At 35.9% G+C, this 57100-nt stretch carries 65 protein-coding genes (1 of these 65 cut by a window edge); 14 read left to right on the forward strand and 51 right to left on the reverse strand.

Features of this window, described 5'->3' with window-relative positions; translation table 11 throughout:
* Positions 1-100: 100 nt before the first annotated feature.
* From eno to rpsL, 34 genes are all read right to left on the reverse strand, one after another.
* Positions 101-1393, reverse strand: a complete 1293-nt coding sequence (eno, locus tag ACS8MM_RS07310; protein WP_379714769.1) for a phosphopyruvate hydratase — start codon at positions 1391-1393, stop codon at positions 101-103.
* Between the two features lie 100 nt (positions 1394-1493).
* Positions 1494-2603 carry a glutamine-hydrolyzing carbamoyl-phosphate synthase small subunit gene (gene carA / locus ACS8MM_RS07315; RefSeq protein ID WP_379714771.1) on the reverse strand — a complete coding sequence of 370 codons (1110 nt, stop codon included), beginning with the start codon at positions 2601-2603 and terminating at the stop codon, positions 1494-1496.
* 85 nt (positions 2604-2688) lie between these two features.
* Positions 2689-3171: a 50S ribosomal protein L17 gene (gene rplQ / locus ACS8MM_RS07320; RefSeq protein WP_379714773.1), complete on the reverse strand. Its 483-nt coding sequence runs from the start codon at positions 3169-3171 to the stop codon at positions 2689-2691.
* A 63-nt stretch (positions 3172-3234) separates the two neighbouring features.
* Positions 3235-4227, reverse strand: a complete 993-nt coding sequence (locus ACS8MM_RS07325; protein WP_250592551.1) for a DNA-directed RNA polymerase subunit alpha — start codon at positions 4225-4227, stop codon at positions 3235-3237.
* 23 nt (positions 4228-4250) lie between these two features.
* Positions 4251-4856: a 30S ribosomal protein S4 gene (gene rpsD / locus ACS8MM_RS07330; RefSeq protein ID WP_379714775.1), complete on the reverse strand. Its 606-nt coding sequence runs from the start codon at positions 4854-4856 to the stop codon at positions 4251-4253.
* A gap of 85 nt (positions 4857-4941) precedes the next feature.
* Positions 4942-5325, reverse strand: a complete 384-nt coding sequence (rpsK, locus tag ACS8MM_RS07335) for a 30S ribosomal protein S11 (RefSeq protein ID WP_073311682.1) — start codon at positions 5323-5325, stop codon at positions 4942-4944.
* 11 nt (positions 5326-5336) lie between these two features.
* Complete coding sequence (gene rpsM, locus ACS8MM_RS07340; protein ID WP_073311683.1) at positions 5337-5711, reverse strand: 30S ribosomal protein S13; 375 nt, start codon at positions 5709-5711, stop codon at positions 5337-5339.
* Positions 5712-5713: 2 nt separating this feature from the next.
* On the reverse strand, positions 5714-5830 hold the full coding sequence (ykgO, locus tag ACS8MM_RS07345) for a type B 50S ribosomal protein L36 (RefSeq protein ID WP_002987490.1): 117 nt from the start codon (positions 5828-5830) through the stop codon (positions 5714-5716).
* Between the two features lie 10 nt (positions 5831-5840).
* On the reverse strand, positions 5841-6056 hold the full coding sequence (gene infA / locus ACS8MM_RS07350; protein WP_007136545.1) for a translation initiation factor IF-1: 216 nt from the start codon (positions 6054-6056) through the stop codon (positions 5841-5843).
* Position 6057: 1 nt separating this feature from the next.
* Positions 6058-7404, reverse strand: a complete 1347-nt coding sequence (gene secY, locus ACS8MM_RS07355) for a preprotein translocase subunit SecY (RefSeq protein ID WP_379714778.1) — start codon at positions 7402-7404, stop codon at positions 6058-6060.
* Between the two features lie 13 nt (positions 7405-7417).
* Complete coding sequence (gene rplO / locus ACS8MM_RS07360; RefSeq protein WP_250596755.1) at positions 7418-7870, reverse strand: 50S ribosomal protein L15; 453 nt, start codon at positions 7868-7870, stop codon at positions 7418-7420.
* Positions 7871-7882: 12 nt separating this feature from the next.
* A complete protein-coding gene (rpmD, locus tag ACS8MM_RS07365; protein WP_379714780.1) occupies positions 7883-8065 on the reverse strand; it encodes a 50S ribosomal protein L30 in 183 nt (60 codons plus the stop codon).
* A gap of 12 nt (positions 8066-8077) precedes the next feature.
* Positions 8078-8602, reverse strand: coding sequence for a 30S ribosomal protein S5 (gene rpsE / locus ACS8MM_RS07370; RefSeq protein ID WP_250596759.1), 525 nt, complete (start codon positions 8600-8602; stop codon positions 8078-8080).
* Positions 8603-8608: 6 nt separating this feature from the next.
* Entirely contained in the window at positions 8609-8962 is a 354-nt protein-coding gene (gene rplR, locus ACS8MM_RS07375) for a 50S ribosomal protein L18 (protein WP_379714782.1), read from the reverse strand.
* A gap of 11 nt (positions 8963-8973) precedes the next feature.
* A complete protein-coding gene (gene rplF / locus ACS8MM_RS07380) occupies positions 8974-9519 on the reverse strand; it encodes a 50S ribosomal protein L6 (RefSeq protein WP_379714785.1) in 546 nt (181 codons plus the stop codon).
* Positions 9520-9533: 14 nt separating this feature from the next.
* Positions 9534-9932 (reverse strand): 30S ribosomal protein S8, encoded by a 399-nt coding sequence (rpsH, locus tag ACS8MM_RS07385; RefSeq protein ID WP_379714788.1) that lies wholly within the window; start codon positions 9930-9932, stop codon positions 9534-9536.
* A 108-nt stretch (positions 9933-10040) separates the two neighbouring features.
* Positions 10041-10310 (reverse strand): 30S ribosomal protein S14, encoded by a 270-nt coding sequence (gene rpsN / locus ACS8MM_RS07390; RefSeq protein WP_250592562.1) that lies wholly within the window; start codon positions 10308-10310, stop codon positions 10041-10043.
* A 3-nt stretch (positions 10311-10313) separates the two neighbouring features.
* Positions 10314-10865, reverse strand: coding sequence for a 50S ribosomal protein L5 (gene rplE / locus ACS8MM_RS07395; RefSeq protein ID WP_379714792.1), 552 nt, complete (start codon positions 10863-10865; stop codon positions 10314-10316).
* Between the two features lie 2 nt (positions 10866-10867).
* Positions 10868-11182 carry a 50S ribosomal protein L24 gene (gene rplX / locus ACS8MM_RS07400; RefSeq protein WP_250592564.1) on the reverse strand — a complete coding sequence of 105 codons (315 nt, stop codon included), beginning with the start codon at positions 11180-11182 and terminating at the stop codon, positions 10868-10870.
* Between the two features lie 12 nt (positions 11183-11194).
* A complete protein-coding gene (gene rplN / locus ACS8MM_RS07405) occupies positions 11195-11563 on the reverse strand; it encodes a 50S ribosomal protein L14 (RefSeq protein WP_250596765.1) in 369 nt (122 codons plus the stop codon).
* Between the two features lie 2 nt (positions 11564-11565).
* Positions 11566-11823, reverse strand: a complete 258-nt coding sequence (gene rpsQ, locus ACS8MM_RS07410) for a 30S ribosomal protein S17 (RefSeq protein WP_073311703.1) — start codon at positions 11821-11823, stop codon at positions 11566-11568.
* Between the two features lie 15 nt (positions 11824-11838).
* Positions 11839-12030 (reverse strand): 50S ribosomal protein L29, encoded by a 192-nt coding sequence (rpmC, locus tag ACS8MM_RS07415; protein WP_250592565.1) that lies wholly within the window; start codon positions 12028-12030, stop codon positions 11839-11841.
* Between the two features lie 11 nt (positions 12031-12041).
* A complete protein-coding gene (rplP, locus tag ACS8MM_RS07420) occupies positions 12042-12467 on the reverse strand; it encodes a 50S ribosomal protein L16 (protein ID WP_250596768.1) in 426 nt (141 codons plus the stop codon).
* A gap of 18 nt (positions 12468-12485) precedes the next feature.
* A complete protein-coding gene (gene rpsC, locus ACS8MM_RS07425; RefSeq protein ID WP_250596770.1) occupies positions 12486-13226 on the reverse strand; it encodes a 30S ribosomal protein S3 in 741 nt (246 codons plus the stop codon).
* A gap of 5 nt (positions 13227-13231) precedes the next feature.
* Complete coding sequence (gene rplV / locus ACS8MM_RS07430; RefSeq protein ID WP_073311708.1) at positions 13232-13642, reverse strand: 50S ribosomal protein L22; 411 nt, start codon at positions 13640-13642, stop codon at positions 13232-13234.
* An 8-nt stretch (positions 13643-13650) separates the two neighbouring features.
* Entirely contained in the window at positions 13651-13929 is a 279-nt protein-coding gene (gene rpsS, locus ACS8MM_RS07435; protein WP_073311710.1) for a 30S ribosomal protein S19, read from the reverse strand.
* Positions 13930-13935: 6 nt separating this feature from the next.
* The gene (gene rplB, locus ACS8MM_RS07440; RefSeq protein WP_379714799.1) at positions 13936-14760 is read right to left on the reverse strand and encodes a 50S ribosomal protein L2; all 825 of its coding nucleotides are present in this window, start codon (positions 14758-14760) and stop codon (positions 13936-13938) included.
* 10 nt (positions 14761-14770) lie between these two features.
* Positions 14771-15061, reverse strand: coding sequence for a 50S ribosomal protein L23 (gene rplW / locus ACS8MM_RS07445; RefSeq protein WP_379714801.1), 291 nt, complete (start codon positions 15059-15061; stop codon positions 14771-14773).
* A gap of 6 nt (positions 15062-15067) precedes the next feature.
* Positions 15068-15697 carry a 50S ribosomal protein L4 gene (gene rplD, locus ACS8MM_RS07450; protein WP_379714803.1) on the reverse strand — a complete coding sequence of 210 codons (630 nt, stop codon included), beginning with the start codon at positions 15695-15697 and terminating at the stop codon, positions 15068-15070.
* Positions 15697-16314: a 50S ribosomal protein L3 gene (rplC, locus tag ACS8MM_RS07455; protein WP_250596775.1), complete on the reverse strand. Its 618-nt coding sequence runs from the start codon at positions 16312-16314 to the stop codon at positions 15697-15699. Before rplC ends, rplD begins: the two co-directional genes overlap by 1 nt.
* Positions 16315-16428: 114 nt before the next feature.
* Entirely contained in the window at positions 16429-16734 is a 306-nt protein-coding gene (rpsJ, locus tag ACS8MM_RS07460; RefSeq protein ID WP_073311719.1) for a 30S ribosomal protein S10, read from the reverse strand.
* Between the two features lie 11 nt (positions 16735-16745).
* A complete protein-coding gene (gene fusA, locus ACS8MM_RS07465) occupies positions 16746-18890 on the reverse strand; it encodes an elongation factor G (RefSeq protein WP_379714806.1) in 2145 nt (714 codons plus the stop codon).
* A gap of 10 nt (positions 18891-18900) precedes the next feature.
* On the reverse strand, positions 18901-19377 hold the full coding sequence (gene rpsG / locus ACS8MM_RS07470; RefSeq protein WP_250592574.1) for a 30S ribosomal protein S7: 477 nt from the start codon (positions 19375-19377) through the stop codon (positions 18901-18903).
* A gap of 26 nt (positions 19378-19403) precedes the next feature.
* The gene (rpsL, locus tag ACS8MM_RS07475; RefSeq protein ID WP_073311722.1) at positions 19404-19787 is read right to left on the reverse strand and encodes a 30S ribosomal protein S12; all 384 of its coding nucleotides are present in this window, start codon (positions 19785-19787) and stop codon (positions 19404-19406) included.
* A gap of 168 nt (positions 19788-19955) precedes the next feature.
* Between rpsL and ACS8MM_RS07480 the strand changes: the two genes are divergently transcribed.
* The 4 genes from ACS8MM_RS07480 to rlmB all read left to right on the forward strand — a co-directional run bounded on the left by ACS8MM_RS07480 (position 19956) and on the right by rlmB (position 27296).
* A complete protein-coding gene (locus ACS8MM_RS07480; protein WP_379714808.1) occupies positions 19956-21623 on the forward strand; it encodes a hypothetical protein in 1668 nt (555 codons plus the stop codon).
* A gap of 141 nt (positions 21624-21764) precedes the next feature.
* The gene (locus ACS8MM_RS07485; RefSeq protein ID WP_379714810.1) at positions 21765-24989 is read left to right on the forward strand and encodes a SusC/RagA family TonB-linked outer membrane protein; all 3225 of its coding nucleotides are present in this window, start codon (positions 21765-21767) and stop codon (positions 24987-24989) included.
* A gap of 11 nt (positions 24990-25000) precedes the next feature.
* Positions 25001-26488, forward strand: a complete 1488-nt coding sequence (locus ACS8MM_RS07490; RefSeq protein WP_379714812.1) for a SusD/RagB family nutrient-binding outer membrane lipoprotein — start codon at positions 25001-25003, stop codon at positions 26486-26488.
* Between the two features lie 73 nt (positions 26489-26561).
* Entirely contained in the window at positions 26562-27296 is a 735-nt protein-coding gene (gene rlmB, locus ACS8MM_RS07495) for a 23S rRNA (guanosine(2251)-2'-O)-methyltransferase RlmB (RefSeq protein ID WP_379714814.1), read from the forward strand.
* Positions 27297-27330: 34 nt separating this feature from the next.
* Here rlmB and ACS8MM_RS07500 read toward each other — a convergent pair whose 3' ends face one another.
* A complete protein-coding gene (locus ACS8MM_RS07500) occupies positions 27331-28092 on the reverse strand; it encodes a rhomboid family intramembrane serine protease (protein ID WP_379714816.1) in 762 nt (253 codons plus the stop codon).
* A 145-nt stretch (positions 28093-28237) separates the two neighbouring features.
* On the opposite strand from ACS8MM_RS07500, the gene ACS8MM_RS07505 reads away from it, so the two are divergent.
* A complete protein-coding gene (locus tag ACS8MM_RS07505) occupies positions 28238-29515 on the forward strand; it encodes a replication-associated recombination protein A (protein ID WP_379714818.1) in 1278 nt (425 codons plus the stop codon).
* Between the two features lie 3 nt (positions 29516-29518).
* On the opposite strand, the gene ACS8MM_RS07510 is transcribed toward ACS8MM_RS07505, so the two are convergent.
* From ACS8MM_RS07510 to radC, 6 genes are all read right to left on the reverse strand, one after another.
* A complete protein-coding gene (locus ACS8MM_RS07510) occupies positions 29519-30229 on the reverse strand; it encodes a hypothetical protein (protein ID WP_379714820.1) in 711 nt (236 codons plus the stop codon).
* Position 30230: 1 nt separating this feature from the next.
* On the reverse strand, positions 30231-30917 hold the full coding sequence (locus ACS8MM_RS07515) for a YjjG family noncanonical pyrimidine nucleotidase (RefSeq protein ID WP_379714822.1): 687 nt from the start codon (positions 30915-30917) through the stop codon (positions 30231-30233).
* A 76-nt stretch (positions 30918-30993) separates the two neighbouring features.
* The gene (locus ACS8MM_RS07520) at positions 30994-31476 is read right to left on the reverse strand and encodes a hypothetical protein (RefSeq protein WP_379714824.1); all 483 of its coding nucleotides are present in this window, start codon (positions 31474-31476) and stop codon (positions 30994-30996) included.
* Positions 31469-32662: an ABC transporter permease gene (locus ACS8MM_RS07525; protein WP_379714826.1), complete on the reverse strand. Its 1194-nt coding sequence runs from the start codon at positions 32660-32662 to the stop codon at positions 31469-31471. Before ACS8MM_RS07525 ends, ACS8MM_RS07520 begins: the two co-directional genes overlap by 8 nt.
* Positions 32659-33288: an ABC transporter ATP-binding protein gene (locus ACS8MM_RS07530; RefSeq protein ID WP_379714828.1), complete on the reverse strand. Its 630-nt coding sequence runs from the start codon at positions 33286-33288 to the stop codon at positions 32659-32661. Before ACS8MM_RS07530 ends, ACS8MM_RS07525 begins: the two co-directional genes overlap by 4 nt.
* A 3-nt stretch (positions 33289-33291) precedes the next feature.
* The gene (gene radC / locus ACS8MM_RS07535) at positions 33292-33975 is read right to left on the reverse strand and encodes a RadC family protein (RefSeq protein ID WP_379714830.1); all 684 of its coding nucleotides are present in this window, start codon (positions 33973-33975) and stop codon (positions 33292-33294) included.
* 96 nt (positions 33976-34071) lie between these two features.
* Here radC and ACS8MM_RS07540 point away from each other — a divergent pair, with 96 nt between their 5' ends.
* The gene (locus tag ACS8MM_RS07540; RefSeq protein WP_379714832.1) at positions 34072-34674 is read left to right on the forward strand and encodes a DUF1287 domain-containing protein; all 603 of its coding nucleotides are present in this window, start codon (positions 34072-34074) and stop codon (positions 34672-34674) included.
* A 204-nt stretch (positions 34675-34878) separates the two neighbouring features.
* Here ACS8MM_RS07540 and ACS8MM_RS07545 read toward each other — a convergent pair whose 3' ends face one another.
* From ACS8MM_RS07545 to hpt, 10 genes are all read right to left on the reverse strand, one after another.
* Entirely contained in the window at positions 34879-36234 is a 1356-nt protein-coding gene (locus ACS8MM_RS07545; RefSeq protein WP_379714834.1) for a UDP-N-acetylmuramate--L-alanine ligase, read from the reverse strand.
* Positions 36235-36255: 21 nt separating this feature from the next.
* Complete coding sequence (locus ACS8MM_RS07550) at positions 36256-36942, reverse strand: tetratricopeptide repeat protein (RefSeq protein ID WP_379714836.1); 687 nt, start codon at positions 36940-36942, stop codon at positions 36256-36258.
* A complete protein-coding gene (locus ACS8MM_RS07555) occupies positions 36942-39188 on the reverse strand; it encodes a hypothetical protein (protein WP_379714838.1) in 2247 nt (748 codons plus the stop codon). The genes ACS8MM_RS07550 and ACS8MM_RS07555 overlap by 1 nt, the downstream gene beginning before the upstream one ends.
* Positions 39151-40146, reverse strand: coding sequence for a hypothetical protein (locus tag ACS8MM_RS07560; protein ID WP_379714840.1), 996 nt, complete (start codon positions 40144-40146; stop codon positions 39151-39153). Before ACS8MM_RS07560 ends, ACS8MM_RS07555 begins: the two co-directional genes overlap by 38 nt.
* A gap of 90 nt (positions 40147-40236) precedes the next feature.
* The gene (locus tag ACS8MM_RS07565; RefSeq protein WP_379714842.1) at positions 40237-42387 is read right to left on the reverse strand and encodes a S46 family peptidase; all 2151 of its coding nucleotides are present in this window, start codon (positions 42385-42387) and stop codon (positions 40237-40239) included.
* 633 nt (positions 42388-43020) lie between these two features.
* Positions 43021-43962, reverse strand: a complete 942-nt coding sequence (locus ACS8MM_RS07570) for a hypothetical protein (protein WP_379714844.1) — start codon at positions 43960-43962, stop codon at positions 43021-43023.
* 135 nt (positions 43963-44097) lie between these two features.
* Entirely contained in the window at positions 44098-45105 is a 1008-nt protein-coding gene (obgE, locus tag ACS8MM_RS07575) for a GTPase ObgE (protein WP_379715016.1), read from the reverse strand.
* A 59-nt stretch (positions 45106-45164) separates the two neighbouring features.
* Positions 45165-46394, reverse strand: a complete 1230-nt coding sequence (locus tag ACS8MM_RS07580) for a hemolysin family protein (protein ID WP_379715018.1) — start codon at positions 46392-46394, stop codon at positions 45165-45167.
* 83 nt (positions 46395-46477) lie between these two features.
* Positions 46478-47050, reverse strand: coding sequence for an adenylate kinase (locus ACS8MM_RS07585; RefSeq protein WP_379714846.1), 573 nt, complete (start codon positions 47048-47050; stop codon positions 46478-46480).
* 41 nt (positions 47051-47091) lie between these two features.
* Complete coding sequence (hpt, locus tag ACS8MM_RS07590; RefSeq protein ID WP_379714848.1) at positions 47092-47625, reverse strand: hypoxanthine phosphoribosyltransferase; 534 nt, start codon at positions 47623-47625, stop codon at positions 47092-47094.
* A gap of 71 nt (positions 47626-47696) precedes the next feature.
* Here hpt and ACS8MM_RS07595 point away from each other — a divergent pair, with 71 nt between their 5' ends.
* The 8 genes from ACS8MM_RS07595 to ACS8MM_RS07630 all read left to right on the forward strand — a co-directional run.
* Positions 47697-48242 (forward strand): hypothetical protein, encoded by a 546-nt coding sequence (locus ACS8MM_RS07595; protein WP_379714850.1) that lies wholly within the window; start codon positions 47697-47699, stop codon positions 48240-48242.
* A 318-nt stretch (positions 48243-48560) separates the two neighbouring features.
* Positions 48561-49715 carry a 5-(carboxyamino)imidazole ribonucleotide synthase gene (locus ACS8MM_RS07600; protein WP_379714852.1) on the forward strand — a complete coding sequence of 385 codons (1155 nt, stop codon included), beginning with the start codon at positions 48561-48563 and terminating at the stop codon, positions 49713-49715.
* Positions 49716-49760: 45 nt separating this feature from the next.
* Positions 49761-50246: a 5-(carboxyamino)imidazole ribonucleotide mutase gene (purE, locus tag ACS8MM_RS07605; RefSeq protein ID WP_379714854.1), complete on the forward strand. Its 486-nt coding sequence runs from the start codon at positions 49761-49763 to the stop codon at positions 50244-50246.
* A 208-nt stretch (positions 50247-50454) separates the two neighbouring features.
* On the forward strand, positions 50455-52479 hold the full coding sequence (locus ACS8MM_RS07610) for a M3 family metallopeptidase (protein WP_379714856.1): 2025 nt from the start codon (positions 50455-50457) through the stop codon (positions 52477-52479).
* Positions 52480-52670: 191 nt separating this feature from the next.
* Entirely contained in the window at positions 52671-53780 is a 1110-nt protein-coding gene (locus ACS8MM_RS07615; RefSeq protein ID WP_379714858.1) for an alpha-xenorhabdolysin family binary toxin subunit A, read from the forward strand.
* 5 nt (positions 53781-53785) lie between these two features.
* Positions 53786-56245 (forward strand): hypothetical protein, encoded by a 2460-nt coding sequence (locus ACS8MM_RS07620; RefSeq protein ID WP_379714860.1) that lies wholly within the window; start codon positions 53786-53788, stop codon positions 56243-56245.
* Positions 56238-56957: a hypothetical protein gene (locus ACS8MM_RS07625; protein ID WP_379714862.1), complete on the forward strand. Its 720-nt coding sequence runs from the start codon at positions 56238-56240 to the stop codon at positions 56955-56957. Before ACS8MM_RS07620 ends, ACS8MM_RS07625 begins: the two co-directional genes overlap by 8 nt.
* A gap of 9 nt (positions 56958-56966) precedes the next feature.
* On the forward strand, positions 56967-57100 hold the 5' portion of the coding sequence (locus tag ACS8MM_RS07630) for a hypothetical protein (protein ID WP_379714864.1). The gene runs 505 nt beyond the window's last position; 134 of the gene's 639 nt are visible here — the first part of the coding sequence; the start codon lies at positions 56967-56969; the stop codon falls past the right edge of the window.

The raw sequence follows: 57100 nt of genomic DNA on the forward strand, positions 1-57100 counted from the left end.
GCAGTAAGTTCGCTATTCTAAAAATATAAATTAACAAGACTTTATAAAATAACGAAGCCCAATATCTACTATTGGGCTTCTCTGTATTAAAAAAAATAAATTATTTCACTTTAAAAGCTCTTGCTCCTGGGAAATAAGCCACATCACCTAATTCTTCTTCAATGCGCAATAATTGGTTGTATTTAGACATACGGTCAGAGCGAGAAGCCGAGCCTGTTTTTATTTGACCACAGTTTAGTGCAACAGCCAAATCAGCAATAGTATTGTCTTCTGTTTCACCAGAACGGTGTGACATTACCGAGGTATACCCTGCATTATGTGCCATATTTACAGCTGCAATGGTTTCTGTCAACGTACCGATTTGATTTACTTTAATCAAGATAGAATTCGCAATACCTTCATTGATACCTCTTGACAAACGCTCTACATTCGTTACGAATAAATCATCACCTACCAATTGTACTTTATCGCCAATTTTCTCTGTTAAGTATTTCCAACCAGCCCAATCATCTTCATACATACCGTCTTCGATTGATACGATTGGGTATTTAGAAGCCAATTCTGCTAAATAATCTGCTTGTTCTTCAGACGTTCTTACCTTACCGGTTGCACCTTCAAACTTCGTATAATCGTATTTTCCGTTTACATAAAATTCAGAAGCAGCACAGTCTAAAGCGATTTTAATATCCTCACCGAAAACATAACCCGCATTTTCCACTGCTAATTTGATTGAATCCAAAGCATCTTCAGTACCACCAGCCAAGTTTGGTGCAAAACCACCTTCGTCACCCACTGCAGTAGACAAGTTACGGTCGTGTAATACTTTTTTAAGGTTATGGAAAATTTCCGTACCCATTTGCATAGCATGTGTAAAAGATGTTGCTTTTACCGGCATGATCATGAACTCCTGAAAAGCAATAGGCGCATCAGAATGCGAACCGCCGTTGATGATGTTCATCATTGGCACAGGTAATGTATTTCCAGAAACACCACCGACATAGCGATATAAAGGCAAGCCTAATTCGTTTGCAGCCGCTTTGGCAACAGCCAAAGAAACGCCTAAAATAGCGTTTGCCCCCAGTTTTGATTTGTTTGGCGTACCATCCAAATCAATCATGATTTTATCGATTAGGTTTTGTTCGAAAACGGAAGTTCCCAACAAAGCTTCAGCAATCGTTGTATTTACGTTTTCAACTGCTTTTAAAACCCCTTTACCCATGAACGCTTTACCGCCATCGCGCAACTCAACTGCTTCATGTTCTCCGGTTGATGCTCCGGAAGGAACGGCAGCACGGCCTAAAACGCCACTATCTGTTACTACATCAACTTCTACTGTAGGATTACCTCTAGAATCAAGAATTTGTCTTGCATGTATTTTTATGATGATACTCATACTCTTGTCTTTTTAATTTTATTTTTTGAATGAAATACAAATTTATCCAATCTGTACAAATGACAATCTTTAAAATTTGAATATTATTAACGATAACGTTTTAGTTCTTAGATGATTTGATGTTTTCAATAAACTGGTCGAACAAATACGATGAATCGTGTGGACCTGGGCTTGCTTCAGGATGATATTGTACTGAAAAACAATTTTTATTTTTCATGCGCATTCCGGCAACCGTTCCGTCATTTAAGTGCAGGTGTGTTATTTCCAATTCCGGGTGATTATCCAATTGTTCTTTGTTTACTGCAAATCCGTGATTTTGCGAAGTAATTTCACCTTTTCCACTCAATAAATTTTTAACTGGGTGATTAATTCCTCGGTGACCGTTAAACATTTTATAGGTAGAAACACCGTTTGCCAAAGCAATTACCTGATGTCCTAAACAAATTCCAAACAACGGATGATTGTTGTCGATAATTTCTTTTGCTACTTCAATAGCGCTTTCTAGAGGATCTGGATCACCAGGACCATTGGACAAGAAATATCCATCAGGGTTGAATGCTTTTAAATCGGCATAAGAAGCGTTGAAAGGAAAAACCTTGATATAGCAATCTCTTTTAGCCAAATTTCTCAGGATATTTTCTTTGATCCCTAAATCCAGTGCCGAAATTTTGTAAGTAGCTTTCTCATCACCATAAAAATAAGGTTCTTTGGTAGATACTTTAGAAGCCAATTCCAAACCATTCATATCCGGTACATTAGCTAACAAGGCTTTTAATTCTTCAATCGGAGTTCCATCAGTACAGATAACTGCATTTTGTGCACCATTATCACGGATGTATGACACTAAAGCTCTTGTATCCACATCAGAAATACAGATTAAGTTTTCTTTTTGAAAATAGTCAAATAAGTTACTTTCAGAGTCAGGTCTTGAATGAAAAGTGGAGAACTTTTTACAAACCAGTCCTGCTATTTTAATGGAATCTGATTCAACTTCATTTACATTTATACCATAATTACCAATATGAGCATTGGTTGTTACCATGATTTGCCCGAAGTAAGAAGGATCAGTAAAGATTTCCTGATATCCTGTTGTTCCGGTATTAAAACAAACTTCTCCGAAAGTTTTCCCAGAAATTCCGATAGACTTTCCGTGAAAGATTGTACCATCAGCAAGTAATAGAATTGCAGCTTGTGTTGTTGTGTGTTGCATTGTAGTTTAAAGTTTTGCAAATTTATTCAAAAAAAAAGGATAAACTAAAAAGTTTATCCTTAATATTTATGAAGTAAGATTCATATTATTCAGCGCTTTCAGAAGATTCTTCAGTAGCAGGAGCTTCAGCAGCAGATTCAGCTTTTTTAGCTTTTCCACCACGACGGCTTTTTGCTTTTTTCACTTCTTTTTTACCACCGTTGTATAGCTCGTTGAAATCCACTAATTCGATCATCGCCATATCAGCGTTATCTCCTAAACGGTTTCCTAACTTGATAATACGAGTGTAACCACCTGGACGATCACCTACTTTAGCAGCTACATCTCTGAATAAATCAGTTACAGCATATTTGCTTTTTAAGTATGCGAATACGATACGACGGTTGTGAGTAGTATCTTCTTTTGACTTAGTAATAAGCGGCTCAACAAATTGTTTAAGCGCTTTAGCCTTAGCAACTGTAGTGTTAATACGTTTGTGCTCGATAAGAGAACAAGCCATATTAGCCAACATAGCTTTTCTATGTCCAGTTTGTCTGCTTAGGTGATTGAATTTTTTTCCGTGTCTCATGTGACGTTTTATTAAACCTTCATCTTGCTACTATCCTCTTTGGAGAGCAAAATATGAAGTAAATTATTCTTTATCTAACTTATATTTTGACAAGTCCATTCCGAATGTTAAATTCTTGTTGGCAACTAATTCATCAAGCTCAGTTAATGATTTTTTACCGAAGTTACGGAACTTCATTAAGTCATTTTTATTAAACGATACTAGGTCGCCCAACGTATCAACTTCAGCAGCTTTTAAGCAATTTAATGCTCTTACTGATAAGTCCATATCAACAAGCTTAGTTTTAAGCAATTGTCTCATATGTAATGACTCTTCATCGTAAGATTCAGTTTGAGCAATCTCATCAGCCTCTAATGTAATTCTCTCATCAGAGAATAACATAAAGTGGTGAATTAATACTTTAGCAGCTTCTGTTAGAGCATCTTTTGGATGGATAGAACCATCAGTTTTAATTTCAAAAACCAATTTTTCGTAATCCGTTTTTTGCTCTACACGGAAGTTTTCGATAGCATACTTCACGTTCTTTACCGGAGTAAAGATTGAATCTGTAAAGATCGTACCAATTGCAGCATTTTGTTTTTTATTCTCTTCTGCAGGTACATATCCTCTACCTTTTTCGATAGTAATTTCCATATTAAGGTTTACTTTACTATCTAAATTACAAATTACCAATTCCGGGTTTAACACTTGGAAACCAGACATGAATTTTTGGAAATCTCCAGCAGTAACTTGATCTTTTCCTGTGATTGATATTGTCACAGCTTCGTTATCGATATCTTCAATTTGACGTTTTAAACGTACTTGTTTCAGATTAAGGATAATTTCGGTAACATCTTCAACAACACCGGAAATAGTAGAGAATTCGTGATCAACACCTTCAATGCGTACAGATGTGATAGCATAACCTTCCAATGCTGAAAGTAAAACTCTTCTAAGTGCGTTACCAACAGTCAATCCGTAACCTGGTTCAAGAGGTCTGAATTCGAATTTTCCTTCGAAGTCAGTAGAATCGATCATGATAACTTTATCGGGCTTTTGAAAATTAAATATTGCCATAAATTTTCGACTGATGTCAATTATTATTTGTTGTACAATTCGACGATTAGTTGTTCTTTAATGTTCTCAGTGATTTGGATTCTTGCTGGAACAGATACGAAAGTACCTTCTTTAGTATCATTATTCCAAGTAATCCACTCATACACTTGAGAAGCACCAGCTAAAGAACGTTCGATAGCCTCTAATGATTTAGATTTTTCACGAACAGCAACTTTGTCACCAGGTTTTAAATGGTAAGAAGGAACGTTAACCAATTCACCATTTACAGTAATATGTCTGTGAGTTACGATTTGACGTGCAGCTCTTCTTGACGGAGCGATACCCATTCTGTAAACTACGTTATCTAAACGAGCTTCACATAATTGTAAAAGGATTTCACCTGTTACACCTTTAGAAGCAGCCGCTTTTTCGAATAAGTTTCTGAATTGTTTTTCTAAAATACCGTAAGTATATTTAGCTTTTTGCTTTTCCATTAACTGGATTGCATATTCAGATTTTTTACCTCTCTTTTTAGCTAAACCATGTTGCCCTGGAGGGTAATTTCTTTTTTCGAAGGCTTTATCATCTCCGAAGATTGCTTCGCCAAACTTACGAGCAATTTTTGTTTTTGGACCAGTATATCTTGCCATTTTAAAAATTTTTAAGGTAGAGATTATGAATTCAGGTCAGTATCCTCCGATAATCTATATTCTACCTAGTTATACTTAAATTAAATTAAACTCTACGTCTTTTTGGAGGACGACATCCGTTGTGTGGAAGTGGAGTAACGTCGATTATTTCAGTTACTTCGATTCCTGAATTGTGGATAGATCTGATAGCAGATTCTCTTCCGTTTCCAGGACCTTTCACAAAAACTTTCACCTTTTTAAGTCCAGCTTCTAATGCTACTTTTGAACAATCTTCAGCGGCCATTTGAGCTGCATACGGAGTATTCTTTTTAGAACCTCTGAAGCCCATTTTACCAGCAGATGACCATGATACAACTTCACCTTTCTTGTTAGTTAACGAGATGATGATGTTGTTAAAAGTTGCACTAATATGCGCTTCTCCTGTCGACTCAACGATAACTTTACGTTTTTTTGTGCTTGTCTTAGCCATATTACTACTTATTATTTAGTTGCTTTTTTCTTGTTAGCAACAGTTTTTCTTTTACCTTTTCTAGTTCTAGAATTGTTTTTAGTTCTTTGTCCTCTTAATGGAAGACCAGCTCTATGACGGATTCCTCTGTAGCATCCGATATCCATTAAACGCTTAATGTTTAATGAAGTTTCAGAACGCAATTCACCTTCAATTTTGTAGTATGAAACTGCGTCACGGATTGCTCCAATTTCGTCGTCATTCCAGTCTTGAACTTTTTTGTCTTGACTTACTTGAGCTTTTTCTAAGATCTCGATAGCTCTGCTTTTTCCAATTCCGAAGATATATGTCAAAGCGATAACTCCTCTTTTGTTTTTAGGTATATCTACCCCTGCTATTCTTGCCATAATTATCCTTGTCTTTGTTTAAATCTAGGATTCTTTTTGTTAATAACGTATAATCTTCCTTTTCTACGTACGATAATGCACTCGGCACTACGTTTTTTTACTGATGCTCTTACTTTCATTTTAGTAGCTTTAGTATCTATAAGTAATTCTTGCTTTGGATAAATCGTAAGGACTCATTTCTAGTTTCACTTTATCACCTGGTAATAATTTGATGTAATGCATACGCATTTTTCCAGAAATGTGAGCAATTACGATATGCCCATTTTCTAACTCAACACGGAACATCGCATTTGACAATGCTTCAATAATTGATCCGTCTTGTTCTATTGCTGATTGTTTTGCCATATTAAGCTATTGCTTTTCTGTTTTTACCACTTTTCATTAAACCATCATAATGTTTATTCAACAAGTATGAATTGATTTGTTGAATCGTATCGATTGCAACTCCAACCAAAATTAACAATGATGTACCTCCGAAGAACAATCCCCATTGTGCTTGTACATTTAAAACACTTACTACAACTGCTGGGAACACAGCAAGGAAAGCAAGGAATAAAGCTCCAGGGAAAGTAATTAAAGACATCACTCTATCCAAAAAGTCTGCAGTTTCTACACCAGGCTTAACACCAGGAATAAAACCACCACTTCTTTTTAAATCATCAGCCATCTTATTAGTAGGGATGGTAATTGCGGTGTAAAAGTACGTAAAAATTACGATTAACGACGCAAATAACAAATTATACTCCCATCCAAAAATATTTTGAAATCTTGTACTAATAGTTTGAGCAGTTTCTGAAGATGATAAACCAGCAACAGCTGCAGGAATAAACATAATAGCCTGTGCAAAAATGATAGGCATAACTCCAGAAGCGTTTAATTTTAGTGGAATAAACTGGCGATTACCCCCCATTAAGTCTTGCTCCACATCACCAGAAACGGTGCGACGCGCATACTGAACCGGTACTCTACGAACAGCCATTGTCATCAATATACAAGCGATTATCACAAGCAACCAAATAATTATCTCAAAAACCAATTTCATTGGTCCACCGTTATTTTCAGAAATAACAGACGAAAATTCTTGGGTAAAAGCCTGTGGTAGTCTTGCAACGATACCAACTAAAATCAATAACGATATACCGTTTCCGATACCTTTATCTGTAATTTTTTCACCTAACCACATTGCAAAAATTGTACCTGTAGTTAAGATCAATACAGAAGAGAATAAGAAAGCAAATGAATTGAATCCTAATAAGAAAGCATCACCAGGTAAAGTTCTGTACAAGTTATAAATATAACCAGGACCTTGAACTAAAGTAATACCAATAGTCAACCATCTTGTAATTTGGTTCATTTTTTTTCTTCCACTTTCACCTTCTTTTTGTAACTTTTGTAAATAAGGAATCGCAATTCCCATTAACTGCACTACAATTGAAGCTGAAATATAAGGCATAATACCCAAGGCAAACACTGAAGCCTGTGAAAATGCACCACCTGTGAAAACGTCAATTAACCAACCAATACCTTTTTCAGTTTGATCAGTTAACCCTTGTAATTTAGTAGCGTCGATTCCCGGCAATGTTACCTGAGCACCAAAACGATAAACCAACAGAAATCCTAATGTAATTAGGATTCTGTTTCTTAGTTCCTCAATTTTCCAAACGTTTTGTAACGATTCAATAAATTTCTTCATCGTGTTCAGAAAATTATAATTCTATAGCTTCACCACCAGCAGCTTCGATAGCGGCTTTAGCAGTAGCTGTGAATTTGTGTGCACTTACTTTTAATTTTGCTTTAAGCTCACCTCTACCTAAAATTTTAACAACTTCAGTTTTAGTAGCTAAACGGTTTTCTACGAAAGTAGTGAAATCTACAGTATCTGTAGCCAAACCGTTATCAACTAGAGCTTGTAATGTATCAAGATTTACACCTTGGTACTCTACTCTGTTGATATTTTTGAAACCAAATTTAGGAACACGTCTTTGAAGCGGCATCTGACCTCCTTCAAATCCAATCTTTTTAGAATAACCAGAACGAGACTTAGCTCCTTTGTGACCACGTGCAGCAGTACCACCTTTACCAGAACCTTCTCCTCTACCTACTCTTTTATTTTGATTGTGTGTTGACCCTTCAGCTGGCTGTAAATTACTTAAATTCATAACAGTTATTTGTTATTTAGCTTCTTCTACAGAAACCAAGTGTTTAACTTTATTTACCATTCCAAGGATAGCAGGATTTGCATCGTGCTCAACAACATGTCCTATTCTACGTAAACCTAAAGAGGCTAAAACTCTTTTTTGGTTTTCCGGACAGTTGATTTTGCTTCTTACTTGTTTTACTTTAATCTTTGCCATAATTTCCTTGAATTAACCTTTGAATACTTTCTCTAAAGATACTCCTCTTTGTTTAGCAACAGTAACTGCGCTTCTCATTTGTAATAAAGCATCGAAAGTTGCTTTTACCACATTGTGAGGGTTTGAAGATCCTTGAGATTTTGATAATACATCGTGAATACCTACAGATTCAAGTACTGAACGTACAGCACCACCAGCAATTACTCCGGTACCATGAGATGCAGGCATTAAGAATACTCTTGCTCCACCAAATTTACCTTTTTGCTCGTGAGGCACAGATTGTCCACTTAAAGGAATTCTAACTAAGTTTTTCTTTGCATCTTCTACTGCCTTAGCAATAGCTTCAGAAACATCCTTAGATTTTCCTAGTCCATGACCAACAACTCCGTTCTCATCACCTACTACTACAATTGCAGAAAAACCGAACGCTCTACCACCTTTTGTAACTTTAGTAACACGATTTACACTAACTAAACGGTCTTTTAATTCAAGACCACTTGGTTTTACTAACTCTACGTTTTTATAATTATGATACATAATTTCTTAGAATTTTAATCCAGCTGCTCTCGCACCTTCTGCTAATGATTGAACACGACCGTGATATAAATATCCGCCTCTATCAAATGTAACATTTTCGATACCTGCTTTTAAAGCTTTTTCAGCAACTAATTTTCCAACTGCAGTAGCAACTTCGATTTTAGTTCCTTTAGTATCTACACCTTTCTCACGAGAAGAAGCGGCTAACAATGTAACACCATTCACATCATCTATAAGCTGAGCATAGATTTCTTTGTTACTTCTGAATACAGATAAACGAGGTCTTGCAGCAGTTCCGCTTACAATTTTTCTAATTCTGTACTGTATTCTTTGTCTTCTATCAGATTTTGTTAATGACATACTCTCAAATTTTAAGCTGATTTACCTGCTTTTCTTCTTAATACTTCACCCACAAACTTAATACCTTTTCCTTTGTACGGTTCTGGCTTACGGAAACCTCTGATTTTCGCAGCAACTTGACCTAAAAGTTGTTTGTCGTATGATGTTAATTTTACGATAGGGTTTTTACCTTTTTCAGAAATTGTTTCTACAACAACTTCAGGCGCAACCTCTAAAACGATATTGTGAGAATATCCCAAAGCCAAATCAAGTTTGTTTCCTTGATTAGAAGCTCTGTAACCTACACCCACAAGTTCTAATTCTTTAGTAAAACCAGTAGATACACCAGTAATCATGTTATTGATTAAAGCTCTATACAAACCATGTTGAGCTCTTTCTTCTTTGCTATCGGCAGCTCTTGTAACAAGAACTTGATTTTCTTCAACAGTTACAGTTACATTGTTTGTAAACTCTTGAGAAAGTTGCCCTAGTTTTCCTTTCACTGTAATTACAGCACCGTTAACTTCAACAGTTACGCCAGCTGGAATTGCAATTGGATTTTTACCTATTCTTGACATTTCTTATCTCTTTTTTAGTATACGTAACAAATTACTTCACCACCAACATTCAATTGTTTCGCTTGTTTTCCTGTCATAACTCCTTTAGAAGTTGACACGATAGCAATACCCAAACCATTTAAAATTCTTGGCAATTTAGCTGCACCTGCGTACTTACGTAAACCTGGTTTACTAATTCTTTGAATATCTTTAATTACTGGCTCTTTAGTATCTTTATCATACTTAAGAGCAATTTTGATAGTACCTTGTACAGTACTATCTTCGAACTTGTAGCTAAGGATGTAACCTTGATCGAATAAGATTTTTGTGATTTCTTTCTTCAAGTTAGATGCTGGAATTTCAACCACTTTGTGGTTTGCCATAACTGCATTTCTAACTCTCGTAAGATAATCCGCAATTGGATCTGTATACATTATAAACAAAATTGTGGTTATGGTTTTCAACTCACCCTCAGTGAGTTGAACCTTTAACCTATTAAACTTTAATATTTTAAGTTTGCAAATATAATACTTTTTTGCAAACTACCAAGAAGCTTTTTTAACTCCTGGAATCAATCCTTGGTTAGCCATCTCACGGAATGTTACACGTGAGATACCGAATTGACGCATATACCCTCTTGGTCTACCTGTTAATTTACAACGATTGTGTAAACGAACTGGTGAAGCATTTTTCGGTAATTTTTGTAAAGCAGCGTAATCTCCAGCTTCCAATAAAGCTTTTCTTTTCTCTGCATATTTTTCTACCGTTTTTTGTCTTTTCACCTCGCGGGCTTTCATTGATTCTTTAGCCATGTCTTAATTCTTTTTAAAAGGTAAACCTAATTGAGCTAATAATGATTTTGCTTCTTTATCTGTTTCTGCAGATGTTACAAAAGTAATATCCATACCAGAAATTTTATTCACTTTATCGATATCGATTTCAGGGAAGATAATTTGCTCAAGAACTCCAAGATTGTAATTTCCTCTACCGTCGAAACCTGTAGATTTAATTCCGTTAAAGTCTCTTACACGTGGTAAAGATGCAGTGATCAATCTGTCTAAGAATTCATACATTCTCTCTCCACGTAAAGTTACTTTAGCACCAATTGGCATTCCTTTTCTCAATTTGAAAGACGCAACGTCCTTTTTAGAGATCGTAGCTACTGCTTTTTGACCAGTAATCTTTGTCAATTCTTCAACAGCGTAATCGATAAGTTTTTTATCAGATACAGCCGCTCCAACTCCTTTACTCAAAACGATTTTTTCCAATTTTGGAACTTGCATTACGTTTTTGTAACCGAATTCTTCTGTAAGAGCAGAAATGATTCTACTCTTATATTCTTCTTTAAGTCTAGGTATATAAGCCATTACTATAATACTTGATTAGATTTTTTTGAAAATCTTACTTTCTTATCTCCTTCTACCTTGAATCCAACTTTAGTTGCTTCTTTCGATTTAGGATCGATTAAAGACAAGTTAGAAATATGCATAGGAGCTTCTTTCTTAACGATTCCACCTTGAGGATTTTTAGCACTTGGCTTAGTGTGTTTAGACACCATATTTACTCCCTCAACTACCGCTTTGTTTTTCTCACGATATACACGCAAAACTTTACCTTCAGCACCTTTGTGGTCACCTGCGATAACTTTTACGATATCACCTGATTTTATTTTTAGCTTTATCATTGTAAATAATAATTAAAGCACTTCTGGTGCTAATGATACAATTTTCATGAATTGTTTTTCACGAAGTTCTCTAGCTACTGGTCCGAATACACGAGTTCCTCTCATCTCACCTGCTGCATTTAACAATACACAAGCGTTATCATCGAAACGGATGTATGAACCATCAGCTCTTCTTACTTCTTTTTTAGTTCTAACAACAACTGCAGTTGAAACCGCACCTTTCTTAACGTTTCCGTTAGGGGTTGCATCTTTGATAGCTACTACAATTTTGTCTCCAACAGAGGCATAACGACGTTTCGTTCCTCCAAGCACACGGATAGTTAAAACTTCTTTAGCTCCCGTGTTATCTGCTACTCTTAATCTTGATTCTTGTTGTACCATAATTATTTAGCTCTTTCAATGATTTCAACTAATCTCCAACATTTTGATTTAGATAAAGGTCTTGTTTCCATGATCTTTACTGTATCACCGATGTTACAGTCGTTTGTTTCGTCGTGTGCAACATATTTCTTAGTTTTTAACACGAACTTACCATATAATGGGTGTTTTACTCTAGTTACTTGAGAAACAACAATAGACTTATCCATTTTGTTAGAAGTAACAACACCAATTCTTTCTTTTCTTAAATTTCTTTTTTCCATCTTTTCAGCTGAATATTATTGAAGCTCTCTTTTAGTTAATTCAGTTGCAATTCTTGCCACTGAACGTCTAAGACTTCTAATTTGAAGTGGATTCTCGATTGGAGAAATAGCATGAGCAATTGTTAGGTCGGCATAAGTCTTTTTTAATTGAACTAGCTTCTCTTGTAACTCAGCTGCAGATAGATTTTTAATTTCTGATTGTTTCATAATCTTATTTATTATGCTTCGAAATCTCTAGCAACGACGAATTTAGTTTTTACTGGTAATTTTTGAGCAGCAAGACGTAACGCCTCTTTTGCAACAGCTAGTGGCACACCACCTACCTCAAACATAATTCTTCCTGGTTTAACAACAGCAGCCCAGTATTCAACTGCACCTTTACCTTTACCCATACGTACTTCAAGAGGTTTCTTAGTAATTGGCTTGTCCGGGAAAATTTTAATCCATAATTGTCCTTCACGTTTCATGTAACGAGTAGCTGCAATACGAGCTGCTTCGATTTGACGAGACGTTAAAAACATACCATCTTCATGTACAGATTTAATTCCAAACATTCCATTTGAAAGTTCATGACCTCTATTAGAGTTCCCTTTCATTCTACCTTTTTGTACCTTACGGTATTTTGTTCTTTTAGGCTGTAACATTTTTCTTTAATTTAAAAATTACTTTCTTTTACGAGCTCCAGGTTTACCGTTTGATTTTCCACCACGTGGAGCATCACCACCTTTACCAGCTGCAGATTTTTTATCCATACCTACAAGCGGAGAAAGATCTCTCTTTCCGTAAACCTCACCTTTCATGATCCAAACTTTAACACCCATTCTACCATAAGTAGTGTGTGCTTCAGCTAAAGCATAATCGATGTCTGCTCTGAAAGTTGATAGAGGAATTCTTCCTTCTTTGAAATTTTCAGAACGTGCCATTTCAGCACCATTCAAACGTCCAGAAATCATAACTTTGATTCCTTCTGCATTCATTCTCATAGACGCTGCAATTGCCATTTTGATAGCTCTTCTGTATGAAATACGGCTTTCAATTTGACGACAGATACTATTTGCAACTAAATATGCATCTAATTCAGGTCTTTTGATTTCAAAGATGTTAATTTGAACCTCTTTGTCAGTAATTTTCTTAAGTTCTTCTTTCAACTTGTCTACCTCTTGTCCACCTTTTCCGATAATGATACCAGGTCTAGCAGTAGTGATAGTAACGGTTACAAGTTTTAAAGTTCTCTCGATGATTACTTTAGATACACTAGCTTTTGATAAACGAGCATGAATGTACTTTCTGATTTTGTAGTCTTCGGCGATTTTATCACCGTAGTCATTACCACCATACCAGTTAGAATCCCATCCTCTGATGATACCAAGGCGATTTCCGATTGGATTTGTCTTTTGTCCCATCTTTATTAATTGCTTTGTGTGTTATTAATAGCCCCTAACACGATTGTTACGTGGTTTGAACGCTTTCTAATTCTGTGTGCACGACCTTGTGGAGCTGGACGAAGTCTTTTTAACATCATACCACCATCAACTTTGATCTCTTTTACGAATAAGCCTGCTTCAGCAACATTACCTTCACTATTTTTTTGCTCCCAGTTATTGATTGCAGATAATAATAGTTTCTCTAATTTTCTTGAAGCTTCTTTTTGACTAAATCTTAATATATTTAGTGCATTCTCAACTTTCTGACCTCTTACCAAGTCTGCTACTAAGCGCATTTTTCTAGGTGAAGTAGGGCAGTTATTCAATTTAGCAAACGCCAAAGACTTGTTAGCCTCTTTTCTTGCTTCTGCCGTTTCTCTTTTACGAACTCCCATGTCTTCTTTTATTTTTTACCTTTATTTTTAGCTCCAGCGTGACCTCTAAAAGATCTAGTTGGTGAAAACTCACCCAACTTGTGTCCTACCATGTTTTCAGTAACATATACCGGAACAAATTGACGACCGTTGTGAACTGCAATTGTTTGTCCTACGAAATCTGGCGTAATCATAGAAGCTCTAGACCAAGTCTTAACAACTCCTTTATTTCCACCTTCGATATTTTCTTGTACTTTCTTCTCTAATTTATAGTGTACGAAAGGTCCTTTTTTTAATGAACGTGCCATATCTTATTATTTCTTTCTACGTTCTACAATATACTTGTTGCTCGGGTTTTGTTTAGCACGGGTTCTGTAACCTTTAGCTGGTAAACCTTTTCTTGAACGTGGGTGACCTCCAGATGAACGTCCTTCACCACCTCCCATAGGGTGATCAACAGGGTTCATAGCTACCGGTCTCGTTCTAGGTCTTCTACCTAACCATCTAGATCTACCTGCTTTACCAGATACGATCAATTGGTGATCAGAGTTAGAAACTGCACCAATTGTTGCAGAACATGTTAACAAAATAAGTCTAGTTTCTCCAGAAGGCATTTTGATAGTAGCATATTTACCATCACGAGCCATTAACTGTGCGAATGTACCTGCAGAACGAGCGATAACCGCACCTTGACCTGGACGTAATTCGATACAAGAAATAACTGTACCTAGAGGAATTTTACTTAATGGCATGGTGTTACCAATTTCCGGAGCTGCATCAGCACCAGATACCACTTTTTGACCTACTTGTAAACCATTTTGAGCAATGATATACGTTTTCTCACCATCAGCATAAGCCAATAACGCGATAAAAGCAGTTCTGTTTGGATCATATTCAATCGATTTCACTGTAGCTGGAATACCAACTTTAGTTCTTTTGAAATCAACGATACGATATCTTTGTTTGTGACCACCGCCTGTATAACGCATGGTCATCTTTCCTTGACTATTTCTACCTCCTGAGTTTTTTTTCGGTGCGATTAATGAACGCTCCGGCTTATCAGTTGTAATAGCGTCAAAACCATTAACAACTCTAAAACGCTGACCCGGGGTAATAGGTTTTAATTTTCTTACTGACATCTTATTTTACTTAGATATTGTTGTAAAAATCTATTGTTTCTCCTTCTTGTACTTGAACAATTGCTTTTTTGTAAGCATTCGTTTTTCCTGAAATCATACCACTTTTCGTGTATTTAGTTGTACGATCAGGACGTACGTTCATTGTATTAACTTCTACAACAGTAACTCCATAAGCAGCTTCTACAGCTTTCTTAATTTGCACTTTGTTTGCTTTCTTGTCTACAACGAAACCAAAACGGTTGAATAATTCTCCGTCTTTAGTTACTTTTTCTGTAACGATAGGTTTAATAATGATACTCATGGCCTATTATTTGCTTAAATTTTCTTCAATTCCTTCTAAAGATCCCTCTAAAAGAACTAAATTATTTGCGTTTAATATCGCATAAGTACTTAATTCTGAATTAGTTACCACAGAAGAACCTTTTAAATTACGAGATGACAAATATACATTTTTATTTGCATCACCTAATACGAATAAAGATTTTTTGTTTTCTAATCCTAACGCTTTCAATACGTTAATGAAATTTTTAGTACTTGGAGCTTCAAAGTTGAAGTCTTCTACTACGATTAAATTTGAATCTTGCGCTTTTAATGTCAAAGCTGATTTACGAGCCAAACGCTTTAAAGCTTTGTTCAATTTGAAAGAATAGCTTCTTGGTCTTGGACCAAAAACAGTTCCTCCTCCTTTAAACAAAGGACTCTTTTTAGATCCTGCACGAGCAGTACCTGTTCCTTTTTGCTTCTTGATTTTACGAGTACTACCAGCAACTTCAGCTCTTTCTTTAGATTTGTGAGTACCTTGTCTTTGATTAGCAAGATATTGCTTAACATCTAAGTAAACAGCGTGCTTGTTAGGCTCAATTGCGAAAACTGAATCAGAAAGTTGAACTTTTCTGCCAGTTTCTTTTCCGTTGATGTCTAAAACTTTTACTTCCATTACTTCTGAACGATTACATAAGAGTCTTTGTGACCAGGAACACATCCTTTAACAACAAGTAAGTTCTTTTCAGCAACTACTTTTAAAACTCTAAGATTTTGTACTTTTACATTATCTCCACCCATTCTTCCAGCCATACGCATTCCTTTGAATACTCTAGATGGATAAGATGAAGCTCCTACAGAACCAGGCGCTCTTAAACGGTTATGTTGACCATGAGTAGCTTGTCCAACACCACCAAAACCGTGACGTTTTACAACCCCTTGGAAACCTTTACCTTTAGAAACACCTTGAACATCTACAAACTCTCCTTCAGAGAATAGATCTACAGTGATTACATCACCTAATTTGTGCTCGTTTTCAAATCCTTGGAACTCAACAACTTTCTTCTTAGCAACAGTACCTGCTTTTTTGAAGTGACCTTCAGCAGCTTTTGTAGTGTGCTTTTCAGTTTTGTCATCGAAACCAAGCTGAAGAGCCTCATACCCGTCAACCTCATTGGTTCTGACTTGGGTAACTACACATGGACCCACTTCAATAACAGTACAAGGAATATTTTTCCCGTTCTCATCAAAGATGCTAGTCATGCCAATTTTTCTTCCGATTAACCCAGACATATTAAACTAATTATTAATTATTTATTAAAATTTTTATTTTTTGAGTGCGCAAAAGTAAGCATTATGTTTTGAATTTCAAAACATAATGCTTAAATATTTACTTTCAGTGATTTATCACACTTTGATTTCCACTTCAACTCCACTAGGTAACTCTAATTTCATTAGAGCATCGATAGTTTTTGAAGATGAAGAATAGATATCTAATAATCTTTTGTATGACATTACTTCAAATTGCTCTCTCGACTTCTTGTTAACGTGCGGAGAACGCAATACAGTAAAAATCTTTTTGTTTGTTGGCAATGGAATTGGACCAGTTACCACAGCTCCTGTACTCTTTACAGTTTTTACGATTTTCTCTGCTGATTTATCAACCAACATATGATCGTAAGATTTTAATTTTATTCTGATTTTTTGACTCATTTTCTTAAAAATTAAGCGTTACCTTTTGCTTTCTTAATTACCTCATCTGAAATATTAGATGGAGTTTGCTCATAGTGAGAGAATTCCATAGTTGAAGTAGCACGACCTGAAGATAAAGTTCTTAAAGTAGTTACATATCCAAACATTTCTGATAAAGGCACATTAGCTTTAATAGTTTTAGCACCAGCTCTATCACCCATGTCATTAACCTGACCGCGACGACGGTTCAAGTCACCTACGATATCACCCATGTTTTCTTCCGGAGTGATAACTTCGATTTTCATGATTGGCTCAAGAATTACAGCACCAGCAGCTTTAGCAACTTCTTTGTATCCCATCTTAGCTGCTAATTCGAATGATAATGCATCCGAATCCACCGCGTGGTAAGATCCATCCAATAAAGTTACTTTTAAGCTATCTACAGCGTATCCAGCCAAAGGTCCTGTTTTCATTGCTTCTCTGAATCCTTTTTCAACTGCAGGAACATACTCTTTCGGTACGTTACCACCTTTTACTTCATTCACGAAAGTTAAACCGATTGCACCAGCCTCAGCAGGCTCTAAACGGAAAACAATATCACCAAATTTACCACGTCCACCAGATTGTTTCTTATAAACTTCTCTGTGTTGTGCAGGCTTAGTGAAAGCTTCTTTGTACTCAACCTGAGGCTCACCTTGATTTACCTCAACTTTGAATTCACGTTTCATACGATCTACCAAGATATCCAAGTGAAGCTCACCCATACCAGAGATAATCGTTTGACCTGAAGCCTCGTCAGTTCTAACTGTAAACGTTGGATCTTCTTCAGCTAATTTAGCTAAAGCCATACCCATTTTATCTACGTCAGCTTTTGTTTTAGGCTCGATCGCGATACCAATTACCGGATCAGGGAATTTCATAGACTCAAGAATAATTGGGTGTTTTTCATCACACATTGTATCTCCAGTCTTGATATCTTTAAATCCAACTGCCGCTCCAATATCTCCAGCCTCAATATATTCGATTGGATTTTGTTTGTTAGCGTGCATTTGGTAGATACGAGAAATACGCTCTTTGTTTCCTGAACGTGTGTTCAAGATGTAAGAACCAGCATCTAAACGACCAGAATAAGCACGGAAGAAAGCTAAACGACCAACATAAGGGTCAGTAGCAATTTTAAATGCTAAAGCAGCAAACGGCTCTTTTACATCTGGACGACGTAAGATTTTAGTTTGATCTTCTTCCAATAAATCTTGGTCATCAGGGTGAATCCCCTCAATACCTTCTTTATCTAAAGGAGATGGTAAATATTTACATACTGCATCCAACATGAATTGAACACCTTTGTTTTTGAAAGATGAACCAGCAATCATAGGAATGATAGCCATATCAATAGTCGCAGCTCTTAATGCAGCGTTGATTTCGTCCTCAGTAATTGAGTTCTCATCTTCCATATATTTGTCAAGTAGATTTTCATCATACTCAGCAACTGCTTCAATTAAGATAGATCTGTATTCTTTTACCTCATCAACCATATCAGCAGGAATATCTACAATATCAAAAGTTGCCCCTTGAGTTGCATCATGCCAAATAATTGCTTGGTTTTTTACTAAGTCAACTACTCCTTTAAAATCGTTTTCCTCACCAATTGGTAAAGTAATTGCTACAGCGTTAGATTTTAACATATCTCTAACTTGTTGACAAACGTTTAAGAAGTTAGAACCTTGACGGTCCATTTTGTTAACGAATCCCATACGAGGAACTCTATATTGATCAGCAAGTCTCCAGTTAGTCTCTGACTGAGGCTCTACACCATCAACAGCAGAAAACAAGAATACCAAACCATCCAATACACGTAACGAACGGTTTACCTCTACAGTAAAGTCAACGTGCCCCGGAGTATCAATAATATTAAAGTGATATGGTTTTGAATCACCAATCAATTTACCTTGCTCAGTTGGGAAATTCCACTCACAAGTTGTAGCAGCAGAAGTAATTGTAATACCTCTCTCTTGCTCTTGTGCCATCCAGTCCATTGTTGCAGCACCATCGTGTACTTCACCAATTTTGTGTGATTTTCCTGTATAGAATAAGATACGTTCTGTAGTAGTAGTTTTTCCTGCATCAATGTGAGCAGCAATACCTATGTTTCTTGTGAATTTTAAATCTCTAGCCATTTCTTATGAATTAAAATCTAAAGTGAGAGAATGCTTTATTAGCATCTGCCATTTTGTGAGTATCCATTCTTTTCTTAACAGCTGCACCTTCTTCTTTAGCTGCTGCTAAAATTTCAGAAGCAAGTTTACCTGCCATAGATTTCTCATTTCTTTTTCTTGCATAAAGAATTAACCATTTCATCGCCATAGAAATTTTTCTATCTGGACGAATTTGCATTGGAATTTGAAAAGTAGCTCCACCTACACGGCGAGAACGTACTTCAACGTGAGGCATAACATTTGTTAATGCATCTTTCCAAAGTTCTAAAGCTGATTTTTCAGCATCTTGCTTTTTAGATTCTACGATATCCAATGCATCGTAAAATACTGCAAAAGCAGTCGATTTTTTACCATCCCACATTAAGTTATTCACAAAACGTGTTACTAATTGATCGTTAAATTTCGGATCTGGTAAAAGAGGTCTCTTTTTGGCCTGTCTTTTTCTCATGTCTTTTTCTTAAAAGTTTTTAAAAATTACTTTTTAGCGTCTTTAGGTCTCTTAGCACCATACTTAGATCTTCTTTGTGTTCTACCGTTAACACCGGCAGTATCCAAAGCACCACGAACGATGTGGTATCTAACTCCTGGTAAATCTTTTACCCTTCCGCCTCTAACTAATACTATCGAGTGCTCTTGTAGATTGTGTCCTTCTCCTGGGATGTAAGCATTCACTTCATTTCCATTTGTCAAACGTACACGCGCAACTTTACGCATTGCAGAGTTTGGTTTTTTTGGAGTAGTAGTGTAAACACGCGTACAAACACCTCTTCTTTGAGGACAAGAATCCAAAGCAGCCGATTTAGACTTCTTAGTCATTTGGGCTCTCCCTGTTCTTACTAATTGTTGAATTGTTGGCATAATTAAATACTAAAAATTACTTGTTTATAAAATCCCGCATTTTACGGGGTTGCAAATGTATATATTATTTTTGTAAAAACAAACTGTAATTTATTAATTTTCAGCACACTTATTTTTCAAGTACTGTTTCTAGTTTTTTTACGTTATTTTTATCGAAAAATATCTTCATTGCAGATCAAATTTTTAATTCTATTTCTCCTTTTCAGTTTCCAAAACACTTTTGGACAAGACTTCTTTTTCGTTATTACCTCCGAAAACACAATCGAAAATAAAAGCATAGACAGTATCGGTTATCAAAAAAAACACAACAATGTTAAATCGATTCTTGAAGAAGAAAAGAAATTCAAAACAAAGATTGCTAACCATGGTTTTTTTGAGTCTGAATTCAAAAAAATACAAAAAATAAACGATACCACTTTTCAAGTTTCAGTCGCTCTTGGCAGACAAACCACCTCTACTCATATCAAAATTGGGCAAAAAAACAGGGATGATAATCCTACAATTTTCAATGCGAATGAAGAGATGGTCAAAATTAAAACTTCAGACGTTGAAAATTATTTAAATCAGCTTTTATCACGATTTGAAAAAAACGGCTATGCACTTGTAAAACTTCGACTCATTAAACAAGAATTACAAGGAAACTCTCTTTATTGCGAATTAGAAATTACCAATGGAAAGATTCGCAAACTAGACCAAATCGTAATAAATGGATACGATAAATTCCCTAAAAGCCACACTAAAAACCTTGTTCGTATCTATCGCAATAAAATTTTCAATCAAGACAATCTAAAACAAGTTTACAATGATGTTTCAAAATTCCGATTTGTCAAACAAACTAAATTTCCTGAAATATTATTTACAAAAGACTCAACCAAAGCCTACGTGTATCTTGAAAAAAATAAAGCCAATTCTTTCGATGGATTTATCGGCTTCACCAATAACGAGCAAAAGAAAATAGTGTTCAGTGGTTATTTGGATCTACAATTGCAAAACTTAATGAATGGAGGAGAAAAAATCAACATTTTCTGGAAAAGTGATGGAAGCAATCAAAAAACATTCAATGCTTCTACCGAACTACCTTACATTTTCAAATCTCCCCTTGGTATAAAAGCACAACTCAACATATTCAAACAAGACACAATTTTTCAAAACACACAAACCAATCTCGATCTGGGGTATTATTTCAAATACAACACACGTGCCTATATCGGCTATCAAGAATCCGAATCCAGTGATATTCAAAACACAAACAGCACCACCCTTAGCGACTTTAGCAATCAGTTTTTAACAGTTCAACTGGAGCATTTCAATTACGACAACAATTCCTTTTTATTCCCAGAAAAAACTTCCATAAAAATTAAAGTCGGAACCGGAAAGAGAACTGCTGTCGAATTTCAAGACAATCAGTTTTTAGCCAAAGTTGACTTAGCCCACAATATATACCTGAATTCAAAAAATATTTTTTTTGCAAAAACCCAAAACGCTTATTTAAAAAGTAACCAATACCTTATTAATGAATTATTTCGTTTTGGCGGAATTAATTCCATTAGAGGTTTTAATGAAAATAGTCTTCAAGGCAATTTCTTTACATCCATTTTAACGGAATACCGCTATTTGGCTACTCCTAACCTTTATCTACATTCTATAATAGATTACGGCTATTTGCAAGACAAATCCACCAATCAAAACAACACACTTCTAGGCCTTGGATTCGGATTTGGCATGGCTACCAAAAACGGTTTATTCAATTTAGTTTACGCAAATGGAAGCACCAAAAATCAACCCATTAAACTTTCGAACTCTATAGTTCAAATTAGCTTTAAAACCAATTTCTAACCAACCTTCCACAACATTGATAGACTCTTGATTGCAGTTGGTAGTTGAAATTGTTTTCCTACAAAAACACTCTTTAATATTGTTTGATAAATAAAATATTTAAGCACTCATCTCAAATAATAACAATTAATCAAACAGATTATGAAATCAAAGTTCAAATGGATTATTGCGCTTTATGTTGCGCTCTTTGTGCAAATGGCTTTTGCACAAGAAAAAACTGTTTCTGGTGTTGTTTCTGATGACACAGGACCACTACCCGGAGCCAATGTTGTTGTTAAAGGAACAACAAGAGGAATTCAAACCAATTTTGACGGAAGTTATTCCATTAAAGCACGCGAAGGTGAAATCTTAGTATTCTCATTCTTAGGACTAACAGATGTTCAAAGAACAATCGGAACTGCAAATACCATCAATGTTGTGATGCGTGAAGATGCCAAAGTGCTTAACGAAGTTGTCGTAACAGCATTAGGTGTAGGTCGTGAGAAAAAATCATTAGGTTACGGAACGCAAAAAATTGATGGAAATGAAGTATCCAAAACTCCAAGCAGCAATTTCATCAATAATCTTTCAGGAAAAGTCGCAGGACTCCAAATCAAAACCAACAATAATATTGGAGGTTCAACAAATGTGGTCATAAGAGGCTTTAAATCCATCAGTTCCAACAACCAAGCTCTTTTTGTAATTGACGGAGTACCTGTAGACAATTCCAATACAAACAACGCATTGCAACAAACTGGTACTATTGGTTATGACTATGGAAATGCAGCATCAGATATCAATCCGAACGATATTGAAAGTATTAACGTATTGAAAGGCGCAGCGGCAACAGCACTTTATGGTTCTAGAGCGGCTAATGGTGCCATCATGATTACCACTAAGAAAGGAAAAAACAATCAGAAAGGAATTGGCGTTACATTAGATTCGGGAGTAAGCATTGGCAAAGTAGACAAAACTACTTTCGCAAGTTACCAAACCAAATACGGTCAAGGTTATTTTCCTTCTTTCAGGACTACTTTCGATATTGACGGGGACGGAATCAACGACTTAGTTGCAAGAACCAATCATGATGCTTCGTTCGGACCAGCATATGACTCGAGCATAATGGTATATGGTTGGGATTCATTTGTGCCTGAATCGCCATATTATCAAACAGCACGCCCATGGAGCATTGCCAAAAATGGAGCAATTACATTTTTCAAATCTCCAGTTTCAACAAACAATACAGTATCGCTTAATGGTGGTAGTGAAAAAGGAAATTTTGCATTGTCCTATACCAATTTAATTGCAACTGGATTATTACCCAACAGCAAGCAAGATCGAAATTCATTCATCGGAAATGCTAGTTTAAAAGTAACTGATAAAATTACAGCTAATTTTATGGGGAATTATATCAATACAAAAACATTAGGTAGAAATGGTACTGGATATTTAGGCAACATCGTTTCAAATTTCAGACAATGGTGGGCCACTAATGCCGACATCAAAGAATTAGAAAGCATTTACACTAAAACTAAGCAGAATTACACATGGAATGCCAATAACCCGAATAATTTATCCCCAGCTTATTGGAACAACCCTTATTTTGACCGTTTTGAAAATTACCAAAATGATAGCAGAAACCGTTTCATTGGTAACACTTCGTTAAATTATAAGTTCAATGATTGGCTGGATGTAATGGGACGAGTTTCTGTTGATACTTATTCTCAAATCCAAGAAGAAAGAAGAGCAGTTGGTTCGTATGCAGGTGATCCATTTGGAATATCACTTACAAACGATCCGGCAGGATACCAAAGATTCAACCGAGATTATTCTGAATTTAACTATGATGTAATGGCGAACTTCAACAAAGATTTAACCGAAGACCTCAATATAAAAGGAGTAGCCGGTATCAGTTTACGAAGACAACACATCAGCTCCATTTTAGCATCGACTTCAGGAGGATTAATTGTGCCAGGAATTTATTCGTTGGCCAACTCTCTAAATCCAGTGGAAAAACCAGTTGAATTTGAAGCCAAACAAGGTGTAAATGGCTATTATCTAAGCACTTCGCTGGGATACAAAGACACCTATTATATCGATGGTACAATACGAAGAGATGTAGCTTCTACTCTACCGAAAGGCAACAACGAATACTACTACCCATCTGTTTCATCTAGCATACTGTTTTCCAATCTTCTAAAACAAGATTGGTTGGATTTGGGTAAAATTAGAGTTGGCTATGCTGAAGTAGGAAACGATGCACGATTTGCTATCCTAAAAGACACCTATGTAAGTGTAACTCCATTCACTTCACCATTGTTTTCAGTACCTAACATCAAAAACAATCCTAATTTGAAACCGGAAAGAACGAAAAGTTGGGAAGCCGGTTTAGAAATGCAATTTTTCAAAAAAAGACTTGGATTTGATTTTTCAGCGTATAAAACCAATACCATCAATCAAGTTGTAAACCTTCCTGTTTCTGAGGCCACGGGGGTTACACAAGTATTCAAAAATGTTGGAAATATTGAAAACAAAGGTTTGGAAGCTATTGTAAATATCAATCCAGTAGCGACCGAAAAATTCAAATGGGATATCGCAGTAAATTGGTCAATGAATAGAAATATGGTTTTGGAACTTGATAAAGGCATCGAAAATTACCAATTGGGTCAGTTCCAAGGAGGTATTTCTGTCAATGCTTCTGTAGGTAAACCCTATGGTACAATTCAAGGAACAGATTATGTTTACCTAAATGGACAAAGAGTAGTTGATTCATCAACAGGAAAATATCTGATTACTCCAACCAACGACAATGTCATTGGAAATTTTACACCCGATTGGAATGGTGGTGTCAACAATAAATTCTCTTACGGAAATCTGTCATTCAGTTTCTTAGTTGACGTTCAAAAAGGTGGTGATGTTTTCTCATTGGACAGATGGTATGGTGAAGGAACAGGTTTATATCAAAATACGGTTTTTACCAATGATTTAGGAAATCCAGTTCGAAATTCATTAGCTGATGGTGGTGGTGTAATTCTTCCGGGTGTTTTCGAAGATGGAACTCCTAACGACATTAGAATCGACACTAGCACTGGAACGGATGGTTACTTTGGATATTTGGGCTCCGCCAATTCCGATTATGTATACGATGCATCTTATATAAAATTGAGAGAGGTTACTTTAGGCTATTCTCTACCTAAAAAATACTTAGGAGAAAAAATTCAAGACGTATACTTTGGGTTAACAGGGTCTAACTTATGGATCATTCATAAAAACTTACCTGATGCCGATCCGGAATCTGGATTAAGTTCGGGAAATCTACAAGGTTTCCAATCAGGTGTATTACCAACAACACGTAATGTGGCTTTCAATTTAAAAGTTAAATTTTAAAACCTCTAAAAATGAAAAAAATATCTATACTAATGGGGTTGGGATTACTTCTTTCCTTGACTTCTTGCAATGACGATTCGATCACCGATTTGAATAATGATCCTAAAAATCTAACCGTTGTACCTGCAGGCACTTTATTAGGCAATGCCGAAAAAAACTTGTTCGATCAAATGACAAGCTCCAATGTAAACACAAATGTTTTCAGACTTTTCGCGCAACATTGGACCGAAACTACCTACCTAGACGAATCTAGATATGATGTTTTGCAGCGGAATGTTCCTGACACCCATTGGAGAACACTTTACAGAGATGTATTAAGGGATTTGAAAGAAGCTTATGATATTACCAACAAAGAACAAGCGCTAACTACAAGTGCTCAAAAAGTGAAAGACAATAAATTAGCTTTAATTGAAGTACTGAATATTTACTCTTATAGTGTACTTGTTGACACTTTTGGAAATATACCGTATACAGAATCTTTAGATCCGCTGAATCACCCGTCACCAAAATACGATGATGCAAAAACGATTTATACCGATTTATTCACCCGATTGGACAATGCCATCGCAAAATTAGATGAGAATTATGAAAGCTTCGGTGACTATGATTTTATTTATGGTGGAGATATCGCACATTGGAAAAAATTTGCAAATTCATTGCAGTTAAGAATGGCCATCACTGTGGCTGACGAACCCTCTTTGAGCACATTAGCAAAAACAAAAGCAGAAACTGCCGTAAGCAACGGAGTTATTCAATCCAATGCTGACAATGCCGTTTTACATTATCTGTCGAATGAACCCAATTCAAACCCATTGTATTCAGATTTGGTTACCAGTGGAAGGTACGATTTCGTGGCTGCATCAACCTTAGTAGATAAAATGAACTCTTTGAGCGATCCTCGTCGTGGACAGTATTTCATTGACATCAACGGAAGTTACATAGGCTGTCCGTATGCCGCTGGAGGTGATTTCGAAAATTATTCATCAGCTGGAGATCCGCAAAGTAATGGACCAAAAACCAGATTATTAAACCCTACTTTGGAAGGAATTTTATTGGATTACACCGAAGTAGAATTTTACTTAGCTGAGGCAATTGAGAGAGGATTTAATGTAGGAGGAACTGCTGAATCTCATTATAACAATGCCATCACCTCATCAATAATGTATTGGGGTGGAACGAACGCTGAGGCTACTAACTATTTATTACAACCTTCTGTGGCTTACACAACTGCCTCAGGCACATGGAGACAAAAAATTGGAGAACAAGCCTGGTTAGGTTATTACAATAGAGGATTTGAAGCTTGGACAACCTATAGAAGACTGGATTATCCAAATCTTATCGCTCCATCAAATGCAGTATCTGCAGCAGAGGGCGTAGTACCGAAGCGATACACCTATCCTGTTTTAGAACAAACATTAAATGGTACGAACCATGAAGCCGCTTCAGCTGCTATTGGAGGTGACAAATTAAAAACCAAATTATTTTGGGATAAATTCTAAGTTTATTTGAGTTGGTTATGTTTGAAAAACCACTAAGCCTTAAAGCTTGGTGGTTTTTTTATATCTTTGCAACATGGAAAAAGAACACCAAATTTTCGGAATACGAGCTATAATTGAAGCAATCAATGCTAAAAAAGAGATTGACAAAGTTTTCATTCAAAAAGATGCGCAAGGCGATTTGATGCAAGAATTGATGAAAACCATGAAGAGAAACAATATCAATTTCTCCTATGTACCTGTTGAAAAACTGAACAAACTTACACACAATAATCATCAGGGTGCAGTAGCAACCATTGCCCCTATCTCATTTCACACCCTTGAAAATTTAGTAGAATCTCTTTTAGAAAAAGAAAAGAAACCTTTATTATTGATATTGGATCAACTTTCTGATGCCCGTAATTTCGGTGCCATTATCCGAACTGCGGAATGTACAGGAGTTGATGGTATCATTATCCAAAAACAAGGCTCCGCTCCTGTTAATGGAGATACGGTAAAAACATCGGCTGGAGCTGTTTTCAATGTACCTATTTGTAAAGTAGATCACATCAAAGATGCTGTTTTTTATCTTCAAGGTTCTGGTATCAAAACCGTTGCTGCAACTGAAAAAACAGACAATAACATTTACGACATCAACTTTAATGAACCGGTAGCGATTATTATGGGTAGTGAAGATCGAGGGGTGAATCCATCGGTATTAAAAATCGTAGATGAAAAAGCGAAACTTCCTATGTTCGGCACTATTGAATCCTTAAATGTTTCGGTGGCATGTGGTGCATTTCTTTACGAAACCCTCAGACAAAGAATGTAAAAAACAAATCAAAATATTCTATAAAAAAGACAAGCTATTGCTTGTCTTTTTCTTTATAATTGTAAAACACATTGAAATCTGAATTAAAAAAACGTATTACATCATCTTCTTCTTTTGGTTCAGGCTCTTTTGGTTTTGGAGCAAAATTCCCATTCTCGTCAAAATGTTTCATAAAATCATCTTGTGACGGATCAAAATCAGGGCGTTGCCAATCATAAACAATTGGCTTTTCGTAAACATGAGAATCTATCATTCTAGACAATACAAAACCTGCTAAAAATCCACTCAAATGGGCTTCCCAAGAAATTTGCACTTCCGTAGAAGGAAACATATACCATATCATCCCTCCATAGAGTAATACTATCACAAAGGACAAGGCTATCAACCTGTAATATTTGGTTTGAAATCCCTCAAAAAACATAAAACTAGCCAGCACATAGATTAAACCACTCGCACCAATATGATAACTCTCTCTTCCAATTATCCAGGTACCTACTCCCGAAAACAAAACACCCAGCAGTAATACTTTTAAAGATTGTTTTCTATAAAAATAACGAAGAGCCATCAGTAATACAAAAAGTGAAATACTATTATTCCACAAATGATTCAAATCTCCGTGGAGAAAAACACTAAATATAACTCCTTTCAACCCTGATGTAGTTCTTGGCAAAATTCCATAATGCAACAAATCCCCAGGCAGAATAATTTCCAATACAAAAACGCCCCATAAAGCCAATACAAAAAAAAGTGGCCAAGCAATTACCGAAGTAGAAAATTTAAAATCCGATTCTTTCATATGAAAATCCCATCAAAAATATAACCAAAACGAATTTAATGAACTTTTGTCATAACCTCATGACCGGATAATTTGTTTTTGTTGATTTGATGACTGAAAAGTCCTAAATTTGATACCCAATTTGTAGCACAATCAAATTCAATCAATGGAAGCACCTTTAGCCGAACGCATACGCCCAAAATCATTAGAAGAATACATCAGTCAGACTCATTTGGTTGGCGAACAAGGATCCCTTACTCATCAAATTAGTCGTGGCATTATTCCTTCCTTAATATTATGGGGGCCACCAGGTACTGGAAAAACCACTTTAGCACAAATTATGGCCAACGAAAGTCAGCGCCCTTTTTTTGAGTTGAGTGCTATTAATTCTGGCGTTAAGGACATTCGAGAAGTAATTGATAAAGCCAAACAAAGTGGCGGTTTGTTTACTACCAAAAATCCAATTTTGTTCATTGATGAGATTCACCGATTTAGCAAATCGCAGCAAGATTCATTATTGGCGGCGGTAGAAAAAGGCTGGGTAACATTAATTGGTGCCACAACAGAAAATCCGAGCTTTGAAGTCATTCCCGCTTTATTGTCAAGATGTCAGGTTTATATCTTAAATGCTTTCACAACAGATGATTTGGAAGCATTGTTACACCGTGCCCTAACTACAGATGTTGTTTTAAAAACCAAAGACATCCAACTTAAAGAAACCGAAGCGCTTTTACGCCTTTCGGGTGGTGACGGTAGAAAGTTGTTGAACATTTTTGAATTAATCATCAATGCTTCTGAAGGAGATTCCATAGAAATCACCAATGAAAAAGTAATGCAATTGGTGCAAAAAAACACCGTTTTATATGACAAAACCGGAGAACAACATTACGATATAGTTTCGGCCTTCATCAAATCCATTCGAGGAAGTGATCCCAACGGGGCAGTCTATTGGCTAGCACGAATGATTGAAGGTGGTGAAGATGTAAAATTCATTGCCCGACGAATGCTTATTTTGGCTTCAGAAGATATTGGAAATGCGAATCCGACAGCATTAATCATGGCTAATAATACCTTTCAGGCAGTAACTACAATTGGTTATCCTGAAAGTAGAATTATCTTGAGTCAGTGTGCCGTCTATTTAGCAACATCGGCAAAAAGTAATGCCAGCTATCTGGCTATAGGAAAGGCACAACAAATAGTAAAACAAACCGGCGATTTACCTGTACCATTACATTTGCGCAATGCTCCTACCAAACTGATGAAAGAATTGGGCTATGGTGAAGAATACAAATATTCGCATGATTATGCCAACAACTTTGCCGAACAAGAATTCTTACCTACAGAAATTTCGGCAACTAAATTCTTCGATCCTGGTGATAATGCAAGGGAAAAAGAATTACGTCAGTTTCTAAAAAACCGCTGGAAAGACAAATACGATTATTAAAATTTAGAGTTTAATTTCGAGTTTTTCCGTAGTTGTTTTATCACCATCGATATATTCAAAAACCCAACTTCCGCCTTTTGACACTACAATCCCATTTCTACCATTGTAGGTTGTAAGATATACATCTAATTTTGACGTTTTGAACAAGACTAATTCTTTTTGATTGGAAGAGTTGACAACTTTGATGAATGATTCGTTCTTTTCAGTTTTCACAACCTCTACAGAAACATTTTCTACTTCACGCGTTTTTAATTTCTCTTGTGCTTCTTCATCAAAATATGTTTTGCCTGAATATTTGTATTTCGAATTATCAAATGATTTTAAAGTTTTCAGCAATGCTTCGTTATAGGATTTTGCATAATTTTTTTCTCGGCTTTCACCCAAATCGGTGGTAAACAAAACTTGATTCTTGCAATCTTTAAATTCTACCTGTAATTTGGTAACGAACATATTGCTTTCTTGTTTCAAATCAACAAAAACCTTATTGCAATTATAATCCATAAATCCTTCAGGCATTGTTTCATTGGATAAATACACTTCGAAACCCTTCTGTTTGAGAAACGACTTAATGGTAGAATTGATTCTATACTCGTTATCTTCTTTTTGAAAATTATATCGAGCAGGGATTACAGCCATATTGTAATCATTCAATGTTGATTGTGCCATCCCAAATACTGACATTAATAATAAACCTAGGCATAGTAGTTTTTTCATGCTAAAAAAGTTTTTTAAGTTCCACTAAGGTAACAATTTGAGAAATATCTTTCGCAACTTCAATGTTTTCCGAATTAAAAAAAATGGATTCCATACCAAAATTTTTAGCTCCACCAATATCGGCATCTAGACAATCGCCTATCATAATACTCTCTTCTTTAATTGCTCCGGCATTATTCAATGCATGTTCAAAAATTCCCGAATGTGGCTTTTTTACACCCGCCATTTCAGAATTGGTCACTGTATCAAAAAAATGGTAAATTCCTGAATTGTTTAGTTTCTTGAACTGTACTTCGGCAAATCCATTGGTAATAATATGCAATTTGTATTTTTTATGTAGATATTCCAACGTTTCGACACAACCTTCAAACAAATGATTGCTATTGGGCAAATGTGCTATATAATCATCCGAAATTTTATCAATCAAAGCGTCAGTAACAGCGATATTTAACGCTTCAAAGGATTGTTTCAATCTTTGGTACCGTAACTCTTGATGAGTGATTAAATTGTTTTGGTACAATTTCCAACAAGCCTGATTGATGGGTGCATACATCTTTATAAATTCATCAATATTGATTTCAGGCAACAAATCGGCGAAAATCGTTGCAAAAGCTTGTTCCGAGTTTTTGTCGAAATCCCAAAGTGTATGGTCTAAGTCGAAAAAAATATGATTGATTTTTGAGTACATGTATGTGTAAGATTGCGTGAGCGGGTGAAGCAAGTTACCGTGTAACGCGAAACACGCGACCCTTTAGGGGCACGCCCTAATTCCCTTTAACGATAACGGCTTCTTCAATATTATACATCCAATTGTCAGGATCATTTTCATTGACTTTCATAATTCCCTCCAAAGTAACATATTGATCGGTACGTAGTTTTAATTTTCCTGCTTTGAATTTAATTCCCATAATGGTTTCCGGTCCTGCTTTTCCACAGAAAAAACAAGAAGCAAATACATTTTTACTCAACGCATAATTCACATTGTCAATAGGAACTATGAATCCCGACATAAAAATGCGTTTATTATGGTATTTTTTGATTTCGGGACTAATCAAAGGAAAATCAATACTCCCATAATCTTTATGTTGTTTTTTTATGTACTTAATTTGACCTAGTTTTTTCCAAGTCAAAGTATCCGATACGAATGCTTTTTGTGCATTTTTGGATTGCTCCTTAACAAAGTCTGATTTTTGAAAACCCATTAATGCAAAAACTAATACTACAATTCCAATTTTTATTTTACCCATTTGCTAATGTCTTTGATATGTTCATGCGGTAGGCTTTAATAGCTGGTATAATAGCAGCCAAAACTCCCACCAATAATGTAATTAAAAAAAGATACCCTTCCTTGTCCCAAATTATTTCTACGGGGTTGAACTCCATTTTAAAATCGTCTGCCGATGCATTGGAAATCCAACGCAATCCTACTCTACCAATAATTGTTCCAAAAAAGTAGCCTACTGCACACAAAAATAAACTTTCTATAATTACCAAGGAAAGAATTTGTAATCTTGACGCACCATGAACACGCAACAATGCGAATTCATATTGTCTTTCTTTGAGTCGATTGTACAATGCAATAAAAATACTGATTCCCGAAATTAGCATTATTCCATAGGCTAAATACTCTAACGTTTTTAACCCAATTCCGAATAATGTAAACAAACGATTGATTTCTATTGCAGGTGAAGCTGCTTGCATCTTAGTGTTTTGCGCTATGATTCTTGGCCAAGTCACAATACCCATTTTACTTCTGAATTTCAGCAAAACCGAAGTGATTTCTCTTGGCTCTTGAGCATCTCCATCCCCGTGTTCATGTTCGTGACCGTGCATGGCCCAAACACTTCCGATAGTACTCAGCACAAGATTATCTACTACTTTTCCGGTTTTTGAAGCAATACCTACCACCACATATTGGAACTCGTCGTGTTGTTCACCTTCTTTGGCATCTCCATGAGTTCCATTGAACGTATCGCCTATTTTCAAATTCAGTTTTTGTGCAACAGCGTGCCCTAACACAACTTCAAATTCGTTCTTGAAAACTTCACCAACAGCTATTTTTGCCTTGAATTTTTCAAGATAAGCCGGTGTAGTTCCCACAATTTTATATCCTAAATAATTGTCGCCATACGCTAATGGTATTGCCGATTGTACAAATGGATGACGCATCCAAACGCTTGCCGAATCATAATCAATATTACCAGTCGGTGCATCAACTTGATAGACTGAAGACAAAACCAATTGCAACGGACTTCCTTGTGCGCCTAATACCAAATCAATGTTATCTGCATTACTGGAAAATTGTTCTTCAAATTGCTTTTGCAATACAATAAGCAAAGTGATAATGGCCACGCTCGATGCCAGCAAAACAACACTTAACAATGTATTTAGCGGTTTAAACCAAATATTTCTCCACGCTAATTTTGCAATCATGACAATGCTATTTGGTTCGTAAATCGTTGCTTCAACCGAGAATCATGAGTAACAATTATTAGAGCAGTATTGTATTCTTTGGCCAAATTCTCTAACAAATCGGCTACTTTGAATGTATTCGCATCATCCAAGCTCGAAGTAGGCTCATCAGCCAAAAGTGCTTTCGGATTATTTATTAATGCTCTGGCAATTGAAACCCTTTGTTGTTGTCCAACGCTTAATTGAGATGGCAATTTGTGTACCTGTTTTTCAAGATGCAAATGCGCTAAAAGAGATTTTGCTTTCTCTTTTTCTTTTTTCCCAGTTGCTAACCAAGAAGCCAACATTACATTTTCTAAAACAGAAATGGATTCGACAAAATGATTTTGTTGCAACACAATTCCAATATTTTTTCCTCGGAATGCATCCAATTGTTTTTCTGATAACGGATTAATATTTACATTATCGAAAAGAATTTCTCCCGACTCAGGCCGAAGCAAACCTCCTAACAAATGCAACAATGTAGTCTTACCTACTCCTGAATTCCCAGTAATCAATACTGATTCGGAAGCATTGCAAACGATATCCGGAAACTCAAACCGAATTTCGTTCTTATAAGAAAAAGAAAGATTTTTAGTGACAATCATTTTTTACAATAGGCCTTCATCGGCGAAGCTAAAATAACTCTTTTCGGTGACAATAATATGATCCAACACTAAAATATCGAGGTGTTTTCCTGCTTCAATCAATTTTTTTGTGATTTGCTTGTCTGCTTCACTTGCTTGTAATTTTCCGGACGGATGATTATGAACTAAAACTACTGAAGTGGCATGATGCTCCAAAGCCAATTTAAAAACCAAACGGGTATCAACTACAGTTCCGGTAATTCCGCCTTTACTGATTTGCGATTTGTAAATAACTTTATTCGAATTATTAAGATACAAAACCCAAAATTCTTCATGAGGTAATTCTCCAATAATAGGTTGCATCAATTCGAAAACAGCTTTACTGGAAGTAATTTTAGAAAGTTCCAAAGCAGTTTCATCTCTCCGACGCCTACCCAATTCCAAAGCTGCTGCAATAGTAATAGCTTTGGCCTCGCCAATTCCTTTGAACTGGATTAATTGTTGCACGGATTGTTTTCCCAAATGACTAAGATTGTTATTCACCGAAGCTAAAATGCGTTGGCATAATTGCACGGCACTTTCATTTCGGGAACCGGAACCAATAAGAATGGCTAGTAATTCAGAATCTGATAAAGTAGATTTTCCTTTGAGAAGGAATTTTTCACGTGGGCGATCGTCTTCGGCCCACTGATTAATTGGCGTATACATAATTTCTTGGCTTAAAAGGTAAAGAAACTTATTTTCTGAAACAATTCAAAATAAAACATTTGTAAGTTGCGTTAGATAAATTCAACACAAAATACTATGTACAAATATTGCTGTTTAATTGCTTTATGTTTAACGTTGACTAATTTCGATTCTAAAAAAGAAGAAAAACCAACCGATTTTTATGAAGAACTCTCCATTGCAGCAGTATCTATAATTGATCCTGAAGTAGTATACACACCTGACTATGTTTGCATAAAATACCCAAATGGCGACGTACCCGCAAAAACAGGAGTATGTACCGATGTTATTATCAGAGCCTACCGCAAACTCAATATCGATTTACAAAAAGAAGTACATGAGGATATGGTAGCAAATTTCAAATTGTACCCTAATTTAAAAAAATGGGGATTGAAAAAAACCGACACCAATATTGACCACAGGAGAGTGCCAAATCTTGAAACTTTTTTCAGAAGAAAAGGCACAAAATTGGCCATCTCAGACAATCCGGATGATTATAAACCGGGTGAAATTGTTAGTTGGATAATCGATGGTGAGTTAACGCATATCGGAATTGTCACGCACTTACGATCGCAAGACGGCAAGCGTCCATTAATTGTTCATAATATGGGATACGGACAACTATTGGACGACTGTCTCTTTATTGATAAAATTGTTGGGCATTTTAAGTATCAGAAGTAAATGATTTTTGTAAAATAAAAACCAACAATACAACTAAAGCCAAGTAAAATAAAAACAGTAGAGAAAATGACAAAAAAGCCAAAATCCTTGTTCCTTTATATTCTGTTTTATCTGTAAAAACTTCTATTTTCCTCTTTAAATACGAATCAGAAAAAGAACCTGAAAATGATAAAAGCTCAAAAAGCAACTCAAAAAAGGTTGCCATTAGCCAATCAAACCCTTAACTTCATCAAAGTTCAATCCGCCATAATTTCCTGAACTCATCAAAAGCAAAGCTGAATTATCAAAATTATGACTAAATAAAAACTGTTTGAATTCGGCAGGATTGGTATAAATCACCAAATTATCCCGTTTGAATGCTTTTGCAATCTGTTCGTAAGTCACTTCTTCCAATTGTTTGATTTTAACTGCATCCGGAGAATAGAATACCACGGCAACATCTGCATGATCTAGAGCGCCTTCGTATTCTTTCAAAAATTCAGCATTCAAACTACTGTAAGTATGCAATTCCAAACAAGCTACTAATGTACGATCAGGATATTGTTCTTTCACCGCTTTTGTGGTAGCTGCCACTTTACTTGGTGAATGTGCAAAATCTTTATAAGCTACTTTAGTAGTACTTTCGGCAATTTTCTCTAAACGTTTAGATGCTCCTTTAAAACTAGCGATAGCTTCATAAAAATCCGCTTCATCGACGCCCATGTTTTGGCAAATCCATTTCGCACCGGCCAAATTATTTAAATTATGCGCACCGAAAACTTCAATTGGCATCGGCCCTTCAGGTGTAGCTAATAATGTCACTCCGTTTTGCACAGTGTATTCTGGTGTATGGTATCCAATTTTACGAATTGGATTTTCGGCGTTCTCTGCAACGCGTTTTACTTCCGGATCGTTTTCGTTGTAAACCAAAATTCCTCCGTTAGTAATCTTTTGGATGAAAATTTCAAATTGCTCTACATAGTTTTCATAGGTTGGAAACACGTTAATATGATCCCAGGCAATTCCTGAAATCAAAGCGATATTAGGTTGATACAAATGAAACTTCGGTCTTCTATCTATTGGGGAAGACAAATACTCATCTCCTTCCAAGACAATGAAATCATTATCTTCTGTTAGATGCACCATCGTATCGAAACCTTCCAACTGTGCTCCCACCATATAATCGACCTCGATATTGTGGTAGTGCATTACATGAAGAATCATCGAAGTAATGGTTGTTTTCCCGTGTGAACCACCAATAACCACACGAGTTTTATTCTTGGACTGTTCGTATAAAAATTCAGGATACGAATAAATCTTCAATCCTAGCTCTTGTGCTTTCAATAGTTCGGGATTGTCTGCTTTAGCATGCATCCCTAGAATAACAGCCTCAATATCCGCTGTAATTTTTTCCGGAAACCATCCTAATGTCTCTGGCAACAACCCTTTATTTGCCAATCTTGATCTTGAAGGTTCAAAAATAGCATCATCGCTACCGGTTACGTGATATCCTTTATAGTGTAATGCCAATGCTAAATTATGCATAGCGGCGCCGCCAATGGCTATGAAGTGAGTTTTCATTCGTATTCCTATTCGTAAAAATTATGTATTAAAGTCGGTTTTTAATTTTTGTGCTTTTTCTTTATTCTTAAGCTTGTTCAAATATAAGTCATATAGCTTTTCAAATGTGATTTTAGAATGACCTATTTCATGTGCTTTTTTATAATTGACTTCGGCTTTATCAAAACGTTTGAAATAGACATCAATATACCCTTTTGCTAAATACCCATCTACTTTAGACAAAGTCAATAATTCGTTTGCATATTTTTGTGCTTTCGATTCGCTTCCACCAATAATCCCGGGTAATTCAATATACAGTACCACCAAAGCCCAGCGGCATTCAATATGTTTGGAATCCAGTTTCGCAGCTGTTTCAAAGGCTTCCTTAACATCATCAATCATACCCAAAGCCTTAAACTTATTACTGTTTTTAGCTTTCATTCCTAAAGCACCTCCGTACTTGAATTGATAATTGGCCGATTTAGGATTTTTATCTCTTAACTTGGTATAATAAAACAACGCATTATCCCATTGTTTCTGATGTCCTGCAATGTCTCCCAAATACTCCACAACTTTAGCATCGTTGGGTTTGTTCTTATATTCGTTTTCCAATAAGGGTTTTGCCTGATCGAATTGTTTTTGCTGGAACAATTTCTCCGCTTTTTCAAAATTAGACTGCGCTACTACGATTTGAGAAAATAGCACTAATAGGATATTAAAATTCTTCATTACTTACCAGCTACATTATTAAAATACCCACATTCTCTAATTACTTCCTGATAATATTTTGTTTTGGAATAATTCTTTATCAGTTTTTTATAACCATTGAATACGACATAATCTACTTCCCACGGCTTGTACACAGGAGTTTTGTAGAAAGCATTCCGCTCAATTTTAGTCAGCATATATACCGTTTTGGCTTTTTGTTCATCATTTGTTGCCGCATCAAAAGCCATTTGATAGTATTCCTGGCTTAATGTGTTGCTGGACAACATTTCCTGATATATATCGGAAATATAATCATTATAATTACCGTACTGATCAATAATTTTATTATCGTAAAACAATCGGGCATTTCCATAATACGACATGTTATAGAAGGCATTTCCTAACAATAAGGCATTATTGTATTTGTCATTACCCGAAGCAGAAGTAAGTCCTCCTTGTATCTCTACCAGTTTTTTCAAGAAAGCAATTTTAGTATACTTCGTTTTTTGATAAGCGACATGATCACAATCGTTACAATCTTTAATATTGCCATTGAATGGATTACCATATAAAACCACTTCTTTGTTTTTTGTAGCCTTTTCCATTTCTGCAATAGCCTGAGGTAATTGATTTTTGTAGGCCAACTTTATCGCTTTAAATTCATAGATATCATCCAGTGTAACACTATAAAGCGATTGTGCCATTTTATCCCAGCTTGTAAGCGATGTCTTAGACAAATAATCTTGCATTTTTTGGGTACGTTCCGGATTCAAGTAGAACTCTTTTTCTCTGTAAAACAATTCAGCCATTACCAAATTCCCTTGCTTTTTGTATAACTCAGCGATATAATTACGTGACCAGTTGGTTAGAAAAGTCGAACGAAGCACTGAACTCGAAGATACTTTTCCATTAAGCTCATACAACCATTGCAATTCCGGAAGTAATTTATTTTCCGCAGCAGTATCCATTTTCTTAATCGAAGCCAAAAGATTAAAAATCTTAAACAATCGCAACTGTTCTTTTGCCACTGTTGTATTGGGATTATTTTTTTCGGCTTGTTCAAAATAATTAGCCGCAACACTGTTATTCCCTTTAATAACCTCTAAATAACCCGCCACTATATTCCACAAATGAGGTGATGTTGTATTGTTTGCATTGGCAATTTTGACAACTAACTGATACAACTTTGTGTCCAAACCTTGACTTTTAAAAGCAGTTTTATTGCCGTAACTACCTCCCCATTCCCAAGTATTGAGTTTACTTTCTTCCTTATTCACCGCACGTGTTAATAAATAATCCAAATGTACGTTCTTGGGATCCAAAGTATGAATCTCATTGATAGCCTTTACTTCATCAGCATAATATCCATACAAAGCCCAAAGTGACGCTTTTTGGCTGTTGTTTTTTGCCATAGCCAACGATTGTTGAAAGTCTTTATCTTCTTGCGGATGAAAACAATAGGTCGCTACTACACGAAGTTTTGGACATTTATCAAAAACCAGACTGTACATAAAATTGGATCGTGCATAATCTTTGTTCTTATACATTACTCCCGCAACATAGGACAATCCTCTGTAATACAATTCATCACGTTCCTGATTGGCTTGTGATTTTGTATAGAAAAGTGTAGTTTGATTAGGATCTTGACTATAGAAATAGGATTTCATCGTTAAAAACCAATAGCGACTTTTTAGAAATGGGTCTTTAGCAATAGTATAAATATTTTCTATTTTCTTCGCTTGTTCAACAGTCATGTAATTCATAGGATCCATGCTGTCTGTATCATAATTCCAAGAAGCTTGATTGTTGGTATATTTTTCCAAGGATCTTGACAAATTCATAAACGTAAAAAACTTACGGATTTTATCGTCTTTCAGATTGTATTTCACCGACCATTTCTTGTCTTGCTTGTTTCCGGAAATCAATTGGGTTATCTGCTTAAGATCGGTGATAGCCGAATCATTCAGAATAAAATATTCCAACTCCTTTGCACTGATTGTATTTTTCAAATACGTTTTCCAATCGTAAACAACTGAACTTCCAAATCGAGTAGAATGTGCATTGTCATACCAATTGTCACCATAAAACATATTGGTACTATAAAACAATTGCTCATAAGAGTCATCTTCAACATAAGCTTCGGGAGCAAAGTTGGAACTACTCTCAAACCAATCCCATTCACCATCAGAACATAATGAAAAAATGGTCGTAGCAACAATGGCAATCGAACTAAAAATCAGCGTTACAGGTTTTGAAAAAAGTGTCATTCGTTAGTTTGTTAAAATTATTTTGATCCAAATCATAATAAATGATTTCTTTTGGTTTTTTCGGCATATACTTTCGCAACAAATCAACCATCTCTTCTAAATCCTCCTCCTGAATCGCTTCGATTTTGAGTTGGTCCCCTTTTTTAAAAAAGAATCCTTTAGTGATTACATCGTCCTTTAGTACTGCCTTATTTTCTTTCCATTCAAAAGTAGCATTATTTTGAAATTCCGAAGCATCAATTTTAGCAATCAAATTCACAATTTGACCATTTCTGCTATGCACTATCCAAGAAAACACCGGTAAAGCGACTTTCAAATCCAACGGATACTTTTTCAACGACGGTAGATAGCGTTCCGCAATCGATTTATCATAAATAGAATTGCCTTCTTCAGCCTTCAGTTCTCCCATATTATAAAACATCAAAACTCCGTAATCCACAGGTGGAATCTTGGTTTCTTTAAAATACTTCACTTGGTGTAAACGAATGGTTGCCGAAATTGTTTTAGGATACTGCTTTTTTAATTGGTGAAGAAAGCGCATAAACAAATCCCTACTTTGTAATGACCAATCGCAATCTATTTGAATCTCATGGTTTTCAATACGGTTTTTGGCATTGATCTGATCCACCAATCGCACAATTTTCATGGCCAAATCTTGTACATCTAAACGCTTATCCAAAAAGACTTCGTTCTTAATAAACACAACAGGAATGATTTCGATTTTGGGTTTTGCTGTATCAAAATGAATAGGCGCTACCGGAAAAGGTTTTCCGCTTTCTAACTTCACATCAAAATAACGCACATACAGTTTTTGAACTTCATTAGTCTGTACTACCTGCTGCTCTTTCGAAGTAAGCTTGAAAAAAGTTTTCCAATAATAAAACGATACCGATGGTGCGTCTTTACTCTCACAAGAGAATAAAAAAAGAAGTAAGCCTAAAAATAAAAATTTCTTCATGATCTAATACTAGCGTAAAGATACATAAAGACCATAAAAAAACCGGATTCAAATAGAACCCGGTTTGTATATTTTTAATCCGATGGATTATTATTTCACCAATGTCATTTCGTCAACAATGTGTTTTGCTCCTGAGAAGTTCTCAATTACCCATAACACATAACGAATATCAACGTTGATCGTTCTTTGTAAGTTTTTATCAAAGATAACGTCACCAGCCATAGCTTCAATGTTTCCGTCGAAAGCCAAACCGATTAATTCTCCTTTTCCGTTCAATACTGGCGAACCAGAGTTACCACCTGTAATATCATTATCCGTCAAGAAGTTAACGTGTAATGTACCATCTTTATCAGCATAACGACCAAACTCTTTGTTTTGGTTCATTTCTAAAATACGTGCAGGTAAGTCGAATTCAGCATCCCCTTTTTTGTATTTTTTCACTTGTCCTGATAATGTAGTGTAGTTGTTCACTTTTGCATCATTACGCTTGTCAGCAGGTAATGAACGAACTTTACCATATGTTAAACGTAAAGTCGAGTTCGCATCCGGATATTTGATAGAACCAATTTTAGATTCTCTTAATCCTTCAACTAACTTACGGAAAGCTGCTCCGTAATCGTTTTGTGCCTTAGCAATTGCATCCGATTTAGAAGCAAAGTGCGTTAACATATCATTTGACAATACATATAATGGATCGTTTGTCAATAAAGCTTCGCTTGGTAAATCCAAGAATGCTTTGATTCTTTCTTTTGAAGTAAAGATACTCAAGTCAAAAGCAGCATTTACATACTTCGTGAAGTCACCATTGTTTTCTTTACCAATTTTCTCCACTAAAGGAGCAATTGCATAACCTGTAGATTTAGTAGAATACAATTTCAATTGTGCTGCTAAAATATCTTTCTCAGCCGGAATGTGTAATTCTTTGAACATGGCATCAGCCATTTCTAAGATAGCAGGAGCCATTTGAGCACGTTTCGCAGGATCTGCTTTTGCGTAATTCTCTAATTGTTTTCCTAAAGTTCTTGCCACAGGACCATAAGCTGTTGTTCTGAACAACTGGTTCATGTAGTTATCATGACGTGATTTCTCGTTAGTCAACTTATAGAAATTGTTGATCGTTGCAACAACATCACCATACTTCGCTTTATTCTCAGGTTTGTTAGCCCAAGCATTGAATTTAGCTTCTTGTGCTGCCTTTGTTTTAGCAGTACCAAATTTGCTCAAAGCATCAATCATCCCTTGACGGTTTTTCCAGTAATTTGCAGTTGAAGCAAATTTAGAAGCATAAATCAAGTTCAAAGCATCACTTTGGTTCATGTATTTCTTCATGTTATCCATACCCACTTTTGCACCTTCAACCCAAGCAGGGTAAGCAAACTTCACGTTTTGCTCAATACCTCCTGCAGGCATCCAACGGTTAGTACGTCCAGGATAACCTAAAATCATAGCATAATCATTTTCTTTAACACCACCTAAATTAACAGGTAAATAATGTTTCGGCTTTAAAGGAACATTGTTCTCTGAATAATCAGCTGGATTTCCATTAGCATCTCCATAGATACGGAACATCGAGAAGTCTGCAGTATGACGTGGCCATTCCCAGTTGTCAGTATCACCACCAAATTTACCTAAGCTTTCTGGCGGAGTTCCAACTAAACGAACATCTTTATAATCTTGGTAAACGAAATAGTAGTATTCGTTTCCTTGAAAGAAAGGACGAACAGAAACTACATATTTCCCTCCTTCGTTGTTTTCTTTTTCGATTTTAGCGATTTCAGCATTGATTGCTTTTTCACGCTCAGCTTCTGTCATTTTATCATTCACCACACCTAAAATACGTTTTGAACAATCGTCCATACGAACGAAGAAACGTACAAATAAGCTTGATGGTTTGATTTCTTCTTTTCTTGAACCAGCCCAGAAACCATTTTTCAAGTGGTTTTTCTCAGCGGTAGACAATTCGGCAATAGCATCGTATCCACAGTGGTGGTTCGTTAATACCAATCCGTCTTTAGAGATCAATTCAGCAGTACATCCACCATTAAATTGTACAATAGCATCTTTTAAACTGTGGTTGTTGATGCTGTAAATTTCCTCAGCGGTTAACTGAAGACCCATTTTTTGCATATCTCTGTGATTCAAACGCTCAATGAACATCAAAAACCACATTCCCTCGTCTGCTTTTACACTTGAAGGAACAAGCATAATCGAAACGATTAGAGATAAAAGTAATTTTTTCATAATAAAATTTAGTTTTAGTGGTGCGAATATAGGTGATTTGGCCATTTTTAGAAAATTTTACCTTCCATTTTACCTTTTTGTTAAGATAACTTTAACGTTTTCAATCAATACAAAAAAGCATTCAACCGTTTATGAAACAATACGTTATACAATTTTCATTCTGTACAACATCCAAAACCTTATATCATGATGTGATTTAGCAAATAAAGGGATTCGGTGAGCGAAAAAAATGCTATTCATTAAACCAGAGAAGTTGCACAAGGCTTAACAAGCTTTACACAAAGCCTAACAAACTTTACTCAAGACCTAACAATATTTACTCAAGACCTAACAATATTTACATAAAACCTAACAACCTTTACACAAGGCCTAACAATATTTACTCAAGACCTAACAATATTTACATAAAACCTAACAAGCTTTACACAAGGCCTAACAAACTTTGCTCAAGACCTAACACTATTTACATAAAACCTAACAAGCTTTACATAAAGCCTAACAAACTTTGCTCAAGGCTTAACAAACTTTACACATGCCCTAACGTTAAACACACAAGGCTCAACGTAAAGTCATATTGGGAATTACAATTTACACCAAACAAAAAAGCACCCTTCTCAGGATGCTTTTAATTTATTATTTTGTACCACAATAGGTCATATCACTGATGGCAAGACGCTGACTTCCTGTGGAAGCGGGTACTGCTACATCATCTGAAGGAAGGTAATACACTTCTTTTACCGTATCCGGCACATAAATATGCACTTCCACAGAGGAATAACCGTTTGGCAAATAGGCAATATAATACCCTTTAGGATGAAGTCCCCAAGTGCCTCTTTCAATTTCCGACGGTTCGTTATTCATTCCAGCCAACATCGCCAACTTTTCAATTTCTTGATAATTGTATGAACTGGATGAGTTAAAAAATTCTCTGATTCTATTTTCTGCCTCCATCACCAAGCGAACAGGCTTAGGCAATTCAGCAGTAGCTTTATCCATTACACTTTGTGGAAGGAAATCCAACCCTTTATTGGTCAAATCCAAAATTTGCGCTTTGCTCAACAACTTAATAGCCGTTTCCTGAAGTTCCATCGGAAGATTTTTGAATTTCGTATGTGCAATAATAGCCCATAGCAAACACTGCACTTTGCTTTGTTCAATTTTCGGATTCTCTTTCCAGTTTTTGATAATTGCAATTACAATTTCTTCTTTCGGCCCTTTCACTGGCGCATAAAGATATCCATCACCTTTACTAGGTCCGTGTGTGCCCGCTTTCAAACAAAAGCTTTTCGCCTTGAAGGAATAAAAGCCTGGCTTTAAAAGAAAACCTTCCGCAGAAAAATTTTCATTACACAGTTCTTTGTATTTCTTATCCTTCCCGAAAGATGCTTCTTTCACATTCTTTACATCACAGTCTTTGAAACTGGTCGTAATGGCTTGTCTCGTCAATAATTTCGCTGCTTTGTCCCCACCTAAATTCAGCGCTTTATCTTTTGCCTTATCCTTAATTAAATCAAACAATTGTGCATTTGATACAAAAAAAGAAAAGCAAAAAACCAGTGTTACTAATTTTCTCATTTTTAATTTGTTTGTTTATTTGATTGGCAAAACTACGACAAATCAGGTCGCAATAAAAGAGCAAAGTACAATTTGTCCGAACAAAGATCAAAAGACAATCAAGCATAAAAAAAATCCCTCAATTGAGGGATTTTTTTATGCTTCTGTATTTAACATTTTCCATAACTTGTCTTTCAATTCCTGCAACCCTTGTTGTGCTACAGATGAAATAAACAAATACGGCATACCTTTAAATTCTTTATCCAATTGTGCTTTCATTTCTGCTTTCAATTCATCATCCAGCATATCACATTTGGAAATAACAACCAAACGATCCTTGTCTAACATTTCCGGATTGTATCGACGCAACTCATCCAATAAAATTTCATATTGTTCTTTGATATCATCCGCATCAGCAGGAATCAAAAACAACAAAGTCGAATTACGCTCGATATGACGCAAGAAGTAATGACCTAAACCTTTACCTTCCGCGGCACCTTCTATAATCCCAGGAATATCAGCAATTACAAACGATTGGAAATCTCTGTACGCCACAATTCCTAAATTAGGTTTTAAAGTTGTAAACGGATAATCTGCAATTTTAGGTTTAGCCGAGGTTAAAACGGACAATAAGGTTGACTTCCCAGCATTAGGAAATCCAACCAAGCCAACATCTGCTAAAACTTTCAACTCTAAGATGATATCGATTTCTGCTCCTGGAATTCCTGGTTGTGCATAACGTGGTGTCTGATTCGTAGCACTTCTGAAATGCCAGTTTCCTAATCCACCTTTTCCACCTTTAACCAATATCTTTTGCTCGCCATGTTCTGTAATTTCAAACAATACTTCATCTGTATCTTTATCTTTCACTACAGTTCCTAGCGGCACTTCAATATATTTATCTTCACCGTCATGTCCAGTGCTTCGAGAACTACCTCCGTCACCACCATGACCTGCTTTTACATGGCGCAAAAACTTCAGATGGAACAACGTCCATAAGTTTTTGTTACCTACTAAGATCACGTGGCCTCCGCGACCTCCGTCACCTCCATCAGGTCCCCCTTTTTCAATAAATTTTTCTCTATGTAGATGCGAAGATCCTTTCCCTCCTTTTCCGGAAGAAGCATAAATTTTCACATAGTCTACGAAATTTCCTTCCGTCATTCTTCTACCCTCCTTAACAATTTTCAAACAACTTCAACAAGCTGTTTTATTTATCTATTTTAATTTATTTCTTTCAGTGAACGCACTAAAACTTTATCAATTTTAATTCCGTCCATGTCAATTACTTCCAACTCCATTTTGTTCCAAATGAGTTTTTCACCCACTTTTGGGATATACGACAACTCGGTCATGACCAATCCGCTCACTGTAGTCACTTCATAATCATTGATCAATTCATCCATATCGAAATACGTTAAGAAATCATGCAAAGAATAATGACCATCTACTAACCATGTACCATCTTCTCTGGCAATCAACTGAAACTCTTCTTCATAAAACTCAGCGGCATCACCCACTAAAGCTTCCAAAATATCATTCAGTGTAATAATACCCTGTAACACTCCATATTCATCGGTTACAAACGCATAATGCACCTTGGTCTTCTTAAAAATCTCCAATGCTTTGTAAGCAGAAGTATGTTCTATAAAATAAACCGGTTCTTTGGTAATGGCTTTCAGATCAAACTTGCCTTTCTCGAAACTTGAAAACAAGTCTTTCAGCAAAACCACACCTGTAATATTATCCAAATTGTCATCACATACCGGATACACCGAATGCAATTCATCCAACACCTTCGCTTTAGTTTCCTGTAAACCGTCTTCCAGCGACAAATACACTACCGATTTACGATGTGTCATCAATGAATTCACTTTACGATCACCAATATGGAATACGCGTTCCACGATATCCTGTTCAATTTCTTGAACTTCTCCACCTTCAGTTCCTTCTTTAATGATGGCTTTAATTTCTTCTTCGGTTACTTTACCGTCTGCAGTAGGTTTAATTTTGAAAACATTTAAAATGAATTCTGTAGAAATAGTTAACAACCAAATAAAAGGAGCTGCCACAATAGACACCATTTTCATTGGAACCGCTACTGCTTTTGCAATTGCTTCGGGGTAATTTAAACCAATACGTTTTGGCAATAATTCTCCTAATACTAAGGAAAAGAAAGTCAGTATTACCACTACAATTCCAACGGACAAACTTTGAGAATACGGTTGTAAAGCGGTAAAACCATTCAAGAATAATTTCACATCTTCAGTTACCTTTTCTCCTGAATAAATACCGGTTAAAATACCTATTAACGTGATCCCTATTTGAACTGTTGAAAGGAACTTATTGGGCGAATTCGCCAAATCTAAAGCTGTTTTTGCACTCGTATTGCCTTTTTTGGCAGCGGTTTCTAACCGATTCTTTCTTGCTGATATGAGTGCGATTTCTGACATGGAAAAAACTCCATTAAGTAAAATCAGCAAGAAAATTATGACTATTTCCAATTGTTTATTGTTTGATTTTCGTTTGTACTAATTTACAAATTTTCAATTACATCACTCAATCGTTCTGTAATTTCAGCAATAGTACCTATTCCGTTTACTGCGTAAAATTTATCTTGTGCTTTGTAGTAATCCATCAAAGGAGCCGTTTTTTCATTGTATTCCTGATAACGGTTTCTTATTTTTTCTTCATCCTGATCGTCAACTCTACCAGATGTTTTCCCACGTTCCAACAAGCGCTGTACCAATATTTCATCATCGGCTTCTAAGGCAATCGTAGCGGTGATTGATTGTCCTTTCGATGCTAAAAACTGATCCAAAGCATCTGCTTGAGTTAAGGTTCTTGGAAAACCATCGAATAAAAATCCTGCTGAGCCCGGGTTTTTATCTACTTCATCTTGTAACATATTAATCGTAAGACTGTCTGGAACCAAATCTCCTCGATCGATATACGTTTTGGCTTCTATACCAAGCGCGGTGTTGTTTTTCATGTTGAAACGAAAAATATCACCTGTTGACAAATGAGTTAAGTTGTATTTTTCTTTTAAAAATTCTGCTTGTGTGCCTTTTCCTGCACCTGGTTTTCCGAAAAGAACAATATTGATCATTCTAATTTTTAAGGTTTATTGTTATATAATAGTGATGTTGTTTATTTTGATAATTGGTAAACGTCTTTCAGGTTTCTTCCCAATCCGTCATAATCCAATCCGAAGCCGACAATGAATTTATTTGGAATTCTGATACCAACATAATCCAATTTAATATCTTTTTTATATGCTTCAGGTTTTAAAAATAATGTTGCAATTTTAAAATGCTTCACATTCTGGCTTTTGAAAATATGCTTCAATTCTTCAATTGTATTTCCGGTATCCACAATATCTTCAACTATAATTACGGTTCGACCCTCCAAATTCTGATTCAAACCAATCAATTGTTTTACCTCATTTGTAGTCTCCGTTCCTTCATAAGAAGACATCTTAACAAAAGATACCTCACATGGACTATCATAATGCTTCATTAAATCGGACAGCACCATAAAAGAGCCATTCAAAACACCTATAAAAACAGGAACTTCATCTTGAAAATCATCCTCTATCTGCTTCGCCATATTGGCAATTGCAAAATCAATTTCTTGTGCCGAAATAAAAGGCTCAAAATACTTATCGTGTAATTTAACTTCCATAGTTGTGTTTAGAAATAAAGGGCAAAGATAATAAAAGAGTTGAGTATGCAGAAATTAATTATTTTTGAGCAATGAAATCAGACTTTTACATTAAAATTGAAAATTGTGCCGCGTATCGAAAAGACCGCGAAAAGAATAGAAATTTAGCCCTTCGCAACCCTGACTACTTGAAAGAAGTAACAGAAGTTGCTTTTGATCTGAATGACAAAAACCACCACAAAGCCTTTTGGATTTTAGAATTGGTTTGTGAAAAAAAACTAAAAGCCTTCTTACCCTACATCGAACAATTTTTAGAAACAATTCCAAATTTAAGAAATGATTCTGCCATTAGACCAGCTGCTAAAATCTGTCTTTTTCTGGCCAAAAGCAATCATCGCGCCAATGGGATTTCATTATCACAACTTCAGGAAACCCAAATCATTGAGATGTGTCTGGACTGGCTCATTCGTGATGAAAAAGTGGCTACAAAAGCCTACGCAATTAAAACGTTATTTGTTTTGGGCAAAAAATACGATTGGGTTCATGAAGAATTAAAAACTATTGTACAACAAGATTATGCCCATCATACTGCAGCATACAAGGCGACTGCACGAAATACTTTAAAAAAAATAAAATAAGTAAATCGCAAATTTTAACAAAATACACTGGAAAACCGTAAGTATTATAATACAAGTTCCCTTAATTTTACATCAAGAGATCCAAACAACAATAGTTTTGGATTTTTGGATAGATTGTAAATACAAAATATAATCCACCAGTAGTTCCAAAAAACGACAAAAACAAAAAATTACACCCCAAAACTCAATATTTTTATTTGGAAAACCCGGATTCGTTCCGGGTTTTTTTTATTTCTATAGTATTGCATTGTAGCTTTAAGTCAAGATCCTATTTTTTTTAAAAAATACTATCTTTGCACCACACACAACTACAACACAATGAAATATTTTTCTTCTGATTTTAAATTAGGAATCCTAGGAGGAGGCCAACTAGGTAAAATGCTCCTGACCGAAACCCGAAAATTTGACATTCAAACTTTAGTTCTTGACCCCAGTGATGAAGCACCTGCACAATTTGGCTGTACTGCTTTTTACAAAGGAAGCTTAATGGAGTTTGACACGGTATATCAATTTGGCAAAATGGTGAATGTATTGACCATAGAAATCGAAAATGTAAACTTAGATGCATTAGACAAATTGGAAGAAGAAGGATTAGCTGTTTATCCTTCACCAAAGACACTTCGCCTAATTCAAAACAAAGGCAAACAAAAAGATTTTTATGTAGCGAACAAAATCCCAACCTCAGCACATCAACGTTTTGTAGACTTGAATGCTTTAAATGAAGCCTTAGAAAATGACACCTTGAATTTTCCTTTTGTTTGGAAAAGTGCTCAGTTTGGATATGATGGGAACGGTGTGAAAATTGTTCGTTCAACTATAGACATGGTTGCTTTACCAGACGTTGAATGTATTGCTGAAGACATGGTACCGTTTAAAAATGAGTTAGCAGTGATTGTTTCCCGTAATCCATCGGGCGAAATCAAAACCTACCCAGTAGTAGAAATGGAATTCCATCCTGAAGCCAACCAAGTAGAATACACTATTTGTCCTGCAAGAATAAGTAAAAAAGTAGCCGATAAAGCACAAGAAATTGCTTTAAAAGTTTCGGAAGCTTTTAATCATGTTGGGTTATTGGCCGTTGAAATGTTCCAAACCGAAGATGATGCAATTTTGGTAAATGAAGTAGCCCCTCGACCTCATAACTCAGGACATTACAGTATTGAAGCTAGTTATACTTCTCAATTTGAACAACATTTACGATCCATTTTAAATTTACCTTTAGGAAGTACTGAAAGTAAGGTAGCGGGCATTATGGTGAATTTAGTTGGAGCTGAAGGCTTTACAGGACAAGTAATCTATGAAAACATTGAAAAGATTATGAAAATCCCTGGCGTTACACCGCATATTTATGGCAAACGCGAAACCCGCCCGTTTCGTAAGATGGGCCATGTAACCATTATCAATGAAGACATGAAGGAAGCCCGCAAAATTGCCGAGGAAGTCAAAAATACAATTAGAGTGATTAGTCAATAATTCAAAAAAGATTACATACAATCAAATCAAAAAACAAAACACACAATGAATAAAGTAGCCATCGTAATGGGAAGCATTTCTGACATGCCAGTAATGCAAGAAGCCATAGACATATTAAACAGTTTTGCTATCGAAACAGAAGTAGATATCGTTTCTGCACACAGAACCCCGGAAAAATTATTTGATTTCAGTCAAAACGCACACAAAAGAGGAATTGCAGTAATTATTGCCGGTGCTGGCGGAGCAGCCCACTTACCGGGTATGGTTGCTAGTATGAGTCCGTTACCCGTTATTGGTGTTCCGGTAAAATCAAGCAACTCAATTGACGGTTGGGACTCGGTGCTATCCATATTACAAATGCCAGGTGGAGTTCCTGTAGCTACAGTAGCCTTGAATGGTGCTAAAAATGCTGGTATTTTGGCTGCACAAATCATCGGATCTAACAATCCCGCAGTACTAGACAAAATTATCGCTTACAAAGAAAGTTTAAAACAAGCCGTTTTAACCGCTTCTGAAAATTTAAAACAATAAGTATAAAACAAAAAAAAGCTCCTAAATGTGGTATTTGGAGCTTTTAAGTAATACAAACATAAATATCGATATGGGTTAAATCAATATTTAAATTTTATATATTGTAATCCTGAAATTGAACGTTTAAAACCTATTTTATTGGTTTACAGCCCAAACATAATTATTATTTCGGTATACAACAAATAAAATCGACGAAATACACACACAAATGAATATTCTTACAAAATACTTTGACACAAAGCACAATACTGCTCCTTTTTCACAAATTAAATTAGATGATTATTTACCTGCTATTAAAGAAGGTATTGAGGCAACTAAAAAAGATATCGACGCGATAGTAAACAACTCGCAAAGTCCAACTTTTGAGAATACAATCGAGGCCTTGGAATTTGCCGGACCGCAGTTGCATCGTGTATCTACCATTTTCTTTAATTTGAATTCGGCAGAAACCAGTGATGAAATGCAAAAATTAGCACAGGAAATTTCACCTTTATTAACCGAATTGGCAAACGACATTACATTGAATGCCGATTTATTTCAGCGCATCAAATCAGTATACGACCAAAGAGAAGCGTTACAACTCACTACGGAGCAAGCTACTTTATTGGAGAAAAAATTCAAAGGTTTTTCCAGAAACGGAGCGCTTTTAGCTGAAGACAAAAAAGTACGTCTTCGCGAAATCGATACTGAACTAGCCAAATTAAAATTGACATTTGGAGAAAATGTATTAGCAGAAACCAACAACTACGAGTTACACATTACCTCGGAAAATGATTTAAAAGGCTTACCCGAAGATACTATTGAAACCGCCCGTTCGCTAGCAAAAAGCAAAGAGAAAGAGGGTTGGATTTTTACTTTAGACATTCCTAGCTATTCACCATTTGTAACTTATGCTGACAATCGCGAACTACGCAAAGAAATAGCTATTGCTTATGGAAAAAAGGCGTTTCAAAACAATGATTTTGACAATCAGGATAACGTAAAAAGAATTGTAGCCTTACGTCATGAAAGAGCACAGTTGTTAGGATACGAATCGCATGCACATTTTGTATTAGAAGAACGCATGGCACAAAATCCTGACAAAGTCAAATCGTTCTTGAATGATTTATTATCGAAAGCAAAACCTGCAGCTCAAAGAGAATTCGCACAATTAACTTCTTTTGCAAAAAAATTAAACAATATCGACCATCTAGAAAAATGGGATGGGGCCTATTATTCTGAAAAACTCAAACAAGAGTTATTCAATTTGGATGATGAAAAATTAAAACCTTACTTCAAATTACAAAATGTACAAGAAGGTGCATTTGAAATAGCAAAAAGATTATTCGGACTAACATTTACTGAAGTTTTCGACATCGATAAATACCACGAAGACGTTCATACTTTTGAGGTAAATGATTCGGATGGCAATTTAGTTGCTATCTTTTATTCTGATTTCTTCCCACGAAAGGGAAAACGAAACGGTGCTTGGATGACTTCTTTTAAATCACAGTATCGTAAAGAGGGAAAAAACGAAAGGCCACACGTTTCAATTGTTTGTAATTTCACAAAACCTACCGAAACCAAACCTTCTTTATTGACGTTCAATGAAGTGACAACTTTATTTCACGAATTCGGGCATGCCTTACACGGCATGTTAGCCAATACTACATATCCAAGTTTATCGGGCACCTCGGTATATTGGGACTTTGTCGAATTACCAAGCCAGGTAATGGAGAACTGGTGTTATGAACCGGAAGCTTTGGCCATTTTTGCCAAACATTATGAAACCGGCGAAATCATTCCGCAGGAATATGTGAACAAAATCAAAGAAAGCGCTTCCTTTTTGGAAGGAATGGCTACAATGCGTCAATTGAGCTTTGGGTTATTAGATATGGAATACCATGGTAAAGCAATTACCGTTGACAATGTCAAGACTTTTGAAAAAAATGCAATGGAAGCAACTGCCTTGTATCCCGATGTGGAAGACAACTGTATGAGTGTTTCTTTCTCTCACATTTTCCAAGGCGGCTATTCTTCAGGTTATTACAGCTACAAATGGGCAGAGGTTTTAGATGCCGATGCATTCGCTTATTTTCAGGAAAAAGGAATTTTCAATACTGAAGTTGCTGATAAATTCAAAAACTTTGTCCTATCGCAAGGAGGAACGGATCATCCAATGACTTTATATAAAAAGTTCAGAGGTCAGGAACCTAAACCCGAAGCATTATTAAAAAGAGCTGGATTGATATAAAAAACCCAACAATCATAATCAATAAAAACCGAAGTTAACCCTTCGGTTTTTTTATTCATTTTTTTTAAATTCAAAAACCAAGTAGAAACACCTGAAATACCCTTTACATCGAAAAACGCGTAAAAACACCTAAACCCAAGCACATAGATTGCAATAATTTAGCAGGATACAAACTAATAAAAACTAATATCATGTTAAGCGAAACTACAACTATTGATCTTGGTCCTGGTGCGATTGCAAAGGCACAAGTAGCAGGCGGTCCTGCTTTTATTTTATCTTCGACAGAATGGTTAGCCATTCAAACGTATGTTGAAAGTGGTATGGCATTGCCTACAACTGATGATGCTTTTAAAAAATTATTAGGATCGGGGGCTCCTAGTGATTTATCTGATTTCAAACCACTAATTGATGCTTACAAACTCATTAATGGTCATGTTACAGGATGGCAAACCGATACTTTTCCAAAAAGTGTATCGTTAGCATCTGACATTTACAATTATGCGCAACAAGCGCCAACCTATTACGCTCCAATTTTACCACTTGCAAAAAAATTAACCGCTAATCCAGATGACCAAGATGCTAAAAAGGAATTGGTTGCCATCTTAGATATGTTATCCAAAAGTGCTAGTGGATATCATGACAAAGCAAAAGAGGTTGCGGAGAAAATTCAAAAATTTGCCAACGATACGCAAGCTGACAAAAACACATTAAACGGAACGGATGGCAACGGTGGTTTGAAAAAATACTACAACGACAAATATGGTGCAACCAGTTCAGAAGTAGAAGAACTAACCAAAGAACTTCAAGCACAAAAAGTGATTTTAGATGCTGCTAATAAAGAATACGACCATGATGTTATTGTGGCTTCCACCACTCCAACTTACGCATGGGTTTGGCCATTTGGAACTATTGCTGCCGCTATTGTTGCAGGTGTTTATGGAGACAAAGCTGTAAAAGCTTTGGAGAGATCAAGAGCCGCTCAACAACAAATCAATTCATTAAGCAGCAAACTTGCAGCTGACACAATGTTGATGATTAACATTACCACAACCGAATCTAGTATTACCAACATCCTTGAACCATTAAACGCGGCGCTGCCGGTTATTCAAAAAATACAAGGGGTGTGGGGCGCGATTTCGGATGACTTGAACAATATCATCACTACTATCAATACTAATATTGCAGAAGCTTTACCTATCATCATGAATTTAGGAGTACAAACTGCAATAAACGAATGGACTGAAGTAGGCGGATTAGCTCAAGCGTATCGTTTAAATGCTTACATAACAGTACAAAAATAATTGTCATGTTAGTCGATAATTTAGTTATGAACCAGTCTGTAGCATTTACAGACTGGTCAACTTATTATAGTGAATTGCAAAAAAAAGGAAATATTCCCAACGCTTCTTCCGCTATAGTAAATAGAGACAATGCCATTTTTAGAGATATGTATCTGGATTTAGCCGCAGTGAAAGAAAAAATCCGAAACTCAGGTTTTACTCCATCGCTCATCACTATTTATGCCGATGTATTAACCATTAGCGACTTTACAAGTATGCTATTGGACTCAAGCGGCCTTATCATTTATGCCCGACGTATAGAATCTTCTGAAAATGCTTCTATATTGTTGAATTATGAAAAATCTTCAACAGCGCAATTGGTAATTTTCGCTTCTGAAATCGAAGGAGAAATCAATGTGACTGCAATCGAAAACAGAACAGATCAGCCAGTACAATTTACTTTAAATAAAGACATTATTTCACCGGGAATTTCAATCAATAATTTGGAAGGTAAGCCTGTTAGTCAAAAATTGAGTCTACAACAAGGAATCCCCTTTCAGTTACCCTACGACATGACTATGTATTTAAGCAATGCCTTTATTTATGGCTCTTTGTTGTACGATCAAAATCAATCCTTGGCATTATCAATTTTCCAATGGGTAAAAAGCTGGGCTGCTCAAAGTACCGACATGGAGGAACTCTTCTACAGAAGCACCAGTTTGGCTACTTTATTGAGTTCGGAAATAAATGCAGCTTCGAACGGTGCCCTATTTGTACCTTATCTTACTTCAAGCATCTACACCAATCTTGCAGAAGCATTTTCTAAAGAAGCCGAAAAATACGAGAATGACTACATGCATTTAAGTACGCAGAAAGTAGCCACCTTCGAAAATATTGCATTAGCCAAAACTATGGCTGCAAATTCGCAAAGCGAAATTGAGTATGTCAATGCTTTATTAAAACAAGCTAATGAAAATTACGACAATGCAGTAGCTGCTTCTAACAAAGCGCAATTCAACTTTACTAAACAAGAAATAAAAGTAAGTGATGTAGCGGCTAAATTTGAACAAATTGGAATTCCAGATTACCAAAGGGAACAAATCATTAAAGCGATAGTGAGTTTAGCTACAGCGGTGATTACGTTTGGTGCCGGAATTGCTATGACAGTTGCCGGCGATCCAGCGGCTGGTCCAGCGGCTACAAAAGGTGCGATAGATTCGGCAAAGGCAGTTGCCGACGCAGCCGACACAGCAAAAGATGTAGCTCAAACCGCAGACAGTTTGAAAAAATCAATGGAATCGCTTAAGAAACTCGTAGAAGTCCTTAAAAAAGTATACGAACTATCTAAAGCAGTTAAAGATGTGGCAAGTAATATCAGCACAGCCAAAGGACAAATCAAAGTGATTCAGGAAATGAATGATGCCACAAACGGAGTCGATTTAAGTGCAACAGAAGCTTGGGACATTTTCAAAATTCAAGCTGATAACATCTTGGAAGATCCCATAAAAAAAGAAATTGAATTCGCTGCTGAATACAAACAGGAGTTAGACATTTTGGTGGTTTATGGCCAATCGCTTTCTGCTTCCCAACTTGCTGTGATAAAAGCAGGGCAAGATGTAGCTTCTATTACATTTCAATTACATTATGCAAAGGAAAAACAAGAGAACCTACAAAAATTAGTCGATACTTTAAAAGTGGGAGATGCAATGATTGACGAAATGATGCTTCAGTTTTACCAAAAATACATTGATAGCAAAAGCTCTTTATTCTCTGCATTAAAACTCTATCAAGCTTCCTATTTTTATTGGGCGTTCCGAAAATCAGACATTCGTCCTAAAATTATTGATAAAGTGAATGATTTGAATGCTGGAATCAAAGACATTACTAAAATTGCTATGGATACAGCCAATGCACTAAACCAATTCAATCCTCCACCACAAACCATGAGTAATATTTTGTTCGAAATTGAAGACGAATCATTACTTAATGAATTGAGAACAACCGGAAAAACCACCTGGGTTTTACCTATGAATAATCCGGAGTTCGACGGATTGAATAGAGTTCGACTTTCAAAGATACGCGTATGGCTTGAAGGTATTTCTTTACAACCGCATAGCGATTCGGTTTATATCAACATTACAACAGCTGGTAATTATTTAGACCGTTACAACAATCAGAATTATCAGTTTGGCAGTAAAGAATTAAAAAGAGCTTTTAAATACCGTATTGCAGACAAAGGGCAAAATCCCGACTGGAAATTTGATAATAACTCGTATGGTTTTGTTCAAATTGACGGATCAGTTGACCAAGAAGTAGCCTATGCTTATTTCCAGCCCACACCTTTCAGTGAATGGAGTATCTCGTTAACGTCAAATAACACAGGTGTCGATTTTTCAAAAGTATCTAAAATAACCATGTATTTTGAAGGTTCGGCAATTGGCTCAACGAAAAGTATGAATGCTCAAAAAAAATTGAACAATGCTTAATTTAGCTTCAACTGCTGTTAGCGAACTATTTACAATTCCTGTAAATGATTGGACGGCGATTAACAAAAGAGTGGGTGAAATTAAGGCTTCGGCAAACATCAAAGACTACATTTCAAGTATTCTTGCCGGCTATCCTGATCTTTTGACAAGTTGTCTTCAATGGGAAAAAAGCACATTCATTGGACTGATAAACCAGTCCAATGAATTAGCAAAGTATGCCGACGAAGCCATATCCAATTTTACGCTACTGAATAACAATGTAAAGGCTTCTCTAAATGCAGGAAATACCAAAGTTCCTAATGACTTGCAACAACAAACGATAGCGACTTTGGAAAAATTAAGAAATGATACTATACCTTTAGAAAATACTTCCAATAGTCTTTCTTCAGAAGTACTTACTTTTTTAAATAACAATATCATTGTTGATACCCAAATGCTAAAGTACAAAGATACATTGGGTACATTTTGGGCACCAATTGGAGACAATATCAATACATTAGAAGGCGCTGCCAGTAATGTCACTTCGGTATGGAGCGCTATAACGGATGATTTAAACAATACGCTCAACGCTCCTATTACAGTTGACTTTGCATTTATCACATCCCTGAACATCGATGCTGCGATTATCGATTGGCAAAATATTAAAGCGGAAGCAACCGCATTCCCTTTACTAACCAATGGACAAGAGAACTATTGGACGAACCCATTTTAAATTAAACGTATGATAACAATAACCAACGAAAATCTCAGCAGTTTACTTCAGGCTGCAAATGTCGGCCCATTTATGCAGGCTGAAATTGTTTCTCTTACAGGAAAAGGAAAATTAAGAGTGACTTGCAACTGGTTGTATTCCTC

The organism is Flavobacterium sp. MAHUQ-57 (assembly GCF_051908335.1).
Lineage (GTDB): Bacteria > Bacteroidota > Bacteroidia > Flavobacteriales > Flavobacteriaceae > Flavobacterium.

Bases quoted from the DNA above. Each gene is read 5' to 3' on its own strand.
- eno (WP_379714769.1), bottom strand. From the start codon at position 1,393: ATGAGTATCATCATAAAAATACATGCAAGACAAATTCTTGATTCTAGA.
- carA (WP_379714771.1), bottom strand. From the start codon at position 2,603: ATGCAACACACAACAACACAAGCTGCAATTCTATTACTTGCTGATGGT.
- rplQ (WP_379714773.1), bottom strand. From the start codon at position 3,171: ATGAGACACGGAAAAAAATTCAATCACCTAAGCAGACAAACTGGACAT.
- ACS8MM_RS07325 (WP_250592551.1), bottom strand. From the start codon at position 4,227: ATGGCAATATTTAATTTTCAAAAGCCCGATAAAGTTATCATGATCGAT.
- rpsD (WP_379714775.1), bottom strand. From the start codon at position 4,856: ATGGCAAGATATACTGGTCCAAAAACAAAAATTGCTCGTAAGTTTGGC.
- rpsK (WP_073311682.1), bottom strand. From the start codon at position 5,325: ATGGCTAAGACAAGCACAAAAAAACGTAAAGTTATCGTTGAGTCGACA.
- rpsM (WP_073311683.1), bottom strand. From the start codon at position 5,711: ATGGCAAGAATAGCAGGGGTAGATATACCTAAAAACAAAAGAGGAGTT.
- ykgO (WP_002987490.1), bottom strand. From the start codon at position 5,830: ATGAAAGTAAGAGCATCAGTAAAAAAACGTAGTGCCGAGTGCATTATC.
- infA (WP_007136545.1), bottom strand. From the start codon at position 6,056: ATGGCAAAACAATCAGCAATAGAACAAGACGGATCAATTATTGAAGCA.
- secY (WP_379714778.1), bottom strand. From the start codon at position 7,404: ATGAAGAAATTTATTGAATCGTTACAAAACGTTTGGAAAATTGAGGAA.
- rplO (WP_250596755.1), bottom strand. From the start codon at position 7,870: ATGAATTTAAGTAATTTACAGCCAGCTGAAGGGTCAACACACAATCAA.
- rpmD (WP_379714780.1), bottom strand. From the start codon at position 8,065: ATGGCAAAGATTAAAGTAAAACAAGTAAGAAGCAAAATCAACTGTCCG.
- rpsE (WP_250596759.1), bottom strand. From the start codon at position 8,602: ATGTATCATAATTATAAAAACGTAGAGTTAGTAAAACCAAGTGGTCTT.
- rplR (WP_379714782.1), bottom strand. From the start codon at position 8,962: ATGTCATTAACAAAATCTGATAGAAGACAAAGAATACAGTACAGAATT.
- rplF (WP_379714785.1), bottom strand. From the start codon at position 9,519: ATGTCAAGAATAGGTAAAAATCCAATTGCAATTCCAGCTGGCGTAACT.
- rpsH (WP_379714788.1), bottom strand. From the start codon at position 9,932: ATGTATACAGATCCAATTGCGGATTATCTTACGAGAGTTAGAAATGCA.
- rpsN (WP_250592562.1), bottom strand. From the start codon at position 10,310: ATGGCTAAAGAATCAATGAAAGCCCGCGAGGTGAAAAGACAAAAAACG.
- rplE (WP_379714792.1), bottom strand. From the start codon at position 10,865: ATGGCTTATATACCTAGACTTAAAGAAGAATATAAGAGTAGAATCATT.
- rplX (WP_250592564.1), bottom strand. From the start codon at position 11,182: ATGATAAAGCTAAAAATAAAATCAGGTGATATCGTAAAAGTTATCGCA.
- rplN (WP_250596765.1), bottom strand. From the start codon at position 11,563: ATGGTACAACAAGAATCAAGATTAAGAGTAGCAGATAACACGGGAGCT.
- rpsQ (WP_073311703.1), bottom strand. From the start codon at position 11,823: ATGGAAAAAAGAAATTTAAGAAAAGAAAGAATTGGTGTTGTTACTTCT.
- rpmC (WP_250592565.1), bottom strand. From the start codon at position 12,030: ATGAAACAATCAGAAATTAAAAATCTATCTGCAGCTGAGTTACAAGAG.
- rplP (WP_250596768.1), bottom strand. From the start codon at position 12,467: ATGTTACAGCCTAAAAGAACAAAATACCGTAAGGTACAAAAAGGTAGA.
- rpsC (WP_250596770.1), bottom strand. From the start codon at position 13,226: ATGGGACAAAAGACAAATCCAATCGGAAATCGCCTTGGTATCATCAGA.
- rplV (WP_073311708.1), bottom strand. From the start codon at position 13,642: ATGGGAGTTCGTAAAAGAGAAACGGCAGAAGCAAGAAAAGAGGCTAAC.
- rpsS (WP_073311710.1), bottom strand. From the start codon at position 13,929: ATGGCACGTTCATTAAAAAAAGGACCTTTCGTACACTATAAATTAGAG.
- rplB (WP_379714799.1), bottom strand. From the start codon at position 14,760: ATGTCAGTAAGAAAATTAAAACCTATTACCCCGGGTCAGCGTTTTAGA.
- rplW (WP_379714801.1), bottom strand. From the start codon at position 15,061: ATGAGTATCATTATTAAACCTATCGTTACAGAAAAAGTAACTAAAGAC.
- rplD (WP_379714803.1), bottom strand. From the start codon at position 15,697: ATGGAAGTAAAAGTTTTAGACATCAACGGAAAAGAAACTGGCAGAAAA.
- rplC (WP_250596775.1), bottom strand. From the start codon at position 16,314: ATGTCTGGGTTAATCGGAAGAAAAATTGGCATGACTAGCATCTTTGAT.
- rpsJ (WP_073311719.1), bottom strand. From the start codon at position 16,734: ATGAGTCAAAAAATCAGAATAAAATTAAAATCTTACGATCATATGTTG.
- fusA (WP_379714806.1), bottom strand. From the start codon at position 18,890: ATGGCTAGAGATTTAAAATTCACAAGAAACATAGGTATTGCTGCTCAC.
- rpsG (WP_250592574.1), bottom strand. From the start codon at position 19,377: ATGAGAAAAAGACAGGCCAAAAAGAGACCTCTTTTACCAGATCCGAAA.
- rpsL (WP_073311722.1), bottom strand. From the start codon at position 19,787: ATGCCAACAATTCAACAATTAGTAAGAACAGGGAGAGCCCAAATGACT.
- ACS8MM_RS07485 (WP_379714810.1), top strand. From the start codon at position 21,765: ATGAAATCAAAGTTCAAATGGATTATTGCGCTTTATGTTGCGCTCTTT.
- ACS8MM_RS07490 (WP_379714812.1), top strand. From the start codon at position 25,001: ATGAAAAAAATATCTATACTAATGGGGTTGGGATTACTTCTTTCCTTG.
- rlmB (WP_379714814.1), top strand. From the start codon at position 26,562: ATGGAAAAAGAACACCAAATTTTCGGAATACGAGCTATAATTGAAGCA.
- ACS8MM_RS07500 (WP_379714816.1), bottom strand. From the start codon at position 28,092: ATGAAAGAATCGGATTTTAAATTTTCTACTTCGGTAATTGCTTGGCCA.
- ACS8MM_RS07505 (WP_379714818.1), top strand. From the start codon at position 28,238: ATGGAAGCACCTTTAGCCGAACGCATACGCCCAAAATCATTAGAAGAA.
- ACS8MM_RS07510 (WP_379714820.1), bottom strand. From the start codon at position 30,229: ATGAAAAAACTACTATGCCTAGGTTTATTATTAATGTCAGTATTTGGG.
- ACS8MM_RS07515 (WP_379714822.1), bottom strand. From the start codon at position 30,917: ATGTACTCAAAAATCAATCATATTTTTTTCGACTTAGACCATACACTT.
- ACS8MM_RS07520 (WP_379714824.1), bottom strand. From the start codon at position 31,476: ATGGGTAAAATAAAAATTGGAATTGTAGTATTAGTTTTTGCATTAATG.
- ACS8MM_RS07525 (WP_379714826.1), bottom strand. From the start codon at position 32,662: ATGATTGCAAAATTAGCGTGGAGAAATATTTGGTTTAAACCGCTAAAT.
- ACS8MM_RS07530 (WP_379714828.1), bottom strand. From the start codon at position 33,288: ATGATTGTCACTAAAAATCTTTCTTTTTCTTATAAGAACGAAATTCGG.
- radC (WP_379714830.1), bottom strand. From the start codon at position 33,975: ATGTATACGCCAATTAATCAGTGGGCCGAAGACGATCGCCCACGTGAA.
- ACS8MM_RS07540 (WP_379714832.1), top strand. From the start codon at position 34,072: ATGTACAAATATTGCTGTTTAATTGCTTTATGTTTAACGTTGACTAAT.
- ACS8MM_RS07545 (WP_379714834.1), bottom strand. From the start codon at position 36,234: ATGAAAACTCACTTCATAGCCATTGGCGGCGCCGCTATGCATAATTTA.
- ACS8MM_RS07550 (WP_379714836.1), bottom strand. From the start codon at position 36,942: ATGAAGAATTTTAATATCCTATTAGTGCTATTTTCTCAAATCGTAGTA.
- ACS8MM_RS07555 (WP_379714838.1), bottom strand. From the start codon at position 39,188: ATGACACTTTTTTCAAAACCTGTAACGCTGATTTTTAGTTCGATTGCC.
- ACS8MM_RS07560 (WP_379714840.1), bottom strand. From the start codon at position 40,146: ATGAAGAAATTTTTATTTTTAGGCTTACTTCTTTTTTTATTCTCTTGT.
- ACS8MM_RS07565 (WP_379714842.1), bottom strand. From the start codon at position 42,387: ATGAAAAAATTACTTTTATCTCTAATCGTTTCGATTATGCTTGTTCCT.
- ACS8MM_RS07570 (WP_379714844.1), bottom strand. From the start codon at position 43,962: ATGAGAAAATTAGTAACACTGGTTTTTTGCTTTTCTTTTTTTGTATCA.
- obgE (WP_379715016.1), bottom strand. From the start codon at position 45,105: ATGACGGAAGGAAATTTCGTAGACTATGTGAAAATTTATGCTTCTTCC.
- ACS8MM_RS07580 (WP_379715018.1), bottom strand. From the start codon at position 46,394: ATGTCAGAAATCGCACTCATATCAGCAAGAAAGAATCGGTTAGAAACC.
- ACS8MM_RS07585 (WP_379714846.1), bottom strand. From the start codon at position 47,050: ATGATCAATATTGTTCTTTTCGGAAAACCAGGTGCAGGAAAAGGCACA.
- hpt (WP_379714848.1), bottom strand. From the start codon at position 47,625: ATGGAAGTTAAATTACACGATAAGTATTTTGAGCCTTTTATTTCGGCA.
- ACS8MM_RS07595 (WP_379714850.1), top strand. From the start codon at position 47,697: ATGAAATCAGACTTTTACATTAAAATTGAAAATTGTGCCGCGTATCGA.
- ACS8MM_RS07600 (WP_379714852.1), top strand. From the start codon at position 48,561: ATGAAATATTTTTCTTCTGATTTTAAATTAGGAATCCTAGGAGGAGGC.
- purE (WP_379714854.1), top strand. From the start codon at position 49,761: ATGAATAAAGTAGCCATCGTAATGGGAAGCATTTCTGACATGCCAGTA.
- ACS8MM_RS07610 (WP_379714856.1), top strand. From the start codon at position 50,455: ATGAATATTCTTACAAAATACTTTGACACAAAGCACAATACTGCTCCT.
- ACS8MM_RS07615 (WP_379714858.1), top strand. From the start codon at position 52,671: ATGTTAAGCGAAACTACAACTATTGATCTTGGTCCTGGTGCGATTGCA.
- ACS8MM_RS07620 (WP_379714860.1), top strand. From the start codon at position 53,786: ATGTTAGTCGATAATTTAGTTATGAACCAGTCTGTAGCATTTACAGAC.
- ACS8MM_RS07625 (WP_379714862.1), top strand. From the start codon at position 56,238: ATGCTTAATTTAGCTTCAACTGCTGTTAGCGAACTATTTACAATTCCT.